This window comes from Kordia jejudonensis (genome assembly GCF_001005315.1).
Lineage (GTDB): Bacteria > Bacteroidota > Bacteroidia > Flavobacteriales > Flavobacteriaceae > Kordia > Kordia jejudonensis.
This window is the reverse complement of the sequence record NZ_LBMG01000004.1, coordinates 115,343-173,013: the sequence shown is the minus strand read 5'-3', so window position 1 is coordinate 173,013 and position 57,671 is coordinate 115,343. Positions and strand designations below refer to the sequence as shown.

52 protein-coding genes (2 of these 52 running past the window's edge) are annotated in these 57,671 nt (G+C 34.0%); 37 read left to right on the top strand and 15 right to left on the bottom strand.

Features of this window, described 5'->3' with window-relative positions; all coding sequences use genetic code 11:
• From AA089_RS03500 to AA089_RS24525, 3 genes are all read left to right on the top strand, one after another.
• Positions 1–89, top strand: partial view of a hypothetical protein gene (locus tag AA089_RS03500; protein ID WP_156168886.1) — the 3' end only. Its footprint begins 334 nt before the window's first position; 89 of the gene's 423 nt are visible here — the last part of the coding sequence; its start codon lies off the left edge, out of view; it ends in the stop codon at positions 87–89.
• 142 nt (positions 90–231) lie between these two features.
• Positions 232–693, top strand: coding sequence for a hypothetical protein (locus AA089_RS03495; protein ID WP_156168885.1), 462 nt, complete (start codon positions 232–234; stop codon positions 691–693).
• 187 nt (positions 694–880) lie between these two features.
• On the top strand, positions 881–1,054 hold the full coding sequence (locus tag AA089_RS24525) for a hypothetical protein (protein WP_156168884.1): 174 nt from the start codon (positions 881–883) through the stop codon (positions 1,052–1,054).
• 42 nt (positions 1,055–1,096) lie between these two features.
• On the opposite strand, the gene ccsA is transcribed toward AA089_RS24525, so the two are convergent.
• The 3 genes from ccsA to AA089_RS03480 all read right to left on the bottom strand — a co-directional run bounded on the left by ccsA (position 1,097) and on the right by AA089_RS03480 (position 5,945).
• Positions 1,097–4,393 carry a cytochrome c biogenesis protein CcsA gene (gene ccsA / locus AA089_RS03490; protein WP_046755519.1) on the bottom strand — a complete coding sequence of 1,099 codons (3,297 nt, stop codon included), beginning with the start codon at positions 4,391–4,393 and terminating at the stop codon, positions 1,097–1,099.
• A 116-nt stretch (positions 4,394–4,509) separates the two neighbouring features.
• On the bottom strand, positions 4,510–4,899 hold the full coding sequence (locus AA089_RS03485) for a group III truncated hemoglobin (protein ID WP_046755518.1): 390 nt from the start codon (positions 4,897–4,899) through the stop codon (positions 4,510–4,512).
• Positions 4,900–5,660: 761 nt separating this feature from the next.
• A complete protein-coding gene (locus tag AA089_RS03480; protein ID WP_046755517.1) occupies positions 5,661–5,945 on the bottom strand; it encodes a hypothetical protein in 285 nt (94 codons plus the stop codon).
• Positions 5,946–6,010: 65 nt separating this feature from the next.
• Between AA089_RS03480 and AA089_RS03475 the strand changes: the two genes are divergently transcribed.
• Genes AA089_RS03475 through AA089_RS03460 form a run of 4 tightly spaced genes read left to right on the top strand, consistent with a single transcriptional unit; the run spans position 6,011 to position 8,904 of the window.
• Entirely contained in the window at positions 6,011–6,820 is an 810-nt protein-coding gene (locus AA089_RS03475) for a Rossmann-like and DUF2520 domain-containing protein (protein ID WP_316936940.1), read from the top strand.
• The gene (locus tag AA089_RS03470) at positions 6,807–7,340 is read left to right on the top strand and encodes a KdsC family phosphatase (protein WP_046755516.1); all 534 of its coding nucleotides are present in this window, start codon (positions 6,807–6,809) and stop codon (positions 7,338–7,340) included. The genes AA089_RS03475 and AA089_RS03470 overlap by 14 nt, the downstream gene beginning before the upstream one ends.
• 13 nt (positions 7,341–7,353) lie before the next feature.
• Positions 7,354–8,295, top strand: a complete 942-nt coding sequence (locus AA089_RS03465; RefSeq protein ID WP_053002181.1) for a geranylgeranylglycerol-phosphate geranylgeranyltransferase — start codon at positions 7,354–7,356, stop codon at positions 8,293–8,295.
• Positions 8,296–8,301: 6 nt separating this feature from the next.
• Positions 8,302–8,904 (top strand): Maf family nucleotide pyrophosphatase, encoded by a 603-nt coding sequence (locus AA089_RS03460; RefSeq protein ID WP_046755515.1) that lies wholly within the window; start codon positions 8,302–8,304, stop codon positions 8,902–8,904.
• A gap of 150 nt (positions 8,905–9,054) precedes the next feature.
• Here the strand turns inward: AA089_RS03460 and AA089_RS03455 are convergent, their stop codons facing one another.
• The 3 genes from AA089_RS03455 to AA089_RS03445 all read right to left on the bottom strand — a co-directional run bounded on the left by AA089_RS03455 (position 9,055) and on the right by AA089_RS03445 (position 10,716).
• Positions 9,055–9,264 carry a hypothetical protein gene (locus AA089_RS03455; RefSeq protein ID WP_046755514.1) on the bottom strand — a complete coding sequence of 70 codons (210 nt, stop codon included), beginning with the start codon at positions 9,262–9,264 and terminating at the stop codon, positions 9,055–9,057.
• 171 nt (positions 9,265–9,435) lie between these two features.
• Positions 9,436–10,173, bottom strand: coding sequence for an anti-sigma factor (locus AA089_RS03450; RefSeq protein WP_046755513.1), 738 nt, complete (start codon positions 10,171–10,173; stop codon positions 9,436–9,438).
• Between the two features lie 3 nt (positions 10,174–10,176).
• The gene (locus AA089_RS03445; protein ID WP_046755512.1) at positions 10,177–10,716 is read right to left on the bottom strand and encodes an RNA polymerase sigma factor; all 540 of its coding nucleotides are present in this window, start codon (positions 10,714–10,716) and stop codon (positions 10,177–10,179) included.
• A 111-nt stretch (positions 10,717–10,827) separates the two neighbouring features.
• Between AA089_RS03445 and AA089_RS03440 the strand changes: the two genes are divergently transcribed.
• From AA089_RS03440 to AA089_RS03405, 8 genes are all read left to right on the top strand, one after another.
• Positions 10,828–11,595, top strand: a complete 768-nt coding sequence (locus tag AA089_RS03440; protein ID WP_046755511.1) for a DUF4412 domain-containing protein — start codon at positions 10,828–10,830, stop codon at positions 11,593–11,595.
• A gap of 10 nt (positions 11,596–11,605) precedes the next feature.
• Positions 11,606–12,157, top strand: coding sequence for a hypothetical protein (locus tag AA089_RS03435; RefSeq protein WP_046755510.1), 552 nt, complete (start codon positions 11,606–11,608; stop codon positions 12,155–12,157).
• Positions 12,158–12,176: 19 nt separating this feature from the next.
• Positions 12,177–13,838, top strand: coding sequence for a T9SS type A sorting domain-containing protein (locus AA089_RS03430; RefSeq protein WP_162200405.1), 1,662 nt, complete (start codon positions 12,177–12,179; stop codon positions 13,836–13,838).
• A gap of 7 nt (positions 13,839–13,845) precedes the next feature.
• Positions 13,846–15,624, top strand: coding sequence for a hypothetical protein (locus tag AA089_RS03425; RefSeq protein WP_156168883.1), 1,779 nt, complete (start codon positions 13,846–13,848; stop codon positions 15,622–15,624).
• Between the two features lie 10 nt (positions 15,625–15,634).
• Positions 15,635–16,600, top strand: coding sequence for a hypothetical protein (locus tag AA089_RS03420; RefSeq protein WP_046755508.1), 966 nt, complete (start codon positions 15,635–15,637; stop codon positions 16,598–16,600).
• Positions 16,601–16,800: 200 nt separating this feature from the next.
• The gene (locus tag AA089_RS03415; RefSeq protein ID WP_046755507.1) at positions 16,801–19,599 is read left to right on the top strand and encodes a CHAT domain-containing protein; all 2,799 of its coding nucleotides are present in this window, start codon (positions 16,801–16,803) and stop codon (positions 19,597–19,599) included.
• A 77-nt stretch (positions 19,600–19,676) separates the two neighbouring features.
• Positions 19,677–20,507 carry a DUF2971 domain-containing protein gene (locus tag AA089_RS03410; RefSeq protein WP_046755506.1) on the top strand — a complete coding sequence of 277 codons (831 nt, stop codon included), beginning with the start codon at positions 19,677–19,679 and terminating at the stop codon, positions 20,505–20,507.
• A 74-nt stretch (positions 20,508–20,581) separates the two neighbouring features.
• Positions 20,582–21,529: a hypothetical protein gene (locus AA089_RS03405; RefSeq protein WP_046755505.1), complete on the top strand. Its 948-nt coding sequence runs from the start codon at positions 20,582–20,584 to the stop codon at positions 21,527–21,529.
• 359 nt (positions 21,530–21,888) lie between these two features.
• On the opposite strand, the gene AA089_RS03400 is transcribed toward AA089_RS03405, so the two are convergent.
• On the bottom strand, positions 21,889–23,748 hold the full coding sequence (locus AA089_RS03400) for a M1 family metallopeptidase (RefSeq protein ID WP_046755504.1): 1,860 nt from the start codon (positions 23,746–23,748) through the stop codon (positions 21,889–21,891).
• Between the two features lie 170 nt (positions 23,749–23,918).
• On the opposite strand from AA089_RS03400, the gene AA089_RS03395 reads away from it, so the two are divergent.
• The 6 genes from AA089_RS03395 to AA089_RS03380 all read left to right on the top strand — a co-directional run bounded on the left by AA089_RS03395 (position 23,919) and on the right by AA089_RS03380 (position 29,444).
• Positions 23,919–24,104, top strand: coding sequence for a hypothetical protein (locus AA089_RS03395; protein ID WP_046755503.1), 186 nt, complete (start codon positions 23,919–23,921; stop codon positions 24,102–24,104).
• 24 nt (positions 24,105–24,128) lie between these two features.
• The gene (locus AA089_RS03390; RefSeq protein WP_046755502.1) at positions 24,129–24,410 is read left to right on the top strand and encodes a hypothetical protein; all 282 of its coding nucleotides are present in this window, start codon (positions 24,129–24,131) and stop codon (positions 24,408–24,410) included.
• Between the two features lie 36 nt (positions 24,411–24,446).
• Positions 24,447–24,614, top strand: coding sequence for a hypothetical protein (locus AA089_RS24520; protein WP_156168882.1), 168 nt, complete (start codon positions 24,447–24,449; stop codon positions 24,612–24,614).
• A 62-nt stretch (positions 24,615–24,676) separates the two neighbouring features.
• Entirely contained in the window at positions 24,677–24,856 is a 180-nt protein-coding gene (locus AA089_RS24515) for a hypothetical protein (RefSeq protein WP_156168881.1), read from the top strand.
• Positions 24,857–24,998: 142 nt separating this feature from the next.
• The gene (locus AA089_RS03385) at positions 24,999–27,530 is read left to right on the top strand and encodes a PIG-L family deacetylase (RefSeq protein WP_046755501.1); all 2,532 of its coding nucleotides are present in this window, start codon (positions 24,999–25,001) and stop codon (positions 27,528–27,530) included.
• Between the two features lie 120 nt (positions 27,531–27,650).
• Positions 27,651–29,444 (top strand): sodium:solute symporter, encoded by a 1,794-nt coding sequence (locus AA089_RS03380; protein ID WP_046755500.1) that lies wholly within the window; start codon positions 27,651–27,653, stop codon positions 29,442–29,444.
• Positions 29,445–29,583: 139 nt separating this feature from the next.
• On the opposite strand, the gene AA089_RS03375 is transcribed toward AA089_RS03380, so the two are convergent.
• Positions 29,584–29,802 carry a hypothetical protein gene (locus AA089_RS03375; protein ID WP_046755499.1) on the bottom strand — a complete coding sequence of 73 codons (219 nt, stop codon included), beginning with the start codon at positions 29,800–29,802 and terminating at the stop codon, positions 29,584–29,586.
• A gap of 371 nt (positions 29,803–30,173) precedes the next feature.
• Between AA089_RS03375 and AA089_RS03370 the strand changes: the two genes are divergently transcribed.
• Both AA089_RS03370 and AA089_RS03365 read left to right on the top strand, forming a co-directional pair.
• Positions 30,174–30,611: a hypothetical protein gene (locus AA089_RS03370; protein WP_046755498.1), complete on the top strand. Its 438-nt coding sequence runs from the start codon at positions 30,174–30,176 to the stop codon at positions 30,609–30,611.
• Positions 30,612–30,794: 183 nt separating this feature from the next.
• Entirely contained in the window at positions 30,795–31,502 is a 708-nt protein-coding gene (locus AA089_RS03365; protein WP_046755497.1) for a 16S rRNA (uracil(1498)-N(3))-methyltransferase, read from the top strand.
• Positions 31,503–31,671: 169 nt separating this feature from the next.
• Here AA089_RS03365 and AA089_RS03360 read toward each other — a convergent pair whose 3' ends face one another.
• Complete coding sequence (locus AA089_RS03360; RefSeq protein WP_053002179.1) at positions 31,672–32,412, bottom strand: DUF1223 domain-containing protein; 741 nt, start codon at positions 32,410–32,412, stop codon at positions 31,672–31,674.
• A gap of 40 nt (positions 32,413–32,452) precedes the next feature.
• Between AA089_RS03360 and AA089_RS03355 the strand changes: the two genes are divergently transcribed.
• The 7 genes from AA089_RS03355 to AA089_RS03320 all read left to right on the top strand — a co-directional run bounded on the left by AA089_RS03355 (position 32,453) and on the right by AA089_RS03320 (position 38,332).
• Positions 32,453–33,094, top strand: a complete 642-nt coding sequence (locus tag AA089_RS03355) for a DUF4159 domain-containing protein (protein ID WP_046755551.1) — start codon at positions 32,453–32,455, stop codon at positions 33,092–33,094.
• 20 nt (positions 33,095–33,114) lie between these two features.
• Positions 33,115–33,456: a hypothetical protein gene (locus tag AA089_RS03350; protein ID WP_046755496.1), complete on the top strand. Its 342-nt coding sequence runs from the start codon at positions 33,115–33,117 to the stop codon at positions 33,454–33,456.
• Between the two features lie 8 nt (positions 33,457–33,464).
• Complete coding sequence (locus AA089_RS03345) at positions 33,465–33,977, top strand: TrmH family RNA methyltransferase (RefSeq protein ID WP_046755495.1); 513 nt, start codon at positions 33,465–33,467, stop codon at positions 33,975–33,977.
• 36 nt (positions 33,978–34,013) lie between these two features.
• A complete protein-coding gene (locus tag AA089_RS03340; RefSeq protein ID WP_046755494.1) occupies positions 34,014–35,102 on the top strand; it encodes an AI-2E family transporter in 1,089 nt (362 codons plus the stop codon).
• A 2-nt stretch (positions 35,103–35,104) separates the two neighbouring features.
• Positions 35,105–36,289: a class I SAM-dependent methyltransferase gene (locus AA089_RS03335; RefSeq protein ID WP_046755493.1), complete on the top strand. Its 1,185-nt coding sequence runs from the start codon at positions 35,105–35,107 to the stop codon at positions 36,287–36,289.
• A 1,141-nt stretch (positions 36,290–37,430) separates the two neighbouring features.
• Positions 37,431–37,757 carry an ArsR/SmtB family transcription factor gene (locus tag AA089_RS03325; RefSeq protein WP_046755491.1) on the top strand — a complete coding sequence of 109 codons (327 nt, stop codon included), beginning with the start codon at positions 37,431–37,433 and terminating at the stop codon, positions 37,755–37,757.
• Positions 37,758–37,858: 101 nt separating this feature from the next.
• Positions 37,859–38,332, top strand: coding sequence for a DUF6428 family protein (locus AA089_RS03320; RefSeq protein WP_046755490.1), 474 nt, complete (start codon positions 37,859–37,861; stop codon positions 38,330–38,332).
• A gap of 82 nt (positions 38,333–38,414) precedes the next feature.
• Here AA089_RS03320 and AA089_RS03315 read toward each other — a convergent pair whose 3' ends face one another.
• The gene (locus AA089_RS03315) at positions 38,415–38,834 is read right to left on the bottom strand and encodes a hypothetical protein (RefSeq protein WP_046755489.1); all 420 of its coding nucleotides are present in this window, start codon (positions 38,832–38,834) and stop codon (positions 38,415–38,417) included.
• A 425-nt stretch (positions 38,835–39,259) separates the two neighbouring features.
• Here AA089_RS03315 and AA089_RS03310 point away from each other — a divergent pair, with 425 nt between their 5' ends.
• From AA089_RS03310 to AA089_RS03300, 3 genes are read left to right on the top strand one after another with little or no spacing between them, the layout of a single operon-like run.
• Complete coding sequence (locus tag AA089_RS03310) at positions 39,260–39,973, top strand: glycosyltransferase family 2 protein (RefSeq protein WP_046755488.1); 714 nt, start codon at positions 39,260–39,262, stop codon at positions 39,971–39,973.
• The gene (locus AA089_RS03305) at positions 39,973–40,593 is read left to right on the top strand and encodes a lipid-A-disaccharide synthase N-terminal domain-containing protein (protein WP_046755487.1); all 621 of its coding nucleotides are present in this window, start codon (positions 39,973–39,975) and stop codon (positions 40,591–40,593) included. Before AA089_RS03310 ends, AA089_RS03305 begins: the two co-directional genes overlap by 1 nt.
• Positions 40,590–42,221 carry an ArnT family glycosyltransferase gene (locus AA089_RS03300; protein ID WP_046755486.1) on the top strand — a complete coding sequence of 544 codons (1,632 nt, stop codon included), beginning with the start codon at positions 40,590–40,592 and terminating at the stop codon, positions 42,219–42,221. The genes AA089_RS03305 and AA089_RS03300 overlap by 4 nt, the downstream gene beginning before the upstream one ends.
• 78 nt (positions 42,222–42,299) lie before the next feature.
• On the opposite strand, the gene AA089_RS03295 is transcribed toward AA089_RS03300, so the two are convergent.
• The 5 genes from AA089_RS03295 to AA089_RS03275 form a co-directional block, all read right to left on the bottom strand.
• On the bottom strand, positions 42,300–43,235 hold the full coding sequence (locus tag AA089_RS03295; RefSeq protein ID WP_046755485.1) for an NAD-dependent epimerase/dehydratase family protein: 936 nt from the start codon (positions 43,233–43,235) through the stop codon (positions 42,300–42,302).
• A gap of 228 nt (positions 43,236–43,463) precedes the next feature.
• Positions 43,464–46,283, bottom strand: a complete 2,820-nt coding sequence (locus AA089_RS03290; RefSeq protein ID WP_046755484.1) for a T9SS type A sorting domain-containing protein — start codon at positions 46,281–46,283, stop codon at positions 43,464–43,466.
• Positions 46,284–46,301: 18 nt separating this feature from the next.
• Complete coding sequence (locus AA089_RS03285) at positions 46,302–47,402, bottom strand: hypothetical protein (RefSeq protein ID WP_046755483.1); 1,101 nt, start codon at positions 47,400–47,402, stop codon at positions 46,302–46,304.
• A 155-nt stretch (positions 47,403–47,557) separates the two neighbouring features.
• A complete protein-coding gene (locus tag AA089_RS03280) occupies positions 47,558–50,278 on the bottom strand; it encodes a CHAT domain-containing protein (protein ID WP_046755482.1) in 2,721 nt (906 codons plus the stop codon).
• Between the two features lie 26 nt (positions 50,279–50,304).
• Complete coding sequence (locus AA089_RS03275; RefSeq protein ID WP_046755481.1) at positions 50,305–51,660, bottom strand: S8/S53 family peptidase; 1,356 nt, start codon at positions 51,658–51,660, stop codon at positions 50,305–50,307.
• Between the two features lie 81 nt (positions 51,661–51,741).
• On the opposite strand from AA089_RS03275, the gene AA089_RS03270 reads away from it, so the two are divergent.
• The 4 genes from AA089_RS03270 to AA089_RS03255 form a co-directional block, all read left to right on the top strand.
• Positions 51,742–52,302 (top strand): RNA polymerase sigma factor, encoded by a 561-nt coding sequence (locus AA089_RS03270; RefSeq protein WP_046755480.1) that lies wholly within the window; start codon positions 51,742–51,744, stop codon positions 52,300–52,302.
• Entirely contained in the window at positions 52,287–53,108 is an 822-nt protein-coding gene (locus tag AA089_RS03265; RefSeq protein ID WP_046755479.1) for a tetratricopeptide repeat protein, read from the top strand. The genes AA089_RS03270 and AA089_RS03265 overlap by 16 nt, the downstream gene beginning before the upstream one ends.
• Positions 53,109–53,295: 187 nt before the next feature.
• Positions 53,296–55,638 (top strand): leucine-rich repeat domain-containing protein, encoded by a 2,343-nt coding sequence (locus tag AA089_RS03260; protein WP_046755478.1) that lies wholly within the window; start codon positions 53,296–53,298, stop codon positions 55,636–55,638.
• 46 nt (positions 55,639–55,684) lie between these two features.
• On the top strand, positions 55,685–57,671 hold the 5' portion of the coding sequence (locus tag AA089_RS03255; protein WP_046755477.1) for a leucine-rich repeat domain-containing protein. It continues 446 nt past the right edge of the window; only the first 1,987 of its 2,433 coding nucleotides appear in the window; the start codon lies at positions 55,685–55,687; the stop codon falls past the right edge of the window.

Sequence of the window (57,671 nt, the reverse complement as noted above, 5' to 3'; positions counted from 1 at the left end):
AAAAAGATACATTTGAGAAAATTTATATTATCGAAGAAACAAGTCCACAAAACTATAGTAAGCATCAGGTTTATTGGTCAAGTAATTAAAAATTAATACTCTTTAGTGAATTAATAGTAAAGGTAATAAACGTACAAAACAATACATCAAATGCAAAAGGTATTAACTGTCAAAAAAGAATAAACTTGGAAAACGCTATCACTAATGCTTTACAAAATGAAACACATAATTATGCTAATTAAGATAATTCTCATATTTTTCCTCTTCGCCTTGACGGGAAATCTATGCGCGCAGGAAATTCCGAAAGACAAAATTGTTTTAAATTTTACTCAATACAAAGACAAATGTGAAGACATTGACCTTTTGAAACATCTAAAAAAAGAGCGAAAAGAAGGTGTACAGTTTAATCTGTGTGGCAAAGCAATTTTCCTGCATCCGACAAATGTACAGGTGGATACGATATCAAATACAAACTTAGAAGAATATACGTTTGCAACCATCGAAAACATAGAAACACTAGTACATAAATGGCGTGAAAAAGTCAGACCGATGTTACAAAAGAAATACGGTAAACTATTTCCGCAAACAGAAAATAAAAATAATATGTTTGAAACATATTTGACAGAAAAACTCTCTGATGACTACACAGCAATGTATCGTGTATATTGGCTGAATCAAGAAATACAACGGTAATTTTTAAAAAAGAAAACGTATATATTTCTTAAAACAAAATAGTCCTTGAACAATAATAAGTTCATATTTTTCTTACGAACGACTTGACTTTTTCCACAAAATCTCCAACATCGTTGCAAGCAAAAAAGGGTGTTTATCCTGCGAATTATATGATGCGTTTCTATTATTTTGTTTCAAAAAATAAATCATGGCACAATTTATAGAAATCACAGATATCGATAATGTAGAGTTTCAAGTAAATGTAGATCATATTGTATCATATGCAGCATATGATTCACATTCGGTCATCTCATTAGTAAATATTGATAAGATTCAAACAAGTTTGACATTAAACGAAATAAGCGCGTTAATTGCTAGCTAAAAACTAACAATAACGCGCTTATGAATTCGTATATATAAAGAATTACTTTTTGTAATGAACTCGATAGCGCCAATAGGTCAATCCTCCATAAATCAACCATACAGTTGTCGCTACAATAACAAATTTAGGTCCTAAAACGGCGTCTCCAGTTGCATACGAGTGCAATCCGCTTAAGACGAAGTTTACACCAAAATAGGTAAATAATATAGAGCCAAAAGCTGCAATTGCCATCCAATTGAAAAACCATCTTCCGCGTAATCCTGGCACCAAACGCATATGCAATACAAATGCATACACCATAATACTAATTAATGCCCAAGTTTCTTTTGGATCCCAGCCCCAATAACGTCCCCAGCTTTCATTTGCCCACATTCCGCCAAGGAAGTTACCAATAGTCAACATGACCAAACCAATCGTAATTGCCATTTCATTGATAATGGTAATTTCTTTTAGGTTGAGTTCCATACGTTTTTTATTCTCTTTTGTGGTCAAAAGTATCAGCAATAGCGAAACGATTCCTAAAATCATCGCTAATGCAAAAGGTCCGTAACTGGCAACAATCACTGCAACGTGAATTAACAACCAATAACTGTCTAAAACAGGTTGCAAGTTGGCAATATTTGGATCGAGCCAATTCATGTGTGCGCCCCATAAAATCATAGCTACTACAAAAGTTGTTGAAGAAATGGTTAAGTCAGATTTTCGCCCAAATAACAATCCAAATAACATGGTTGCCCAAGCGACGTAAATCATAGATTCGTAGGCGTCACTCCAAGGTGCATGACCTGAAATATACCAACGTGCTATCAAACCTAACGTATGCAACACAAAAAGTCCTATAATGGCAAACTTATAGACGGTAATTTTTCGACGAATGAATTTATTGTTTTTGAAAATTTGGAAAATAATTGAGAAAAACATCAACGCGCCAACCAATAAATAATACATCATTAGCTTTTCAAAAACGTTGTATTTGTTATATGAAATTTCTGCTTCAATTTTATTCATAGAAGGAAGCACATCACTTCCAAATTCTTCCTGACGTTTACGAAAACTTTCCAGCATTCTGTCAGCTTCTTTATAATCTTTACTTTTGTTAGAAGCGTTTAAAATCAAGGTGTATACAGGCATTGCATTTTTTACATACTTCGCATACGCTGAATCTTTGATACCTTGATCTGGATTGTCCAAATAGTTTCTCCCTGAAATCCATTTGTTGTTTTCGTGATTTGGAATTGGAAAGATTTTTAAAATATCGCCTGAAACTGCTCTGTTTAATAACCCAAGTTTTAAATCGAATTCTTTAATCGCTTTTTGATACTGATTTGGTGTGTTTGAAGCATACGCATCTTCTAAATACGGCGCTAATTTATATTGTCCTCTTTCATCAAAGAAATCTGTAAGTTTGGCGTAATAATCCGATTTTTCAATCCCAATAATTTTTCGAATACTGTCGTGTTTTTGACGTTTTACGCTAATAATATTTGCATTGTACCAAAGTTTTGGATATTGAATCATGGATAAGAAAACCTGATTCGCTGATAAATCATTATATGTGTTTGATTTGCTCAATTTACGCACCAATTCTTGTGCAAACGTATTGGCAGGTTTCATACGTCCATCATCATCCTGAATGATCAAACGACCAAACTTTTCCGCATGTTCTTTAGCAACCGCGTTGGCTGAAATGATAGAATCTATTTGTGTATCTGTAATTTCTTTGGTAACAACTTCATGCTCATGTCCTTCGCCTGGCGCATGATTGTGTCCTTCATGTCCATCTTCTTGAACAATCACTTTTTCCTGAATTACTTTTTCCGTAGTTTCAGGCTTTTCTTGAGCAATCGCACCGAAACTAAACAACAGTAATGCGACAACTGTTAATGTCGTTTTCTTCTTCTTAATTTTTTCTAATTGTTTCTTTAAAGCACCAAAACGTGTGTTTTTATCAAACATGATGACCATTAATGCCAAATACAGTAAAAAGTATCCTAAATACGTAATATTTGTTCCCCAATAATCATGACTTACGGAAAGAATGGTTCCTTTTTCATCTCTATCAAATTGCGCTTGGAAAAAACGATATCCTTTGTGATCCATAATGTGATTCATATAAATGTCGTAATCAAAAGGTTCGTCATCTACCACAGAAACTCTACTTTTAAACGATTTGTAACCGCCTTGTCCTACAGTTCCAGGGTAACGTTCCGCAATAAAATCGTTCAATTTGATGCTAAACGGAAGTTGCATTCGATCGGCTCCAAATGACAAGTGGAAATCCAATCCGCCAATCTTAGTCGTTACTGGAGGATTCAATGTTCCTTTTCCACCAAGCAAACGTACTTCTTCTGTTTCTCCTTTTGTTGTGACTTCCAAAATGATAGCATCTGCCTGATCTTTTAGCTTTTCAGGAGTTTCTACAACGCCTATTTTTCCTTTGATGGCAGGATCAGGAATTACAAATTGCAACCCACCTAAATTGTATAACGAACGCAATTGAAATGTTTGCAAACTATCTTTTACAACTTTTCCACCTTGTTGCATCGCCATAATCATGTAATCGCCTTCAAACGGACTATGAATGGTATAGCCAGCATCTGTAGATCGAATACTGATAATAGGTTTGTTGGGATTAATGGTATCTTTTTCAGGCTTATTAAACGCTACCAAAATATTGTGAATGCTGGTCGTTTTGCCTGATTCTAAAAAGTGATTGTGACGATTTCCGCCACCTGATTCTACAATTTTAAGGTATTCAATTCCGTTTTCATCTGCTATAATTCCTTCTTCTGCGCCTTGAATATATCCTTTGTAATCAATGGTAAAATCTTGTCCGTTGAAATCATTTTCCCATGGAAAACCGCCATTTAACCAAGAACCTGGTGCAATTCCTTTATGAGAAATTAAATAATCGCCCTTAAGGACTTTACGTTTGGGTTCGCCATTAATTTCGCCATCTACGAAAGCCGTAATGTATGTTTTTTCGGAAAGAAAGGTATTTTCAGTAGCGCCTTCACGAATTGGCATCACACCTTCATAGCTAATATAACGTGTGACGAATGCGCCAAGAAGGATAAAAACGAACGATAAATGAATCAATAAAGTTGCCCATTTTTCTTTTCGATACAAGCGATATTTAAAGATATTCCCAAAGAAATTTACCATAAATAACAACATGATGAGTTCAAACCACCATGCGTTGTAAATCCAAATTCTTGCTGTTATTGTTCCGTGTTCGCTTTCGACAAAAGTTCCTATTCCCATGGCCAAAGCGAATGCAAAAAAGAGGACAGCCATTAATCGTGTAGAAAAGAGAATATTCTTGATGAAATTACCCATTATGTAGCGTTATCGATTAGATCAAAATTTCAGTATGCAAAAATACGGCATTTTGTATAATTTAATGTCTATTTAACATTCTATTTACGCTTATTTAGGAATATTCTAAGTAGGCATTATTTTAGTGTGCGTGCTTCAAATAATTTCACGTAAATAAATGTTCCCATTTTGCGTGCTCTATTCTTTGCAATATTGACTTTTTCGCCTTCAAAAAGGACATCTAAGGTTTGAATCCAATAGTTAAGCCAAATGCCAAAATGTTGTTCATTGATTGTATGTTGGATAGCTTTATCGACTTCAATGTGTTTTTCTAGCGGATTTCCTTTGTATTTGTTGACGAAGAATAAACTACTTTCCCAAAAATCTGTCAAATGCTCCAAATGTGCGTCCCAATGGGTAATCCGAGCATTAAAAATTGGACCAAGTACTGCATCTTTCCGAATTTGATCGTAAAACGTAGTCACCAACAAATGTACATCTGCTCTATTTTGAATGTCGTTTTTCATTTTATGGGTTTTGGGTTAATTGTTAGTTCGTCAATTTGCTTGTTTGTGGATCTGTTGATTGAAAGAACACTTTTACATTTATAATTTCGTTATTCGTTGCTCTCTGTTCGTTGTTTAGTTGAAACTAACTTGTACATTTAAAATTTAACATTTATAATTCAAAATTCGTTATTCGTTATTCGTTATTCTCTGTTCTTTGTTCTTTGTTGAGTTGTTGAGTTGTTGAGTTGTTGAGTTGAAACTAACTCGTACATTTAAAATTTAACATTTATAATTCAAAATTCGTTATTCGTTATTCTCTGTTCTTTGTTCTTTGTTGAGTTGTTGAGTTGTTGAGTTGAAACTAACTTGTACATTTAAAATTCAACATTTATAATTTTAAAATTCGTTATTCGTTATTCGTTATTCTTTACTCTCTGTTCTCTGTTCTTTGTTGAGTTGTTGAGTTGTTAAGTTGTTAAGTTGTTGAGTTGAAACTAACTTGTACATTTAAAATTCAACATTTATAATTTATAATTTCGTTATTCGTTATTCGTTATTCTCTGTTCTCTGTTCTCTGTTCAGTTGAAATTATTCTTTCACATTCAACATTCAACATTCAACATTCAACATTTAACATTTAAAATTTAGCCTAGCCTAGCCTAATGTACACAAAAAAGAACCAAGCCCTGTGAATGAGTTTCACAAAACTTGGCGTGTTAGTGTTTACGTAAGAATGTTAGAAATATAAATGCTTCAACCTATATTTTCTGCTTTATTTTTTAAATTGAGTTTACAACAATAAACATCACATTAAGCAACAAGCTTAATATCAACATATTGAACACCCATTTTTCTCTTAATTGTGCTAAAATTGCTGCATTGTAAAACGATGTAAATATGACACATAAAAATAATTGCACCAAGCCAGAAATAGTATCTAGTCCGTTCATAAGGATGTACATAGCAGCAATTCCTCCGATACAACTTTGTAAAATAATTGTTAGCGGAATGTACATAGTGTATTTGCTCTTAAACTCGTTGTAATATTCTGTATATAAAGTCATCGTTTTGTGGTTTTTGTTCTTGACAAATATCGAAACACCGTTTATTATTTTTCATGATATTTATCATGTTTGGAAAATTTGTTTCAAAAACCGTAAAGTGTTACTATTTTAGCGGCATGATAAAAATGGTCATTTTAGGCGCTGGAAATATTGCGCAACATTTGTATACCGTGTTTCAATCTGCTGAAAAGCTTGATGTTATTCAAGTCTACAACAGATCGAAAAGCGCGTTATCGTACTTTAAAGATGTAGCTACAATCACAAGTTTAAAACATCTTGCGGAAGCAGATATCTACATTATTGCGGTGACAGATGATGCCATTCCAAGTATTGCCAATAAATTACCGTTTACAGATCGTTTGGTCGTACATACGTCTGGAAGTGTAAGCATGCATGAATTGCACAAAAAGAATAGACGTGGTGTGTTTTATCCGTTGCAAACGTTTACAAAAGGCATTCAGATCGATTTTTCTACTATTCCTATCTGTTTGGAAAGCGGAGAGAAAGCAGATTTTAAAATCTTGCAAAAAGTAGCAGATGCTATCGGAACTACATCATATAAAATAAGTTCGGAACAACGACGAGCCTTGCATGTTTCAGCCGTTTTTGTAAATAATTTTAGCAATCATTTATACCGAATTGCACATGAAATTTGTGAAAGCAACAATGTTCCTTTTGAAATATTGAGTCCACTCATTCAGGAAACCGCGGCGAAAATAAACACACTAACGCCGTATATGGCACAAACTGGTCCGGCAAAACGCGGCGATCAGAAAACAATTGACAGTCATTTAGAAAAATTAGACAAAGACATTCACAAAGAAATATATACCTTGCTCACGCAATCAATTGCAAAAACTTATGGAAGACACTAAAAGCTACAAAGAATATTTAAACCATATTGACACCTTTATTTTTGATGTTGATGGTGTATTGACCGACGGAACGGTAACAGTCACTTCTACAGGCGAAATGTTACGTCGCATGAATATCAAAGACGGTTATGCGCTGAAAACTGCCGTGATGAATGGGTATAATGTTTGTATTATTTCTGGTGGCACCAATGAAGGTGTTCGCAAACGCTTACAAGGATTGGGAATTACAGATATTTACTTAGGTGCGCATCAAAAAGTAGAACAATTAGACGAATATATTGCGAAGAAAAACATCAAGCTTGAAAACGTATTGTACATGGGCGATGACATTCCAGATGTTCCTGTATTAAAACGTGTCGGATTATCTACATGTCCACAAGATGCCGCATATGAAGTCTTAGAAATTTGCAAATACATTTCACATGTTGATGGAGGAAAAGGTGCAGCAAGAGATGTGATTCGTCAAGTGATGAAAGTACAAGGAAAATGGGATGATAATTTTGACGCTAAGTACGATTAAATTATAAAAATTCATGGCAAAGTTTTTACAACTTATTCGTTTTCCAAACTTGGTCATGATTGCGCTGACGCAATTCCTCTTTTTTTACTATTGGATTGTTCCTTTTGACGATTGTTATATAAAAATAGGTTTATTTTCCTTGGTAGTATTGGCTACGATTTTGATTGCTGCTGGCGGAAATATTATCAACGATATTTTTGATGTAGAAACCGATCGAATCAACAAACCTCACAAATTGTTTATTGATACATATATTTCCAAAAAGAACGCTTATCTACTCTACTTTATCTTCACTTTCGTGGGAATTGGTCTCGGAAGCTATGTTGGTTTTGCGATCAATCGTACATGGATTTCATTGATTTTTCTAGCAATTGCAGGATTGTTGTTTTTGTACAGTTCACATATAAAAAAAATTCCTATTCTGGGAAATGTGATAGTTTCCATATTGGTAGCAAGTAGTTTATTGATTTTAATTGCATTCAACAAAGAACATACAGTCCGTGGAAAACATTTTAATCTTTTCAACGATTTTTCGTTAATCGCCATTGAAATCTACGCCATTTTTGCCTTTCTAATCAATCTCATGCGTGAACTTGTAAAAGATAACGAAGATGTAAATGGCGATTATAATGCAAATATGAACACACTTTCCATTGTTTTGGGAAGAAATAGAGTGAACAAAATTGTTGCTGTTTTAGCAGGATTGACGATTGTTTTTATTCTGTATATAATAAGCGAATATTTACAAGGAAAAACGATTACAACAGCGTATGTATTGCTCACAATACTATTACCACTACTCTATTGTATCATCAAAATTTGGCAAGCAGATACCAAACGAGAATATAAAATCATATCACTTTTATTAAAATTAATTATGCTATTTGGAATTCTGTCAACCGTCATTATTCATTATTTCGACCGATTTGATAAATTCTCATCTTTACTATCCTAAAAAATTATGCTACACAAACTCTCTGAGAAATACCATATCATTTTAGCTTCTGGTTCGCCAAGAAGACAACAGTTTTTTAAAGACTTAGGGTTGGACTTTGAAATTCGTTTAAAATCCGTTGAAGAAGTCTATCCTGAACAGCTACAACATCATGAAATTTCAGATTACTTAGCTAAACTAAAAGCTTCAGTTTTTACAAATGAGTTAAAAGCGAATGAAGTATTAGTGACTTCAGATACAGTAGTTTGGCATGAAGGTGTTTCACTTGCAAAACCACAAGATGCACAAGAAGCATTTGATATGATTTTCGCCATGAAAGGCAAAAGTCACGAAGTCATTACGTCGGTTTGTTTTACGACCGCAACTTCACAAAAAGTAGTGCATGAAATTACAAAAGTGATTTTTGAAGACATGACCGAAGATGAAATTTGGTACTACATAAATAATTTTAAACCGTTTGACAAAGCTGGCGCATACGGCATTCAAGAATGGATTGGCTACACAAAAGTTGCACGTATTGAAGGTTCGTATGCTAATGTTGTAGGTTTGCCAACACATTTGGTGTACAAGGTATTTTCGGAAATAGCACAACTCTTTCCTGAAAACTAAAAAAGACTGTCTAAAAAGTATAAATAAGCGTCATTCTGAATTCAATTCAGAATCTCATAACACTGATTTTCAATGATGATGAGAAACCGAATCAAGTTCGGCTTGACGAAAATTTAGCTTTTCAGACAGCCTATCAACATACAAATGTTATTATTTATCCATGTTGCACAAAAAGATACTTTCATAAGGATTTGTAGAACAATCTACTGTACAATTTCCGCAAGATGCCATACCTGTACAAGTCTGATCTACTGATTGTCCAACTGGAGGTCTTGATGATCCACCTTTTGCTGCATCTGTTGATAATACTGAAATTGATTTTTTGTTAAGCGATAAACTTCTGAAATTCTTTTTTTTCATAATAGTATATTTTGTGGTTAAACATTGAATCAAAACTACCTCATAATCAAACCATTACAAAACGATAGTAATCGTGATTTATAAAATATTGGGTTTCAAAAAAAGGAAATAAAACGGTATTTATAAATTACGACTTCGCTTCGCTACGAAAAAAAATAATACAAAAAAAGTCTATTGTAATTTTGCCAATAAAGCGTCTCTTTCCTTGATTTTAAAAGAAAAATTCATCGTTTTCATATATTCCAACGCTTTTAATGCCTTTTCTTTTTCATCAAGTTTTATGTGAATAAGCGCGCCATACCAATAAATTTGTGGTGTAAATCGTGTTTTACGATGTTTTATTTCGCGAAGAATAGCCAAAGCTTCTTTTTCTTTTCCTAAATTGAGCAAACTCATCGCTTTGTAAAATGAAATTTCTGTATTCGGATTGTCAAATCCTGCTTGTATCAAATCGAAAGTTTTAATCGCTTCTTCGTAATTTTTAGCTTCATATGCTCTCGTAGCTTCCGTAAGAAGTTTTCCATCACTTGGCCCACGAGTTACAGGTTGCAACGCATTCGGATACGGTTCAAAATAAGTTGCATACAATGTTTCATTCGTATTTGCTTGTTGAATGATGTAATTTCCAAGCAAACCAAAAAATAACAACAATACAATTGCAATTGCCAAACGTTTATAGTTTCGAGAAGGTTTAGCCGCATTTGTCGTTTCGGAAGTAGTTTCTAACTGTTGTAATTGTGCTTTTAAATCGTCTTTTTCATGCGAAGTGATAGCAGCATGAATGTTTTCATATTCCGCCACAGCGTTTGCAAACTCAGGATCCGTAGCAAGCAACGTATCAAACTGTTGCTGTTCGGTTTCGCTTAAACTTCCGTGTATGTATTTTTGAATCAATTCGTCTGTATCCATCTGTCAATCGTTCTTAATCAGTGTTATCAATTTCTTCAAACACCTTGATTTATGACTCTTTACTGTATTTTCATCTTTATAGTGCGTTTGCGACACAATTTCTTTAATACTCAAACCACGATAATAGAACAAACGTAAAATATGCTGGCAACTTTCGCCCAAATGCCCAAAATACTTTCGCAACTGTTGTTGTTCTTCAGATAAAACGGTTTCTGTGAACACAATTTCTTCATAATCATCTTCCTGTTCAACGGCACCAACCAATTGTTTTCGTTCTCTTAAACGATCGTAAATTTTATGTTTCCCAATACTAAACAAATAGGTTTTTAAACTACTGTCGTCCAACTGTGTTTGTTTTTGAATGAAATTCTGATACATCGCAATCACACTATCTTGATACACATCAATCAAATCTTCACGATCCAAACGAAAACGCAGTCCGTAACTCACAAAAGCTTCTTTGTAATTGAGATACACTTCTTCTAGCGCCTTTTTATCATCACTGCGCAATCGGGTTTGTAAATCTACGTGTTGCTTTTCCATTTAGTCTGAACTCAAAACGAAAGGTTAACACTACGATTTAAAATTTTATTTCACTGACGTGTTAACCTTTTCCTTCGTAAATATATAAAGAGGAAATGAAACCTAATAACAATGAAACCAATTTTTAAAATCAGTTTGTGTGTGATGCTATTTTTTGCGTGTCAAATAAGCCATGCGCAACTCTTAAAACGCATTCAGGAAAAAGTAGAAAACAAAGCAGAACAAAAAGCGATGGAAGAAGCTGAAAAAGCAGCTGATAAAATGCTTGACAACATGTTAGGCAAGAAAAAGAAACCTGCTATAAATGCCGAAAACACTGCAAATTCATACACTTTTAATCAAAGTATTACCATTGAAATAGAAGCTGAAGGAAACGAAAAAGCTCAGCTCGATTTTCTATTTGACAAGAAAAATTCAAACATCATTTGCATGAAATTGAACACTGAACAAGATGCTTCAAGCGGAGAAGTGTACGCTGTTATTACGCCAAATTCAAGCACCATGTTTATGAATATGCCTGGCATGAAAATCAAGAAAAAAGTTTCTAAAGAAGAAATGGGAACTATTGATTATACCTCAAAAGTGCCACAAAAAAGTGAGCTGGTCAAAACAGGAAAAACGAAAACGATTCTTGGGTATACCTGTTACGAATATTTCTATGAAAATGAAGGTGGAAAAGTACACGCTTGGGTAACCAAAAATTTTCCAATCCAAGGAAAGTTTATACCAATTTTAGGCATGAAAGAAAACGGTCCATTTGAAGGTTTTGTGATGGAATTACGGTTTGAAAGTAACAATGAAAAAAGTTCCATAAAAGTTGTCAAACTAGATACAAATATAAATGTAAAAATAGACGCGAACGCCTATACATCAATGTAAAAACAAACTCATGAAAAAACTATTCTTATGCATATGCATTCTAACTGCATTCTGTTTTACCACTAACAAAAAACATTTCATTACGGTAACATTTAGTGATGGCCCGTTAAAAGGAACACACACATTTTATCCTGAAAAGGGAAACTTTGCAAGTCAGGCAAACATTGAATTTTTTGAAGGCGCATGCAATGTAAATGCTTCAAAATTGATGACGGCAGACGGTTTTCAAATTCATTACATCAATCGGTATTTCATGGGCGAAGCTTCCAAAGGAACGCATCAACCGAAAGAAAGTATGCAAGGTTGTGGAAGCATCAACTTTATTGACCTCAACAATAGTAAAAGTTACAAACGTATTGATGGCGATTTTACTGGTTGTACCACTACAAATATTACAAATGTGAGCAATTGGAACGAAGGAATTGTTAAAAAACGAAGAACCGTTTCAGGCAATTTTGAAGATACTGCCACACTCAGAATTCGTATGGATGACGGTTCTGAAAAAACAATAACAACCAATGTAAAAGTTGAATTTGCCGTAAACGAATCACGAAGAAAATAATATGCTAATCAAAACAAGTATGAAAAAAATACTACTCACAATTTTACTATGTACAGCATTTCAAATACATGCACAATATACGTTTGATCAAATTGATATTTGGGCAGGAAGCAACGGAAGTGCGCCAAAATACCTCACGGAATTAAATGGACAATTGTACTTTCAGGCTTCCGAAATTACACCTTCATTTAAAAAACTATACAAAAGTGACGGAACTGCCGCAGGAACACAAATTGTTGCTACAAACCTAAATAGTGGCGCAGGATATTCGCCCGAATCGTTTTATGTAATGAATGGCGAACTATATTTTTCAGCGTTTGTTTCTGGTATTGGACAAGAATTATACAAAACCGACGGAACCGATGCAGGAACGGTTTTGCTGAAAGATATCAGAACAGGTTCGTCAAGTGGTTTGGATTTTAATTCGAATGATGACAATCAACTATTTGTAGAATACAATGGAGAATTATATTTCCGCGGAAGCACCAATTCGTCTATAGAACTTTGGAAAACAGACGGAACCGAAGTTGGAACAGTTTCCGTAAAAAACTTTGAAGCTGCTACCAACGGCGCACCAACATTTATGACAAAACCTGGGAAAAATATCTTAGGTGTTGTGTATAACGGATTGTTATATTTTTATGTAAATCGTGGCGGAAATGGCGAATTGTGGAAAACCGACGGAACAACTGCGAATACAGTATTGGTACGAAGTAATTTGAATTTAATTTCAGAAATGATTGTGTTTAATAACGAATTGCTTTTTGTTGCTGAAGATAATACTTCGCCTGAAGGTCGCGAATTGTGGAAAACCGACGGAACCTTTGCAGGAACAACGATAAAACACGATATTTTCCCTAATAATCTGAATCCTGCATTTGGTTTAGGAAGCAATCCTTCGTATTTGACCATTTTTAATAACGAACTCTATTTTAAAGCTCGAAGCTACAACGGAACATCAGGACAAATCATTGGTTCGGAACTTTGGAAAACCGATGGAACTACGGCAAGTTTGGTCAAAGATATTGATACGGACAATCTTGCGAGCGGCTTGGGCATTCCGAACTTTACCATTTATAATAACGAATTGTACTTTGCCGCTTCTGACAATAGCACTTCTGATTTTGAATTGTGGAAAACCGACGGAACCGAAAGTGGAACAGTCAAAGTAATTTCGGCAACTGACACAGGAGAATCTATAGAATTTTTAAAAGCGGTTGTGTATGCTAACAAACTCTTCTATTTTGATTCACAACAATTGTGGGTTACCAACGGAACACCTGCGGGAACAGAAGTGCTGACAGGAAACTCGGAAGAAATTTTACTAATTTCCTCTTTCTCACTTCTTGAATATCAAAACAAACTTTGGTTTGCTGGCACAAAATCTGGAAACGGAAACGAACTGACAAGTCTCACAGATGCAAGCGTTTTGAGTACTACAAATTTTGAAACAACTGCTATACAAATGTATCCAAATCCTACATCAAACAGGATTCGCTTTTCTGGTATGCAGGAATCATTTCGCTACGAAATTTATGATGTATTAGGAAATTTGATCACAAAAGGAAACTTGAAAAATTCGCAATCGCTGATTGATGTTTCAACAATGAACACAGGAATGTACGTAGTTAATATTGCTTCCAAAACTCATACAAAAACCTTTAAATTACTTAAAAACTAACGTACCAATGAAAACACGATTTTCACTTCTTATCCTGATTTTTTTCTGCGTCATAAGTTCATTTTCACAAACACGCGGTATCAATTACAAAGCCGTGATAACAGATAATAGCGGACTTCCGTTGGCAAATCAAGCGGTTACCATTCAATTTACCATTTTGGAAGGAAATATGGCGACGAATGAAGTATATAAAGAATCACACACAACTACTACGGATACAAACGGAATTGTGATTGTAAACATTGGTAAAGGCGTGAATATTTCTGGAGATTTTCAAACTATCAATTGGGGATTTGACACACATTTTGTCAAAACAGAAATAAATACAGGAAGTGGTTTGGTCGATTTTGGTACAACCGAATTTAAAACGGTTCCGTATGCGTTACATGCTGAAACTGTCAGTGCCACTGGTGAAATGAGTCCTTTTTCAGAAGCAATTCCAAACAGAATCAGCGCTACAAACACAGTTGCCGATTTTGTGGTAGGAAGTACAAGTACAGAAGATGAAAATAATATCAATTTAGATGCACGATTATTTTTTGACAAATCGAAAGCAGCATTTAGAGCTGGCACAGTAGATGGCGTACAGTGGAATGATGGCAGTCGCGGTTTGTATTCGTTTGCAGCAGGAAGAAATACTAGAGCAAGTGGCGTTGGTACGACTGCTTTTGGTAAAGACACACAAGCATTAATTTCGTATGCTACCGCTTTGGGCGACGGAACCATTGCAAGCGGTTATGCATCTTTGGTGGTTGGTGTTGGTACCAAATCAAACAATTCAAGTCAGTTTGTAAATGGTACGTTTAATAAAGAAGATAGCAGTGCTTCGCTCATTGTAGGGAATGGAACTAGCGATACCGAACGTCAAAATGCCTTTGTGGTAAAAACCAATGGAAGTATTATTGTAGGCTCCAATCAATTTGAAAACGATTTTTCGACGACAAATGATGATTCACGATTGTTTTTTGACAAAAGTAAAGCTGCTTTACGATCTGGAACAACCGATGCAGGATTTTTTAATTCTTCCTATTGGAATGATGCCAATGTTGGTACAAATTCTGTTGCTTTTGGCTACAATACCATCGCTTCGGGAGACAATTCTGTGGCAACGGGAACCAACACAATTGCTTCAGGAACCAACTCAGTTGCTGTAGGACGACTCAATGAAGATGATGCGAATGCCTTATTTATGGTGGGAAATGGTTATATAGGACCTTTTAGTGCAGAATTCAGAACAACCGCTTTAAAAGTAATGCAAAATGGAACTGTAAATATTGATGCTTTATCAGGAACGGGAACGCGAAATGTAAAAGTTACGGCTACTGGCGATTTGGTTGCAAGTACTACAAGTACTAAAAATTATACCATGGGTCCGTATGATTTTGAAGCAAGTGCTTCGAGTACGCAATTAAATCGAAGTTTTCTCTTTGTAAACATTTCGGACTCCACACCTGAAAAAGCAATTATAGCTCCTGTTCATTTACCCGATGGCGCTACAATTACGGGATATACTATTACATATTTGGACAATTCTACAAATACAAATCTGCAATGTGTTTTGTATCGTATTCCAGCTAGCACAGACAATATAATTTATCCTTTAGGTTTGTATAACACTTCTGGAAATGTTAGCAGCAACAGAATACAAGTAATTACAGGACTGTCTGAAGTTGTTGACAATGCAAATAATATATACATTTTTAGAGTAATTCCTCGAAGTGGACAAAATTGGGATGCACCACTTACAAATATTCGTTCAGTACAAATTCAATATCAAGAAAATTAACATGCTTCTCATGAAAAACATCATCTATATTTCTATATTTTTTGTTTGCTTCTGTACTTCTGGACAACAACTTTTAAAAAGTAGTATTGATAGCGGTGGCGATACTAATACTGCTGGAAACTTACGAATCGTCTATAGTTTGGGAGAAACGTTCACGAAAGAACACGAAGGAACTATACATGTTTCAGAAGGTTTTATCAATGCAAAATTTAACATTAAAATAAGTCCGATTGTCTTTTTACAAGGTCCATTATTAAATCCAACAACTGTAGGTTTAATGAATGATATTTTACGTTCAAATAGTTATATACCAACCACAAGTCCATACGGAGATAATGCTACTGTAAATGCTTCTGTATTTGATACGACTGGAACTGATGCAATTGTCGATTGGATTTGGATCGAATTAAGATCAGAAAATGATCCCACAAAAGTAATTGCATCTACATCTGCCTTATTGCAACGCGACGGAGATGTAGTGGCATTAGATGGAACATCAACCGTACTATTGAATGCGTCACCAGGCAATCATCATGTAGTTATCAAACATCGCAATCATTTAGGTGCTATGTCTGCAACCCCAATTACGTTAGTTAAAGATGTGACAACTACCGTTAATTTTACAGATAATTCATTTGTAACTTTTGGATCGCATGCGCAAGTACTATTAGCAAGCAATGTCATGGCTCTCTGGACTGGAAATGTGAATGGAGATACAACCATTCAATATTCGGGCACTACGCCAGATATTCCTAGTATTTTATCAGAAGTGCTAAATGACGCTGGCAATTTTCTTAACTTTCCAACATACGTAGTCAACGGATACAACATTCATGATGTCAATATGGATGGAAAAACGCAGTATACAGGAAACGAGCCAGATTCTCCCATCATTCTTCAAAATGTATTAGCACATCCAGGGAATTTTTTAAACTTTACTACCTATCAAATACAAGAACAATTACCCGAAAACTAAACGTAAAATTTCAAATATGTCTGATTTTCAAGTGGCTAGTTGTTACATATATAAATGGTTTAAATCTATAATGAACACAAAACCATTCACAAACAAAATAACGCATTTCATACATAAATAGCGTAATCTCATAAAGTATCTATTCAATATTTGTGAAAGAATATGTAAATTGAAGAAGATTCCCTAAAATAACCAACTTTGTGAAAAAAATTATACGTTGTATTATTATTTTATTCATAACATTCTCGCATGCTTTACTTTATGCGCAGGAAACAGTACATTCTTTTCTAAACCAAACGGAAACAATTTACAACGCGGGAAACTATCAAAAATCATTAGAACTTAGTGAAAAAGCAATTGATACACTTACGGATGCAACTATACATTCGGATAGTTTGGCTGTTGCCAGATTGTACTTTTACAAAGGCGCATCCGAATATTATTTGCAACGCTTTGTAGCTTCTATCAACTCTTACAATGCTGGAATTCAGCTGTGTCCAAATACTGATAAAGGCACAAATTATAAAGCAGAATTGTTATATGAACGTGCTTTTTCACAATATGAATTAGGCGATTACTTGTATGCACACGAAAGCTCAAAAGAAGCAGCATTGTTGATGAATACTGTCAAAAATCCAAATTACGATTATTTACTTTCCATTTACGCCGATGTTGCAGCAAGTGCCGCCGCGTTAGGATTTCAAAAAGAAGCTAACAACTATCTAACCAAAGCTAAAAAAGTATACACTGAACATAAAAATGAAATGGTTGTAACTGCTGAAGAAGCTTCAAAACCTATATTGTTTGCCTACAAAGCCATTGAAATTATCCAAAGTAAAACCGTGATCAACACGTATGATATTACATTAATCCAACAACAGATTCAACATTTAGAAACCATACAGCGACAGCGAAAATTTAATGCTGCCGAACAACGGATGTATGCGGTTTCCTTAAACTTTTTAGGCGATGCGTATTTGCGAAATAAACAAAGTACAACGGCTGATTACAACAAGGCACTTTCAGCACTAGACAAAGCATTAAAAGTAGTTCCAAAGGATTTTCTTGCCAATCACAAACCGCAATTTCAGTTTAACAAAGTAAAAGCATACAAACTTCAAAAAAAGTACAACAAAGCCTTGCGATTACTAAATTCTGTATTAAAACAATTGTCTAAAAATGACACACGTCTCTCCTATTTTGAAGCGGAAAAAGCAAATATATTATTGGCGCTAAATAATAAAACGGAAGCACTAGAAGCATTACAAAAATCAATTGGATACATTCACAAGGACACAATTGCGTTGAAAAATGACTTTTCTAACTTTACACCGAGCTTTGATATCAATGAAACTGGTTTATTGGTCGAAATGGCAACTACGATTGTACAACGATATCCAAAAGATTCAACTGTACTTGCGTTTGCGGCAAACATGTACAAATTAGGATTGAATCAATTTGAAAATTGCTATCGTGAAGAAACCTTCAATACGAAACTTACAAACTATTACGAAACAGCAATTGGCGGAATTTTAAAACTGAAAAAACTCGGTTATGGCTATCAAGATTTCAATTTAGAAAAACTTCTAAACACAATGGAAGTCATTGAAAATCGTTTGGTATGGAAACAATTTCAACAAAGTAGATTGCTAAATACGCTAACTATCTCTGATGATCTTTTAGAAAAAGAACGCTTGATACGAAGACAATTGGTGCTGGCGCGAAAACAAAAAGACAAAGCCGCAATTTTTGAAAACACTTCACAATTAGCATCGCTTTTAGAAACATTACAAAGTGAATTTCCATACATTTCTGCGTTTGCGTTTGAAAACTTTGACATACAAACAATTCAGGCACAATTGAGCGACACGAAAGCAATTGTGAAATACAAAAGAATTGAAAATCAATTTTATGCCTTCTACATTACAAAAACTGCAATTGATTTTTACGAAGTTGAAAACAACGACGAATCCTTAGTTCCGTCCATAGAAAATTTTTATTCTCAACTGAGCAATCAGCATGAAGATAAAGTATTGGCAAGAGTGTTACATCAAAAACTACTTCCTATGAATGATGATGCAATTACCGAATACACCATCATTCCTGACGATGTATTGCATTACATTCCTTTTGAAACGTTGGTAACGCCAAATGTAAAATATCTCATTGAAGATGTGTCTATTCATTATGCAACGCATTTGGTATTTGTTCATGACAATGTTGACGCACGTACAAACGTCAAAAATGAAAACATACTTGTATTTACACCAACCTATACAGACAAAATAGCAAGTACAGATGAAATTGCTTTTCGCGATCAAAATTTCCGTTTGTTAGGTGCCGAAAAAGAATCGGAACTGCTTTCTACTATTTTCCCAAGTACACTTTTTGAATCGATATTGGCAACAAAAGACAACTTTATCAAATATTCGCCAAAGGCAAAAATTATTCACTTGGCAATGCATGCCAATATTGACAACGAAACGCCTGAGTTGAGTCACTTACTATTCAATGAAAAAAATCAAGATTCCAAATTATATATTGAAGAATTATACGGCTTGCATTTACACGCAGATTTAGCAGTATTAAGCGCTTGCAACACAGGAAAAGGTTCGTTGGACGCTTCACAAGGAATGGTTTCACTAAACCGAGCATTTACAATGGCTGGCGTTCCTTCTACTTTAGCGAGTTTATGGGAAGTTCCGGATAAAGTAACACAAGGAATCATGGTTGATTTCTACCAAAATCTCAAAAAAGGAGAAAGCAAAACAATGGCACTTCGCAATGCTAAAATTAAATATTTAAAAGATACCGATGATGCCAATTTCCAAATGCCATTCTATTGGGCAGGATTTGTATTGCATGGCGATATCACTCCTATTCTGCTAGAAAAAGACTCACCCAATAATTTTATCTGCATCATTGCATTTATTTTACTGTTGATTATTGGATTTATCGTCCGATCGCGATTGAAAACAAACACATTGAAATTGTTTTAATTTACACAAACGTCTTCGTTTTTCTTTTTTGTTAAACTGAATTATTATAGATTTATTGAAATATATAATATCGAAATATGGCTACTTTAACTTTGGCAGATTCAATAGAATTCGAAGAAAATAAAACACTTTATCATTACACTTCGTTAACCACTGCAATCGAACATATTCTTCCCACGCATTCATTAAGATTATCACCATTGTCTTCCGTATCAGACCCGATGGAAAATAATATTCCAATCCCATGGTTTTCAAGTTTTGGTTATTCTAATGATTGTGAAAGGTTAACGTCAAATATTGACGGAAATAGTATATCTAAGAAAGTGAAAAAATATTATGAGAGTTTACGGCAATTGTGTTTGTGCAGAAATGCTAAAATTGATTTTGAAGGTCAGTATATGGGTGTTTTTGAACCAATTGATCATTTCGGATTTTCTAAACCAAGAATGTGGGATCAATATGGAGATAAATATAAAGGTATTTGCATAGCTTTGTCTCGCACTAAATTAGAAAAACAATTATCTGCTGAGTTTGACATAATAAATGTGAAATACCATAAGAGTGATTTCTTTAGGACAAATCTAGATAATTCATCTATAGATTTAAATCAAGTTGAAAAATTAGGAGAAGAAGCTTATTTAGAATCAAAATTAAAATCCGAATTAAAAAAAATTGGAGAAAAGCATAATGATTACAGGGATGAAAACGAATGTAAGGTAATTATATCTTCAGAAAATAATTATGAATTTATCAATATCAGTGAATGTATTCAAGCCATATTTATTACAGATAAACTAAATTACGTTTATGAATCTTTACTTAAAAGTATGGCTAACGATTTTAATGTTCCACTTATAAAACTTTCAATAGATCGTTTTGGAATAAATCATAAGGTTTTGGAGAGTTAAAATTTTCAAAACCTTTACACTTTGTTAAACCGTATTGTGTTATCGTCGTTTTTAAATATCTTTATAGAAAAACAATGAAAGCCATCTCCAAACAACTCATTTTTGCTGCAATTATACTTGTAGGAACTATCATTGCGTGTTCAAATGTAAAGAATGACACAACAACTGAAACTACTGAAACTACTGAAAAAGTTGTAGAAATAAACGAACCTGCACAGCCAACTTCGGAAGCTTTTAACAACTATTGGTATAACGGAACTGCAGAAATTACTTCTTTTGAATTGGAACAATCTCGCTATGGCGAAATTCACAAAGGAAAAGCGGTGTTGATTTATGTAACGGAAGATTTCAATCCTGAAAAACAAGTCAAAGCCGATCAACGTCGTGATAACAATGTTCCCGTTTTAAAGCTAAATAGTACTAAAAAATTCTACACAGGAATTTATCCGTACAGTGTCATGACCAGTACTTTTTATCCTGTAGACAATAACAAACACGCTATCAAAGTAACATCTTCTATGCAAGAATGGTGTGGACATGTGTTTACGCAATTAAACAACAGAACACAATTTGACATCCAATCGTATTCGTATTTTGAAAGTGAATCTGATCAAAAGTTTTCCATGGAAAAAACTATTTTAGAAGACGAATTATGGACAAAACTCAGAATAGATCCTTCGAAATTACCTGTAGGAACACAACAAATAGTCCCTGCGTTGGAAACCTTGCGTATGAAACATATTCCGCTAAAAGCGTATGAAGCCAACGCTACATTGACCAATTCGGGAACAACTTCTACATACACATTAGTTTACCCTAAACTGAATAGAAAATTAGCAATAAACTTCAACACTAGCTTTCCGCACGATATATTGAGTTGGACAGCAACTTCCACAAGCGGTTATGGTAATAATTCGAAAAATTTAACAACTAAAGCGACGAGAATCAAGCAGTTGAAAACACCATATTGGTCAAAAAATAGTGTAAAAGATAGCGTTCTGCGCAAAGAATTAGGTTTGTAAATCCTACAAAAACAAGCAATTGGCAACAGCAATCGTATAGTTGTTATATGGTAAAACCGTAATCAAATCAATCAAAATTTCACGATCTTTAAGTGTAATAATCTGATAAATTAATTACTAAATATTTAAGTCATATTCCACGCTTAATCTACTTGGCTTGAATATCTCATTTTAAGAAGGATAAAATATGCCCTTATTTTATCCTTTTTTTTAGTGAAACTCAGTTTTGAAAAGCCTTGTGCTGAACTTGATTCAGTATCTCAGACGAATTCAATTTGGATTCCTGCCTACGCAGGAATGACAGATAGTTTTTAATTGTCGAATCTTTCAATCCTTCAATCTTTTAATCTTTTAATCTTTCAATTAATACCCAACATCTCATCAATCGTATTCACCGTAACTGAATGATAATTTGGACGTGCTTTTTCATAAATACGTTTAGCATCTTCTAGCCTATTATTACGTTTTAATGCTTTATAAATAGTAGACACATACCAACGACGACCTACAGTCATCAAGAAATCTTCCATGCGTTGGTCTACATTATTTCCATGATAATCATGATTAATTGCTTGTTCAAACCAAACCATGGCAATATAGGAATTAGACGCATTTGAAAAATCGCAAGCTTCGTCTAACTTTTCAAACAATCCATCGTAAAGTTTCTCAGGAATATTTCTAATAAAATGAATTTTTTGCTGAATATTCCAATCTTGTTCACAAACGTTGCTTGCTGTAATAGTTTTGTATTGCCAATCTGAAAGTACGTTATCAACTTCTTTGAATTTATCTGATTTTATTTTAGCAGCATTTCCAGGAATTCCAGCTTTGTACACCCAAGTATCAACATTAAAATCGATATTGTTTTTTTGTAATAATTCAGCATTCAAATACGTGATGAATTTCTCTGTAGTCATGGTAGAAAACGCATGTGTATTGAAATATTCCTTTAAAAAAGCGTCCATTTTAGCACGTCCGACAGTTTCTTCCAACGTCCGTAAAAACAAATAGCCTTTATCATAAGCGATACTATTCATGCCATCATCAGGATTTTTTCCTTTCAAATCGAGTTTCAAATGTGTCGCTTCAGGCTGATTTCTAAAATTTTTAATTTCATCCGATAAATCCTGTCGCCCAATTGAAGCCAACATGTTTGCATATTCTTTTCCGTACAACGCTTCCATGATGCGCATTTCAAAATATACCGTAAAACCTTCGTTCAACCAGAAATCATTCCAAGTAGCGTTGGTAACCAAATTTCCAGACCATGAATGTGCCAATTCGTGCGCTATCAAACTTGTTAAACTACGATCGCCCGCAATTACCGTTGGTGTCGCAAATGTCAAACGTGGATTTTCCATGCCGCCAAACGGAAAACTAGGTGGCAAAACCACTACATCAAACTGATCCCAAGCATACGTTCCGTATAAACTTTCTGCCGCATTGACCATTTTTTCCATATCAGCAAACTCGTAATGTACTTTTTCAATCATTGACTTTTCAGCATATACACCTGTTCGTGGACTAATTTCTTTATACACTAAATCTCCAACAGCTAACGCAATTAAATATGGAGAAATTGGTTGTTTCATCTTAAAACTATATTGACCATTTTCACTTTTTTCTTTCGGATTTTCCGCACTCATAATTGCCAACAACTCTTTTGGCACTTGTACGGTAGCATTATAGGTCAATCGAATTTGTGGACTATCTTGGATCGGAATCCATGTTCGAGTCAAAATTGCTTGTCCTTGTGTGAGTAAAAACGGAAACTCTTTATCAGCCGTTTGTTGTGGATTTAAAAACTGTAATGCTTCAGTTTTATCCGTCGTTTCATACGTAATGGCTACTTCTTTCGAATCTGTTGCAATAGGAATTGATAACGATTGTCCTAGCACGGCATCATTCGCGCCAAGCGTAAACTGTACCTCGTTTCCATCAACCGTTGCTTTTTGAATCTTTAAGTTTTTAACATCAAAAACAATGGCGGTTCCTGCATAGTTTTCTATCGTGTACGTTGCGGTTCCCGTGATGATTTTTTTATCAAAATTAACATCAATATCTAATTGTAAATGTTTGGCAACAGCTTCATTTGGCTTTGCATACGAATGTGTATCAGTAGCGTATGTTGGCATTTCTTTCGTTTCTTTTTCAGGTTGTTCACAACTACTTAACAAACAAATGAGTAAAAATAGTGCGGTGTTTTTTAATAATTTCATAGCGATGGAATACGTAAGTATGGTTTTAATATGATTCGCTTCAAAACTACACAAATTATTCAGATTATACGTAAAACTTACAATTGCTAACTGTTAAGTACGGCTTTTCCGTAACAGGTTCTGAATCATTTTTTATACATTTTCATCATTAACCAAAAAATTATAAAATCATGTTAACAAACATTTTAAACGTTAAGGGAGTTGAAAAACTAGACAAGAATCAGCAAAAAGACGTTAATGGCGGACGTCGTCCTATTTGTGGAGGAACTGGTGGACTTCCAATTAACTGGCCACAAGATCGCTGCTTTGGCTACGGAATTGTATGGCAAAACGGGCAATGTTATGCGTGTTACTAATCATTTTTTTTAAAACTTAAACTCATGAAAAAAAGAAATTTAAAAGTATTAAAGCTTAATAAGAACTCAATTTCTAATTTAGAAACGAAAGCCGTAAAAGGTGGATATCAATCTGAAAATGGCTCCTGCTTTTGGCAAGATTGTCCATCTAGAGATCCTGATTTTATGAGCGATTGTTACTGTCCGTACGAAGGTGGCGGCGGAAACAATACCAATAACTGTCAAACACAAGCCAATTGTGGTTCAAACAATTCATGTGCGTGGGAAGATTGTATGGAATCAATGCCAAACGGCGGCGGTTGTTAAGACAAAATTTTTAAGTGAATCTAAAACATAAAAATTATGAAAAAAAGAAACATTAAAAATTTAAAACTCAACAAAGAATCAATTTCCAACCTTAAAATTACAGCATTAAAAGGTGGAAAAAACACAAATGATATTGAATTATGTGGAACTGATATAAACTCTTGTTATTGGCTAGTATGCCCTTTTACACAACAGGAAGAATAGCATTGACAACTTATAAAATTACAGAACACTAATTCTTACTATAATTTATAAATCAAAAACTCATGAAAAAAAAGAATCTTAAAAATTTAAAACTCAACAAAAAGTCTATTTCTAACATGAAAACTTCTTCGCCTTTTGGCGGACGCGGTTCTAACAATAGACAATGTTACTCAGAAGAAAGACCAACAGTCTGCTATTGGGTTGCAGGTTGTGAAAGTGCTCGACGAACACTATGCTGTTAATGACGATCACAAAACTCATGTAAGCGAACTTCGGTTCGCTTTTTTTATATGCTACATTTAGGGAAAGTTAAAGAACGTTAAAAAGTATATTTCTATAATGAACTTTTCTATTTTTGAAGTTACTTGAACCAAAAATTTTCCAATGAGAAAACTAATACTGTTTATTTTAGTAATTTGTGCCTTTGTTTCAACAAGTACAGCACAAAAACCTGATAAACTTTCCTCCAACCAAATCTACGAGAAAGTACAAAAACTCAACTTTTTAGGTTCTGCATTATACATTGCAGCACATCCAGATGATGAAAATACACGATTGATTGCCTATTTATCAAATAACGTAAAAGCACGTACCGCTTATTTATCACTTACGCGTGGCGATGGAGGACAAAACTTAATTGGTCCAGAAATTCGTGAACAATTAGGCGTTATTCGTACGCAAGAATTATTGGCTGCTCGCCGTGTAGATGGCGGACAACAATTATTTACACGTGCTAATGATTTTGGCTATTCAAAACATCCAGATGAAACCTTAGACATTTGGAATAAAGATGAAGTGCTAAGTGATGTCGTTTGGGCAATCCGAAAATTTAAACCTGATGTAATTATCAATCGTTTTGATCATAGAACACCTGGAAGAACGCACGGACATCATACAACTTCGGCGATGTTGAGTATGGAAGCGTTTGACTTGGCTGGCGATAAAAAGGCGTATGCTTCACAACTTTCAAACTATGAAGCTTGGCAACCAACACGTTTGTTTTTTAATACCTCTTGGTGGTTTTACGGAAGCCGTGAAAAGTTTGAAAAAGCAGATAAAAGCAAGATGCTCAATTTTGATATTGGTGTATACTATCCGCTAAAAGGATTGTCAAACAACGAATTGGCTTCTATAGCAAGCAGTCAACATTTATGTCAAGGTTTTGGTCGATTGACTTCACGCGGAACACAACAAGAATATGTAGAATTTTTAAAAGGAGATTTTCCCGAAGATAAAAGCAATATCTTTTCAGGAATTGATACAACTTGGAATCGTGTAAACGGTGGAAAAGCCATCGGAAACATCTTAACACATATTGAAGCAAATTTCAATTTTGTGAATCCTGCATCACATCTGCCAAAATTGATGGAAGCATATGGGATGATTCAAAACTTAGAAGATGAACACTGGAAAACGATTAAATTAGCAGAAATTGAAGGCATTATTCAGGCTTGCGCCGGATTGTACTTAGAAGCTTCCGCATCGGAATCAAGTGCAACACCAAGAGCTAGTGTTAAAGTGAATATTGAAGCCTTAAACAGAAGTACTGCAAACATCAAACTAAACAGTGTTACTTCTACTATAGACAAGAAAACTACCACAAAAACGCTTCCGTTAAAATCAAATCAGAAAGAAAATTTCACATTAGATATTAACCTAGCTACAGACGACTATTCTGCGCCATATTGGTTGTATGAAAAAGGAACGTTGGGCATGTATAAGGTGGACGATCAACACTTGCGTGGATTGCCTGAAACACCAAGACCCACACTCTTAAAATTCAATCTTACCATTGCTGGAAAGCCTATTACCATTACAAAACCTGTAATTTATCGGTATTCAAAACCAGATAAAGGCGAATTGTATCAACCATTTGAAATTCTACCTGAAGTAACTGCCGATTTTGAAGATAAAGTATTGATTTTTTCATCAAACGAAGCAAGAGAAATTCCTGTAACAGTAATCGCTGGAAAAGATAATATCGACGGATATGTATCAATAAAACATCCGTATAGTTGGCAAGTATTTCCAAAAAAGCAAAAAGTTACTATTGCACAAAAAGGTGATAAAGCAACGTTGATGTTTACCGTAATTCCGCCAGCAACGCAAAGCGAAGGAATTTTAACACCTGAAGTGTATATTGGCGATAAAAAATATACCAAAGCATTGAGCGAAATAGCATACGATCATATTCCGAAACAATCGGTTTTATTACCATCGGAAACGAAAGTTGTTCGTTTAGATATTCAAAAAAGTGGACAATATATTGGATACATTCAAGGTGCTGGAGATGCAATTCCTGAGAGTTTACGCCAAATTGGATACGATGTGATGGTAATTGATCCTGCAACAATTGATGCCAATTCGTTAAAAGATTTTGATGCCATTGTTATCGGAATTAGAGCTTATAATACGGTTGACGAATTAAAATTTAAACAAAAATATATCTTAGATTATGTAAAAAATGGTGGAAATGTCATTGTGCAATACAATACAAACAGACGAATAAAAGTAGATCGCGACCAGTTGGCGCCGTATAAATTATCGCTTTCCAGAGATCGTGTCACAGATGAAACGGCTGCTGTAGAAATTATTGCAAAAGACCATTCTATTGTAAACTTTCCAAACAAAATTGAAGCAAAAGATTTTGACAATTGGGTGCAAGAACGCGGATTGTACTTTCCAAACGAATGGGGAAGCGAGTTTACACCAATACTTTCCATGAACGACAAAAACGAGTCTGCAAAAACAGGAAGTTTGTTAGTTGCCAAATACGGAAAAGGAAATTACATCTACACAGGATTGAGTTTCTTCCGCGAATTACCTGCGGGCGTTCCTGGAGCTTACAAACTATTTACCAATATGATTTCTGTTGGACAAACACAAATTGTAAAGCAATCGCAACTAAAAAACTAACGTATGGAAAATGAAAAATTTGTCTGGAAAAAAATGTACACCGTCATTTTGATTGCCAATTTGATGTACATCGTTTTATTTTACATACTTATGAATATTTTCTCCTAACCCACTGACCTAATGGAATTAACAGACTGGATTGTATTAATAGGAACATTAGCCGCAATTGTTGGTTATGGAACTTGGAAAACGCGCGGAAGTAAAAGTTCCGAAGATTATATACGAGGTGGAAGTACCACAAAATGGTGGACAATTGGATTGTCAGTAATGGCAACACAAGCCAGCGCCATTACCTTCTTATCTACTACAGGACAAGCTTTTAGTGACGGAATGGGATTTGTACAATTTTACTTTGGTGTACCAATTGCCATGGTAATTATTTGTATGGTTTTTATTCCACTGTATCACAAACTCAAAGTATATACTGCCTATGAATTTCTAGAAAATCGATTTGATTTAAAAACGAGGAGTTTAACGGCAATTTTATTCCTAATTCAACGTGGATTGGCAGCAGGAATTACCATTTTTGCGCCAGCGATTATCTTATCGGTTGTTTTAGGTTGGAACTTAGTAACGCTAAATATCATTATTGGTGTTTTAGTAATTATTTACACAGTTTCTGGCGGAACGAAAGCCGTTAGTGTGACACAAAAGCAACAAATGTTTATCATATTTGCTGGAATGTTTACAGCATTTTTTATCATTCTAAATTTAATTCCTGAAGATGTAGGATTTGTCAAAGCACTTGATATTGCTGGTGCAAGCGGAAAAATGGAAGTCTTAGATTTTTCATTTGATTTGGAAAATAGATATACCATTTGGACAGGTTTAATTGGTGGAAGTTTCTTAGCACTCTCCTATTTTGGAACCGATCAAAGTCAGGTACAACGCTATTTATCAGGGAAATCTGTAAAAGAAATGCGTTGGGGAATGATGTTTAATGGACTTCTAAAAGTACCAATGCAGTTTTTTATCCTGTTAGTTGGTGTGATGGTTTTTGTATTTTATCAATTCAATCCTGCTCCGTTAAACTTTATTGATTCTTCCACAGAAAAAGTAATGGCTTCTGAATATAGTGACGAATACGATGCACTAAAAATCAAACAAGCTCTTTTATTCGATCAGAAACAAACAGTGAGTTTACAATTGGCAAAATCGTATAACGAAGCTGACAAAAAGCAATTATTACAATTAGACAGTATTGAAAAAACATACAGAGCAGAAGCAAAATACTTGATCAAACGTGCTATTGACGGAGATTACGGTAAAGAATACGACAAATTATCACAGGAATTAATAGCGCTTCAAGCAAATCCTGAAAGTGATGCGTATAAAGAGAAAAAAGCCGAATTAACTTCGTGGTATAAAGAATCGGCAAAAGATAGCGAAACTAATGATCGTGATTATATGTTCATTTCGTTCATCTTAAAATACTTGCCATTTGGTTTAAAAGGATTGTTATTAGCCGTAATTCTATCCGCAGCAATGTCATCAACTGCGTCTGAGATTAACGCGTTAGCAACCATTACTTCTATTGATTTGTACAAACGAAATTTAAAAGAAGAAAAAGACGATACACATTATGTAAAAGCGACAAAAATGTTCACACTAGGTTGGGGAATTTTAGCCATTATTATTGCATGTTTTGCCAGTTTGGCCGAAAACCTCATTCAGTTGGTAAACATTATCGGTTCAATTTTTTATGGAAATGTATTGGGAATATTTTTACTAGCATTCTTCTTTAAGAAAATCAAAGGAAACGCTGTATTTACTGCGGCAGTAATTACTCAAATTGCTATTGTTGCCGTTTGGTGGATTGATCTGATGCCGTATTTATGGTTAAACTTATTTGGTTGTGTATTGGTAATAATTATTGCTACAATACTTCAAGCAACACAGAAAAAAGTAGCGTAAAAACTAAAATTAGAAAATATAAAAAAGCAGAAGAGGCTGTCTAAAAAGTCAAATTTTCGTCAAACCGAACTTGATTCAGAATGACGTTTTTTAAAACTTTTCAGACAGCCTCTTCGTTTTATACTATAAATTTACTTTTCTATCCTGCAGATTCACATTCCGAAGGAACGCCGCCTGTAAAACTTCTACTTGTGTATGGCTCATATGGTTCATCTGGCGGACCAGAAGGACAATCATTTGTACAATCACAACGGCTTCCTGAAATTCCTCCTACTAAATCGTTTCGCAATTTCACTGCATCAAAACTAGAGATTGATCTCTTGTTTAATGACAAATTTTTTAAATTCTTTTTCTTCATAACGGTGTTTTAATTTATTAATTTTTATAAAGTTAAAAATATTAATAATCAACTATTTACAGAAAAACCATAAGCCAAGTTTGTGAAAAACATACTTAACAAAATTATAGGTTGAAAACGATTACTATAGAAATGTTAAAGTGTAAAAAATGCTTCATAAAACTGCTCCTGACGTACAAATACGGATCGTTACGTAATTTTACGCAACTTATCAAAACCGTAAATTTCACACATAAAATTAGCCGTAAAAAGTGAGTTATTTGACATGAAATTAATCAACTAATCTACCTAATAGTATTGCAAGTTATTTTTTTCTGGTGCAATCCGAAAAACCATAAAAGAGTAGGAATCGTTTTTAAAATTTTACAATCATGAGCGCACAACAAATCACAATTACATTCAAAGCAGAAGGAGCAACTGCATACACAGCAAACGTAACAAATTTATCTGCTGGAAATATGGTCGATCCTTCTTCTGGAGTTTCTTGGAGTACACAACCTGACGGACAAAACCCGTATGTTTGGTATAATGATGGACAAAATGCTAACAAATTCGGCTTGATGGCAAATTACACTTACAATGGTGAAGTAGCCACTGCTTTTTCTCAATTAGTTATCGATCCGACAAAAATATCAGGAAACGTGGCTATTGAGGCAGAATTATGCACAGCAGCTATTGATGGTGATGAAGGAAATACTATTTTACGATTTAAAAGTGCAACGGTAAACGGAGAGGCAAACGAGGCTGTCGCTTCTGTTTCCGATTGGGGAAGTGACAAACCACAACCACCATCAGAGTTTTATAACTAAAATTCTAAAACCCAAACCAACCTACCATTTTTTAAAAGTAAAGCAGTTTCTTGGCTATCAGTTTGAAACTGCTTTTTGTGTGCTTCCTTTTCAAAACTAAAATAATCAAGTGCTTTGCTGTGTAAAAAGATACTTTTCGGTTTAAAATTTTTAATTTAGCAGTGACAATTTATATTTTCATTCATGCAACTTTTTTTTACACCTGAACTCACACCTGAAACGAAAAACTACACATTTTCTAAAGAAGAAAGTAAACATATCGTTCGTGTGTTACGTAAAAAAGAAGCTGATATACTTACTATTACCAACGGAAAAGGAGCTATTTTTTCTGCTAAAATTACCATCGCTGATCAAAAGAATTGTATGGTCACAATACAATCGGTTGAATTTCAAAAGCCAAAAAGTTACAAACTACATTTAGCTGTAGCGCCAACGAAAATGAACGATCGGTATGAATGGTTTTTGGAAAAAGCCACTGAAATTGGAATTGATACCATTACGCCTATTATTTGTGACCGATCGGAACGAAAAGTGATCAAAGTTGAACGTTTTGAAAAAATTATTCAATCGGCTACCAAACAATCGTTAAGTGCGTATATTCCAACACTAAAACCTGCCATTTCATTTGCAAATTTTATCGCAACACATCAAAACGAACAAATGTTTATTGCACATTGTGAAGAAGACAACAAACAATCGCTAAAACAAGCATTACAACCGCAAAAAGATGTAACGATTTTAATTGGTCCTGAAGGCGATTTTTCTCAGAAAGAAATTGAGCTTGCACTTCAAAATAACTATATTCCCGTGACTTTAGGCGATACACGTTTGCGCACTGAAACGGCTGCGATTGTTGCTTGCCATTCGGTTGCTTTTTTAAATGAAAAGTGAGGTTATATACTATAAATTCAGTCGTTTTTTTTTAATCTACGTCAAGCTGAACTTGATTCAGCTTCCCACAAAAAGCTCAAGATAATAGGATTCTGAATCAAGTTCAGAATGACGAAGAGCATCAGACATATCGTTTCAAAAGCAAGATAACTTTAAACATCTTAGTATATTAAAGTACCTTTTTCCCTGCTCCCAAAATATCTTTTCGTCTGTTTTCTAAAATCAAAAATACACTCAATTTATCATTTTTAGTGACAATTTCAGGAATCTGAATGGTGTAGTTTCCTGTATTTTTGACTTCCGTCAGATAGTTCTCTGTAACTACAATATTATTGTTTTTCAGAGTTCTACGAGCATTTTCTCCTCGTTTTACTTCTGTGATTCGTTCTTGAATTGCCAACACAACTCTGGCTTTTGCATTGGAAATATCGCCATCAATTGTATAGCTAAATTTGATTGAATTGCTTTTTTGGTCTATCGCGCCAAGCGAAATGGTATGATTCACTTTATTTTGCTGATATTTTTTAATTTTCGCATACATTTTTGCACGATTGGAACCTACAAAATGCTCTTTTCCATTGACAACTACCGCTGGTGTATAAATTCGATTATCCTTAAATTTCCGAGCATAAGCACGTTGTTTCTGTGTAAATTGTTGCTGACTAAATGGATCTTTCCAACCAATATAATCCCAATAATCAACATGATACGATAAGGTAAATACATTTTCTGCCTTGTATTCGTTTCCAACTTTTTCTAACAATGTATCGGCACTTGGACAGCTTGAGCAACCTTGCGAAGTGAATAATTCTAACACAACCACCGCGTTGTTTTTTTCAAAATTAGGCATAAAAGACGTGAAAAAGAAGAGTCCAAAAAGTGAAAGTGTTACTAAATATTTTCGTTTCATGATCTTAAAGTTTAACTTGCAATACATAAGACGATTTTACATGAAGAAGCTTACGATACTTTTACTTTTATTGAGTTTTTCGCTCACACATGCGCAAGAAATTGGTATTTTAAAATATGGCGGTGGCGGCGATTGGTATTCCAATCCGACTGCGATTCCGAATTTGATCAAATTTTGCAATCAAAATATAAATACAGCCATCAAAGCAAAACCGCAAACGGTGGAAGTTGGCAGTACCGATTTGTTTCAATTTCCGTATGTACATATGACAGGACATGGAAATGTATTTTTCTCCGTGGAAGATGCAGAAAATTTGCGTAAATACTTAATTTCGGGTGGTTTTTTACATATTGATGATAATTATGGAATGAATCAATACATTCGAAAGGAACTGAAAAAAGTATTTCCAAATCAAGAATTGAGAGAAATTCCTGCAACACACCCAATTTTTAAACAACCGTATTCATTCCCGAAAGGATTGCCAAAAATTCATGAACACGATGGTTTACGTCCGCAAGCGTTGGGATTATTTTATGAAAACAGATTGGTCTTATTATTTACATTTGAAAGTGATTTAGGCGACGGTTGGGAAAACAAAGAAATTCACAACGATTCTGATGAAGTTCGATTGAAAGCTTTGCAAATGGGCGCTAATATTGTGAATTACGCTTTCAAACATTAATCAACTATTCAAAATTACCCATGAAACTAAGTTATTACTGTGCTGCTACTTCTTGTGGAAAGATAAATTATATCAAAGTAAACGCTGACAATCGGTATGATTTGAAAGATGAAATTGGCAAAGAATTCAACGAACGCTGTAAACATTGTGGTAAACATACCAAAAAGCATATCAATCGCTTATATGCAGAACCAAATTCAAAAATTATATGGATTTCAATCTTAATAACAATTATACTGTCAATAGCTGTATTCATTGCAAGTAAAAAATATGTTATTCTATTAGTGTATGGAATCCCATTAATTGTTTGGAAAACCCAAATAGCCAAAGCAAAAAATTTCAATAAATTAATGATTGATTAACTATAATCATGTCACAACTCACACATTACACAACTAATTTTAACAAACGAACGTTTCCTATTACCTTGGTTTCAGATCAAGTTTCGAATGCGCCAAATATTGGTTCATTATTTCGTATTTGTGATGCGTTTGGTATAGAAAAAGTTATTTTTTGTGGAGAAAATATTCCTGTTTTTGGTAGAAAAATGACCAAAACCTCACGTGCTACCGAAAAAGTAGTTCCTTTTGAAATTACAGAAGACATTCATCCTGTTATTACCCAATTGAAAAACGATGGATATACTATAATTTCATTGGAAATTACAGATAAGAGCCAATCGATTCATGAAATAGACTTTTCGCAGTTTGAAAAAATTGCCCTAGTGATTGGCGATGAAAACTTTGGTGTCAATCCTGAAACGCTCTACGAATCGGATATTATTACTCATATTGACATGTTTGGGCAAAATAGTAGTATGAATGTGGTACAAGCGACCAACATAGTACTTTACGAAATTACGCGTCAACATGTTGCGAAATAATTTTATTGTCTTAATTTTAGCTTCAAACCAATTTCTATGAGTTCAAATACTATCGCAAACGGCATTTTAAAAGCAGCAGGCGTTATGCTTGGTGCGTATCTACTTTATAAGTTTTTTGAAAAAATTCAAGTAGTTATTGTATATATTGCCATTGCGGCAGTGATTTCATTGATTGGACGACCAATTATTCGTTTTTTAAAAAATCGTCTAAAGTTCAAAAATACACTTGCTGTTATTTTTACAATGGTTTTTATGATTGGTTTACTTGTAGGATTGATCTTAATGTTTATACCACTAATTGCAGAACAAGGACACAATTTATCTTTAGTTGATATTGATGCCTTGCAAGGAAATATAAAGAATCTGTACATACAAATTTCAGAATATCTGGCAACTAAAAATATAGATTTTGAACGTTCATTAGAAGAATCAAAAATATTTTCAAGCTTCGATTATACCATCATTCCAAACTTTTTCAACTCGTTGGTCAGTGGTTTTGGAAACTTTAGTATTGGTTTGTTGTCAGTTTTGTTTATTTCATTCTTCTTACTAAAAGACAGCAAGTTACTAGAAGATGGAGTCATGGTTTTTGTACCAAGTAACAAAGAAAGTCGCTTGAGTAAATCATTTGAAAAAATTAAAGATTTGTTATCTCGATACTTTGTCGGATTGGTATTTCAGATTCTAATTTTATTTGTCATTTACACCATCGCACTTTTAATTTTTGGAATTAAAAACGCCGTTGTGATTGCATTTTTGTGTGCTTTGTTGAACTTAATTCCTTATATCGGACCATTGTTTAGTGGTGTTTTGATGTTATTATTATGTATGACAAGTGATTTGAGTGCAAGTTTTAGCGAAGTAATTTTGCCAAATACCATTGGTGTGATGATCTTTTTTGTCGTTGCTCAATTGATTGATAACTTTTTAAGTCAACCACTCATCTTTTCAAATTCTGTAAAATCGCATCCGCTAGAAATTTTTCTGGTCATTATCATTTGGGGAATTTTATTTGGAATCATCGGAATGGTTGTCGCTGTACCATCATACACAGCATTAAAGGTAATTTTGAAAGAATTTTTGTCTGAAAACAAAATTGTCAAATCGCTCACAAAAGATATTTAATCTTGAATCCTGATCTCTTATCTTCCAAAATTCAACACTTCATCAATACACATGTAAATGATGATATTACGACACTTTTATTGAAATATAAAGAAGTTGAAGGTGTTCCATTTCCTGAAATTGCCGAACAAATAGCCTCAAAAATTCGTTGCAAAAAGAAATTGCCAACATGGTTTGAAACTGAAAATATCTATTATCCGAATAAATTAAACATTGAACAAACTTCTTCTGAGCAAACTGCAAATTACAAAGCGAGCTTGCTGAAAGGCGAATCTATCATTGATTTAACAGGTGGTTTTGGCGTGGACTGTTTGTATTTTTCAACACATTTCAAAGAAGTGACACATTGTGAAATAGCTGAAAAACTATCAAAAATTGTCTCGCATAATTACAAGGCTTTACAAATAGACAATATAAAGACTGTCAATGAAGATGGTATTTCTTATTTGAAAAACAATCCACATAAATACGATTGGATTTACATTGATCCTTCGCGCCGAAATGACGTAAAAGGGAAAGTTTTTTTATTAGAAGATTGTTTGCCAGATGTTATTTCGCATCAAGAAACCTTATTTGAATATGCTGATACTATTTTAATTAAAACCTCTCCATTACTCGATATTACAAATGGTTTGCGTTCGTTGCAACACGTAAAAGAAGTACATGTAGTTGCTGTGAATAATGAAGTAAAAGAATTATTATGGTTGTTAGATAAAAAATTGACTACCGAAAATGTTTGTATTCGTACCATCAATCTAAAAAAACAGGAAACCGAAACTTTTGATTTTTATCTGTCGGAAGAAAAAGCACAAAAAGTTGATTTTGGTTTGCCAAAAAAATATTTGTATGAACCCAATGCGGCTATTTTAAAAGCTGGCGGTTTTTACAGCATTGCTCAAACATTTCAACTTCAAAAACTGCATCAACATTCACATCTTTATACTTCAGATACTCTAATTTCCTTTCCTGGCAGGCGTTTTGAAGTGAAAAATGTATTGCCCTACACGAAGAAAATTATCAAAAAAGAATTAAATTTGAAGAAGGCAAACATTACAACTCGCAATTTTCCTGAGTCAGTTGCCACAATTCGAAAAAAATTAACACTTTCTGACGGCGGAACAGACTTTTTGTTCTTAACTACCTTATATACAGGGAATAAAACTGCGATTCACTGTGTAAAAATATAAGAAATAGCTGTTAAAAAATTGATTTTACGGTTTTACCGTAGCTTTTATAACAACACACCTTATCCCATACTTAAGACTTCTACTTACATTTGGTATATGCAATACAGTTTTAGGGATTTAGGGGAATCCACTATACTTTGGGGAACTTTTAATTAAGTTCCCCTTACTTCTTTTATAGGGTTAATATTTTTGTAAGCTGCCCAAGATTTTTCTGCCAAAGCTAGCTTCTTATCGGAAAAACATAGCATTTCAACGATTCATCAATATTTTTTGCAGACGGAAAGTACAGATACTTCGGAAACCTATAGATTTACAGTATTAGTTTTTAGGTAACTAGTAAATAACGATAAATAAAGCCGTGCATCAAATTTGAGTACGGTTTTTTTTATGCTGTCACAATACAGATATTAAGAATCTTCAAAATAAATTCTAAAAAAAATCATTTTTATCATACTAAAAATCTTACAATAGAGAGCGTTAATCGATTATATGTGGAGTTTGTAGAATGGAAATAGAAATCTAAGAGAATTATCTAATCTTATCTATAGCTTTGCTGGACTGAATTCAGAATGAGGATCTTTAATTTATTTATTGCACATAACACTCAATCATTCTAATACATACGTTTCTAGTTTTTTTAAGCCGAAAACTACAAATGTATATTCAGATAACAGCAAATGATCATTCGGCAACGAATTTTCACTATTGTTGTATGTAAATACAACTCTTATAAAAGGAAGGTTTATGGTAGGGCCTTCCTTTTTTTTAGTGAAACTTAACTTCATAAAGCTTGTGCTGAACTTGATTCAGTATCGAAGACGCATATGAAGTTGTAGTTGAACTAATCCCGTTGCAGAACGGGATCTTATACTTTTCAATACTTACATTTATTCACCCAACTTTTTCTGAAGTTACTTTTATAGTGAAACTTAACTTCATAAAGCTTGTGCTGAACTTGATTCAGTATCTTAGACAAATTCAAAATTAATAGTTGAACTAATCCCGTTGCAAAACGAATTCTTCTACTCGCAAAAACCATTGTTGATTCTAAAAGATCAAACTTCATTATTTCGCCATTCTTTTTTAAAAATTTAACGAATCAAATTACTTTCAATTCAAAAACATATTGTAATATTGCAATATGGGAATAACTAAAACAATAGGTTTTTCAGAAACAATTATAGAAATGGCCGATATTTTAAAAGTATTAGGTCATCCTGCACGTTTGTCTATTATGGAATATTTGGCAAAAAGTCCATCCTGTATTTGTAACGATTTGGTTGAAGAATTGCCGCTCGCACAACCTACAATTTCAAGACATTTGTCTGAATTGAAACGAGTTGGCTTGATTCAAGGAGAAATCTCAGGAAAGAATATTTGCTATTGCATTCATCCAAAAAAATGGACTGAAGTATTGTTGCATTTTGAAATGATTACCACTTCCCTAGTTGATAAAAAACAATGTTAATTCACTTTTAAACGCGTTATTGAGAAGAAAGATAAATTGAATCAAAAGATTTCTCGACTGCGTTTGAAGTGACAAAATTTAATGATTAAACACCTACATATATGAAATTATCAGAAGTAAAAGCTCGTTTACAAAATTTAGAACAATTGGATTTCGTTTTGCCAAATTCGCAAAAGGTAGAACGTCATTTTCATGTCACAGAAGTTGGTATGATTACTAAAAACTTTATTGATTGTGGTGGAAAAATTCGCAATGAGAAAGTCGTGAATTTTCAATTATGGTCTGCTGATGATGTTGATCATAGATTGGAACCAAAGAAATTAATGAATATCATTACACTTTCAGAAAAAGCATTAGGTATTGAAGATTTAGAAGTTGAAGTTGAATACCAAGCAGAAACGATCGGGAAATATGGTTTGGAGTTTGAAAACGGACATTTTGTACTAACCACAAAGTTTACAGACTGTTTGGCTAAAGATAACTGTGGAATTCCTGTAGAAAAACCAAAGATGAAACTATCAGAATTGCAAGCGAAAATGGAGTCTTGCTGTACGCCAGAATCTGGTTGTTGTTGAGAAATTATCTAGTTGGGAATTGTTTAGAATTGTCTAATAAAGGAACGAGTTTACTGATTGTACCAATAGTTGGCGTTCGTTTTTAATCTTTCATCAATTCGTATGAATAAAATCCAACATTATTTTTATTGGCAGAAATTGAAAGCGCATCTCCGTTTATTGTATAAGTGTATACGCCACTTAGAATTAAATTCCAATCAAAATCTGCTGTCCAGATGTTGATGTCGTTAAACGTCATAGTTGAATTGTTTATTTCATACGTACCATTTCCTCCAGCTGGAAAAGAATTGCTATTTCCGCTACTTTGATAATTGTTGCCTCCAGTAAAACTAACCGTTACAGAATTAGAAAAAGTGTCTCCATTTGTATATACGACCGTAAAAATTCCTGTATAATTTCCGTTGAGACTTTCAATTGCATTCGTATCATCGTCATTATTACATGAGCTAATCGTAAGCGATAAAATCGAGAAAAAAATCAATGCACATATACTATTTTTCATAATTCGGTTTTATACATAGATGCATCTTTATCAAAAGGTTGCGTGATTTTTAGCACTAAAAATGTATGCATACTAAATATATATTCATTAAATAGAATTGTAAAAATAGGGTTTTACGCAACCTAAACGAATAATGCATTGATAATCAAATTATTGAACATCTTAAATTACTTTCATACTGTTTCCATAGAAATACTTGTATCAACTAAAATCTTCAATTATGAACGCTGTTGAATTTTAGAAATATCAAGACAAAACACTTGTGATGTAGAAAAAAGAATTCCAAAAAAAAGTAACATTCGCAATTCATTCCAGCATATATTTTAATATTTCTCAACTAAAAAAGTCATAATACAAGTGATATTGTAAAAAAACAATAACTTTGGCGAATATTTTAAGCTATTTCAGAAACAAAGCATTCATAAATGGAGAAAGAATTAACCATAGTTGTTCCCGTATATAATGAGGAAGACAATTTAGAACGTGTTGAAAAAGAGTTGGCTACCTATGCAAAAGCCGCTAAAATTCCTGTTAAAGTTTTGTTTGTAAATGATGGCTCTAAAGATAAAAGTCAGGAAATGATTGAAAAAATCTGCGCTGACAGTGACATCTTCAATTTTATTAGTTTTCAGGAAAATCGTGGTTTGAGTGCCGCTATTAAAGCTGGTTTTGACGAAACGCAAACTAGCTTAGTTGGGTATATTGATTCTGACTTGCAAACTGCTCCTGCTGACTTCGATTTACTACTTGAACATATTGGCGAATACGATTTGGTGACTGGCGTTCGTGCCAACCGAAAAGATTCGTTTGTAAAAAATATGTCGTCTAAAATTGCCAATGGAATTCGTAGAACCTTTACCAAAGATGGTATGGACGATACTGGTTGTCCGTTAAAAATCATAAAGACTGACTACGCAAAACGCATTCCGATGTTTAAAGGATTGCATCGTTTTCTTCCTGCGATGATTTTACTGCAAGAAGGAAAAGTGAAGCAAATTCCTGTATCACATTTTCCACGCATTGCTGGAGAAGCAAAATACGGTTTATGGAATCGTTTGTTGGGTCCGTTAATGGATTGTTTTGCCTACGTTTGGATGAAGAAAAAGTACATCAACTACGCTATTGCTAAGAAAGGATGATGTACGCTTGGTATGTGTTTGCTATTGGCGCGCTTGCGCAATTGTTATTTTCTGGAAGAACCTTACTACAATGGATTGTTTCTGAACGGAATAAAAAAGTATTGACTCCTTCCCTGTTTTGGAAACTGAGTCTAATAGCTTCCTTCCTACTCTTTATTTATGGATATTTACGTGACGATTTCTCCATTATGCTTGGGCAAATATTGACCTATTTTATTTACATTAGAAATATGGAATTGCAAGGCGAATGGAAAAAGATGCACAAACTTGTTCAAATTTTTCTACTGATTTTCCCACTAATTATCGTCACTATCGGATACAATAATAACAAGCAAGATGTTGATAATTTACTAAACAATGAAGCCATTCCGGATTGGTTGTTGATTTTAGGGATTGTTGCACAAATTATTTTTACCTTACGCTTTGTATATCAATGGATTTACTCCGAAAAAAACAAAGAATCTAGCTTGCCACTTGGTTTCTGGATGTTGAGTTTATTAGGTTCTAGTTTAATATTTACCTACGCTATTTTTAGAGTTGATCCCATTTTAATTGCGGGACACGTTTTCGGAATTTTTACCTATGTTAGAAATATAATGTTGTTAAGAAATCAATCATGAATTTTATACAAGAAAAAAATTACATTTGGATTTTAATTATTGTTTGTTTTGCAATCTTTTTTGTAAATCTTGACGTATTGTATCCCAATATTATGGAAGCTAGAAACTTTATCACAGCACGTGAAATGGTTTCTGACGGCAATTGGTTACTAACAACCATGAATGGCGAACCACGTTACGAAAAACCACCATTACCGACTTGGCTAGCAGCAATTTCAGGTATGTTTTTCGGCTTTAAAAGTTTAATGGCATTGCGAATTCCTTCAGCATTTATTACGTTGCTTTTAGTACTGTGTTCATATCGTTTTGGCGTATATTTTATAAAAAACAAACAACAAGCCTTTATCAATAGTTTGCTTTTAGCAACATCATTTTACATCATTTTTGCAGGACGAAACGGAACTTGGGATATTTTTGCACACGGTTTTATGATTGTTGGAATTTACTATATATTCCAATTTTTCTCTTCCGTAGAAAATATCTGGAAAAATGCCTTGTTAGCTGGACTTTTCATAGGATTATCGTTTATGAGCAAAGGTCCTGTTTCACATTTTGCGTTGTTTTTACCGTTCATAATTGCGTACAGTATTGTGTATAAATACGAAGGTTTTAAGCGAAAATGGTTACCACTTTTAGGTTTAATTGTTATCACAGGAATTTTATCATCTTGGTGGGCACTTTACATTTATGAAATGGACACCGCTACCGCAACGGCAATTGCAGATAAAGAAACAACCGCTTGGAAAGATAGAAATGTACGACCATTTTACTACTATTGGAGCTTTTTTGTACAATCGGGAATTTGGACTGTTGTTGCGTTTGTAAGTTTGTTATATCCGTATTTAAAATCACGCGTAGACAATTTGAAAGCTTATAAATTTAGCTTGTTTTGGACACTTTTTGCGGTAATTTTATTGTCGGTTATTCCTGAGAAAAAATCACGTTATTTATTACCCGTTTTAATTCCGTTAGCATATACAACAAGTTTTTATATGATGTATGTTTTTAAATCATTTAAAACGAAGATGCAAAAGTTGGAAAAGCTTCCTATTTATATAAATTTTGGATTGGTAGGATTGATTGGTTTAGCATTTCCGATAGTTGGTTATCTGTTTCTACAAGATCGCTTAGACGGTTTTTATACGCGATTTGGGATTACTTCCGTGCTTTTAGTTCCGATAGGTTTTTATATTATAAAGTATTTGTATGAAAAAGAGATTCAGAAAGCATTTTACCTCATCATTTTGTTTTTGATGACAACTATTGTTTTCGGATTTCCGTTGGCGAATGCATTTTTAGACAATCCAAAATACAACTCGTTAAAAGACATATCGCGCAAAGCAACTGAAGAAAAGATTCCTGTGTATATGTTTAATATTCAATCGCCAGAATTGGTGTGGGATTATGGTGGAAAAGTTCCGTTACTTCACAGTCATGCGTTAGAAATTCCAAAAGAAGATACTTTTAAAGTTTTGGTCATGATTGATGGAAAGAAAGGTGTTGAACAAGCGTTTCCAAATGCTAAAATTACGTACCAAGAAACCTTTGATTTGAATCCGATTGACGAAACTAAAGGCGGTTATAAAGATCGTTTGCGAACGGAAATGTATTTGGTGGAGCGGAAATAGGTGTTGGTATTGGGGTGTTGGGTTTTAGGTTTTAGGTTTTAGAAAAAATCAACTTCAATTTCAATTTCAACTTCGGTTTCATAAATTTCGAAACCAAGCCAATTGTTCGGCAACGCCTTCTTCTAAAGTTACTTTCGGGTTGTAGTTTAAGAGTTTTCGAGCTTTGTCAATGTTTGCTTTGGTACGTTGCTGATCGCCCGAACGCGGTGGCAATTCGTTGAATTGTATGGTTGTGTTCAGTAATTTTTCAACCGCATCAACACCTTCTTGTGTGGTATATTCTGCTTCCGTTCCAATGTTGAAAATTTCTCCATTACACACTTCTTCTTTACCTATTACACTTGTGATTCCATCCACAATATCACTTACATGTGTAAAGCTTCGCAAATGCGTCAAACTTCCTGTAAATAGTGGAAATGATTTATTATTCAATCCACAATCTAACAGTTTTGTGAAAAGTTTATCTGGTCGTTCACGCGAACCGTAAACTGAATATAATCGTAATGAACATGCGTTGAGTTTGTTCAATCTTGAATTGTGTAAAACCAATTGTTCAGCGGCTAATTTTGTCACGCCATAATGTGAAGCAGGTTCTGGCGCTACCGATTCTGGATGTGTTGCATTTAAGCCATAAATAGAAGAAGTTCCAATATTTACAAACAGTTTCAACTCTTTTTCGGCCAATGCGTATGTTAGTAAATTTTGTGTAGCAATCACATTATTCGTCAAGTAGTCTTCAAAAGTTGATGTTGCTGCAATGCCAGGTTGTGCGGCAAAGTGAAAAATATAGTGTATTCCTTTTGGAAGTTTTTCAATGGAAGCTGCATCACGTAAATCTTCTTTTAAAATTTCGATACCTTTCGATCTAAGAACAGCTGCATTTTTTTGTTTTAAATCTACAGGATAATAAGTTGAAAAGTTGTCAATTCCTATAATAGTATGTCCAGCTTTTTGTAAATATTCTGCAACATGCGATCCAATAAATCCAGCAATTCCTGTGATAAGTATCTTCATTGATGTACTTCCTAATGTGTTTGATGCATAAAAGTATACATAATTTATGAAATGCCTTTATTTTTTTTAAAAACTGTATTGTTTTACGCTATATTCAAAAGGCTTTCCTGTTACGGAAAGCCTTTCTTTATATGCATAATCAACGCAAAGTGATACACGTTTTTCAGTTGGTCTGATTGCAGTTGTATCTATTATACATATACCTTTAGTGATGTTTGCATACGGATGTTATTGTTTAACCAATTTTGTGGTGTATGAATTGTTTCCGTTAGAAACTTTTACCACATATATTCCTATAGCCAATTGCTGTAGGTTTACCATCGTTTTTTGCGTAGTTGTTTTTAGTTGTAACTGTGGTATTCCTTGAATGTTATACAATTCAATTTGATAACTGGTTTTTGCATCAAAATCTTTGATATAAATTGTAGTTTCATTGTTAGAAGGATTTGGATAGAGTGTTAGTGCTTGTTCATCAGTAACAGCCAAAGTTTCCTCTTTTTTGATAATTTCATCATAATTTTGATTTGAATTACCACGATCGCCTCCACTTTGCATCATTTTTCCTTCTCCACATTCGTCTACAGGAGCAATATAAGCGATCAATTCGGCACCAAATTGAATTTCTGTACCAGGTTCAAAGGTGATTGTTTCTCCTGCTTTCATTTCCACATCCGCTTCTGGCAATACAATGAATGGCTTTTTTTGTGTTTTTATCGTTACATTTTCACCAGTAGCAATCGACGTGACTGCTTCGTATTTTACTGGATAAAAGTTATACGATCCGCCAGCGAAATGTCCAACTCTTAAAAATTGCAACCAAATGTCATCGTAATGCGTTTCATCGAGCATAAATTCTGTTAGTAATGGAGTTTCTGGATCATCTTCCGAACCTGCGCCATGTTTTACATCAATTTCTGCTGCATAAACTGCATCGAAAGGTGTAATGGCATATTGACCCGAACCATGACTGATAGAAGGATAACCAAATTGTGTTGTTTGCGAACTTGCCGTTTCAGGAAGTAAATTGTTTGCTCGTAAATCGTATTCAAATTGACTTACTACATTAATGTCTAATGCACTTGATGTTGGTAGAAAACAATCTGTTGATTCAATATCTACTGCTGGACTGAATTGTAAAAACGTAGCTTTCGTAAAATTTCTAAGAATATTATAAATGCCTACATGACTTCCTTGTACGCCATCTGTGTTCCAAGAAGTTGCGTTTACATGCTTTTCTTCATCGAGTAATACATTGTACGCCCAATCGCCTGAAAATATTGGCTTTTTTCTAAAAAATCGTCTAAAAACCATATGTCCAGCTCCATCAACAGGACGCCATTCCATAAAGTTGTGTCTGTCCCAGCCCCAAAAACCTACGTGTTTGTCTATTTCAAGCATCGTTGCATTATCAGGTAAGGTACCAATGACATGATTGGAATCTTCAGGTCTGTCCGCACCGTCCGAAACACCAATGTTTCGAAGAATTGGATAGCTTCCAGGTTTGTCATACGGAGCTGGTTGATAGTAATAATCTGATGAAAGTTTGTGGCGAGAGTCAACAAAAAACGGATGTGGCGCTTGTGTTGGACTTCCTGCATCTCCTGTTTGCGTATAATGATAGATTAAGAAATCTTTTGCCAATGGCGAACTGATAAAGAAATACTGCTCTAGTAATCCTAAAACGTCAGTAGCTGGTAAATACCATTGTGGATTTTCCAAAATACTTACCAACGAATGTTGCGCCGCCAGTGGAATGTTTGCGCCTTTGTGTTCTCCATCATAGGAAATTAACAACCGAGAATGATGCAAATTGTCCACAATTGGAGTCGCACTGTAATCTGTTTCCATCATTTTTAACGCCATTCTTGCTACCAAAGCGCCCGAACTATACCCTGTAATGTGATTCTCAATGTACGAACCATTGTTAAATTTTCGCTGATTGATCGTTTTGACAATGTCTTTTACCAACAATGCTTGATTTTCAATACGATCTGCGCCATAGCCAAACCTGATTACAATGACATCAAAATTTCGCTGATGTAGTTCGTCCAAATAGCCGTTGGTATTGTACTTTGTAACTAACGTAATGAAATTTTCAATGTTTAATGGATTGTAACCCATTACCATGATGGCAGGTTTTGTAAGTACTCTTTGCTTGTTATTACAGCCGTAAAATACTTTGATTTCTGCTTTTTGACTTTGTCCATACATGTTACTGTTCGTAAACGTTTCAGCTCCTGTACTCAATATGTTTGAAATTGAAAATGCACTTGATGATGTAAGTGACGGCAATCCTTTTCCAATCAATGTAAAGTTATCTGTAAATAGATTTCCGAGTTGTGATGTGTATTTTACGGTAAAGTTATTTACACCAACATTTAGTTGTATGTCTACATAACTTCCGTTCCCGAGAATTCCTAAAGAAACACCATTTTGTATGATTTCTATACTTTGAATCTGTTCTTGTGAGATGTTGTATTGATTTTCTAACGAAACACGAACCGTTTCATATACAGATAGTTCGTCTGCTAGAATGTTTGCCGCAAATACAGTTTCCTTTTGAATTACTTGTTGCGGATTCGCATTCAATTTTAGTTTGTAACCATCAGACGCTACAGTTAGTTTTTGCTGCGCAAGTGCCGTTTCAACATCGACAAAATTGTATGTTGTAAATAATACACCGATCGGAATTTTGATGATATCGCCATCTTCTTGATGTCTGTTTTTTGCCATCTCTGTATAATAATTCGCGAGAGGTTCATACGGGTTTTGCTGTGATAGATTGGATAAGTACAAATCGTTGTATGCTAAAATCCAGTCGCTTGCTGTTCGGTTTTGCTGTTGTCCCGATGTTTGTCCGCCTAGTTGAAATATAGACGATTGTGCGTTACTCAGATTGAGTAAAAAATTGGTATCACAATGTGGAATAATATTTCCAAATACACGCTGATTTAATTCGTCATGCGTTGCAGGTGCATTATTTTGTGACCAACTTATCTGCGCGATCAAAAATAGCAACGCACATATATGTTTGGTATAAATTTTCATAATGTCTGTGTATTTAGATTATTTTATCTTCTTTAATTCATTGATTTCCTTTTTTAATTCAATTACATACAAGGTAAGTTCTTCAATTTTTTCTAAAAGTTTTGCATCTATTTCGCCTAAATTCAATCCTTCACTTTCTACTTCTTCCGCAGATGGAATATTTGGCAAATGACCATTTTCGTTGATGAATGTTTCAACTTCTTCTAGCGGTTTTAAGTTGTAATTTTTCGCAAATACATAATCTGCCCAAACACCAGCCGCCACATCTACTTTTATTTTTTGTGTACGAATTCCTTTTTTTACAAATAGTTCATAATCATCACAATCTTCACATGGATCAAAGTCAAACCAATCGCCAATCATGGTTTTTCCAGCAGAAATCCATAAGTTGTCTTTGTTAGAACTTACAATACTCAAAATGTTTCCGTAACCGCCATGAAAGTTGCTAAAAGCTCTGATTCTCCAGTTTTCGCTTCCATCGCTGTGTTTAAAAGAAATTCCTCCATATGTATTTGGAACTTCTGGTTGAATTCTAATTTCTTGTTTATCACCCAAACGCACATCAAAACGTGCCTCAGGATTATCGGTTCCGATACCAACTTTTGCTCCGATAGTAGTATCTTTTGTAGCTGAAAATACTGGTTGATTCGCATCAAATCCAATGAGAAACGAATAGTTTTTAGTATTTACAATATCTTGTCCGAAAGTAAATGAAAATGTTCCGTTTGCTTGTGTATTTCTTCCGAAAGTGAATGAATGTGGCGCTGTAGATTTGTTGCTATGACCAAAACTAAAAGCGTTTAAACCACTTACATTGTTATTAGTTCCGAAAGCTCCTGATTGTGTCCCTGATACTATATTTGAGAGTCCAAAAGCGAATGAATAATCTTTGTCTACATTATTGTTACGCCCTGCCATGAATCCAGCATCTGTAGAACTTAAATTCATAACATTTCCCGTTCCAACTGCTGTTGAATTTCTACCATTTACGATATTTCCGTCACCAAAAGCAGATGAAGTAGGATCTAAGGTATTAGTTCCCCAATTTGGTTGTGCGTAATTGATGGTTGTAATGAATAGTCCTACGACAAGGACTACTGCGTGTAGTTTGTTTTTCATAATTTTTTAATTAGATATTTTTTCCTGTTGTTATTTTAAGAGGCGTTGGATATTACCTCAAAAGACCGGTCTTATATCTAATAGGGAAGTTTTGAAAATTTCATTACCCATTTATTTTTGAATACTTATCGTTTCTCGAAATGAAACTGTTGCAATTACCGCTTTCTGAGCCATATATAGCTTCCAAAAACGATAATAATTATGATGCCGAATAAGATGTATATTGTATACGAAGTTGATTGAAATTCCACAGCATTGGTACTTCCTGTGAGCGTAAAAGCTGCCCAATAGTACGGCGTATTTTGTGAAAACTGATGCTTTTGCAAGTACTCTTTTTTGGCTATTTGTAACGCTTTCGATTTTGTTGTTCCTTGTGTGAGTTCACGATAAAAGGTTTGTAAGAGTTCGTTTCCAGCTTGTTCATTTACATTCCAAAGAGAAGCCATGACACTTTGCGTACCATTGTAAAAGAAACCTCTTGAAAGGTTGATAACACCTTCACCAGAAAGATTGATTCCATCGTTTGTTTGACATGCATCTAAAATGACCAAATCTGCCTGATTTTCCAAGCCAAAGAGTTCCGCAAGTGTCATTTTTTCTTCGTAAAATGAGATCCAAGGCTTTTGTGTGAGACTGTCTAAACCTGCGTGTGTGTTGAAGTGCATGATTTCAAAGTCATTTTGTTTTGCTATGAAATTTGCTTTCGATGCTTCTTGTTTTGTAAGAATGACCGATTTGTCAATGTCCTTTACCAATTGCAACATTTTTTCCGTTCCTGTTAAATTGGGCAATTGTGGATTTTTAAATTCTTGTGGTGCAATGGTTAACAGTTTTTGCGCTGGCGAATTTTGCTTTTTCTGAATTTGTTCAAATAGTGAAAAAGATTGTAAATACACTATTTCCGTATTGTTTACGAGATAATGTTTTGCCAAATCGCCGTCATTTTGTATGCGTAAAATTTCAAAAGGCACATATTGCAATTGTTGATCGGCTACGACGGTAAGTTTTTTACCTTTCAAGCGTTCTACAGCATTTTCAAACGGAAATAGTTGTGTAAAGATACTGTGTGCTACTTTTTTATACGTGATCAACTCTTCATCAGACAACAAACGTTTGGTCATCAACGAAGATATTATTTGCAGTTCTTCTTGAAATTTTGGCGTATTTGAAATTTTAAAAAATACTGGTTTTTCCGAATCAACGTAAATTCCGTAACCATCGGCTTCATTTAAAATGTATTCTACAAAGGCTTCCTTTTTTTGTGTAACACTTGTACGAGTTTTGTGCAATGAGGTAATGGCAACTTCCTGCTTTGTTCTCATGTATTCAGGATATTCAGATTGCATAGAATCTTTAAATTGCTCGTATTCTTTATGTGTTTCTGCATATGTTTTTTTCCATGCTTCATCTTCTGTATGTTGCTGAGATGCTTCTTGCAACGCCAACATTTTGTAATGCAATTGATGATCACGTGCTACCAAATTTTTGGGTACATTTAGGTTTAGTTTCGCCTGAAACGTTTTGATGTTTTCCTGTAATAACAACGCTTTGTTTTTTTCCATGTAATAGAATGCACTCGCCGAATCATTCAACAAATAACAAACTTCTACCGCCAATAGATAGGTATTCACGCCTTTTTCAATCCAAAATAATTTAGAAGCTTCTGTGTCAATTTCATAACGAATTAACGATACCAATTGATCTATAAGATGTACTGCTTTTTTTGCTTTATGAAGATATGTGATTGATTGTTCTTGAGTATATGCATGTACATAATGATCTGCCAGATCAATTAGATAAATTAGCATATCTTGCTCATATTCAGATTGTTTTATTTCTTCCAATGTTGGCAATCGGAATTGCTGCGTGGTATTTTTTTCAAGAATTGTGGTAATTGCTTTTTCTAAATACGGAAGTTTTTCTGTGGCAATAGCGCTATTTAAATAATAGCCCATACTATTATAAGCGGTTGCCTTTTGTTCAACATCGTCAGATTCTTTTAGAATTTTTTGAAAACAAGCAGTTGCCAAATCATACTTTTCTTGTTTGGAATAGATGATGCCTATGTTGTTTACAATCAGTAATTCTCCGTATTTTTTTTTACTTTTTATAAATCCTTTTTCTGCTTTTTTGTAAAAAAACAATGATCTGTCGTAATCTTTGAAACTATCATAAATAACTGCCAAACTGTTATTCAATACATTTTGATTATTTTCTGATAAACTGTCTAACAGAATGTATTTTTGTTGCTCTTCAATTGCTTTTAAATCTTCCGTATTAACCGTAATAATCGTTTTATACTTTTCGGCGTATGTGTTGATAATATCACTTCGTAAATTGCTTTCAATCTTAGGATTTGCGCTTAGTTTTGTATTAGCCAAACCTAAATTTAAATAATGCATGGCAAGTTGAATATCGCCTGTTTTTTTAGCATCTCTGCTCAATATTCGGTGTGCAAATGAAGTTACCGAATCTGCACCTTTAGCATCTATAATTTCTATTAAAAGTGCTGTTGCTTCTTCATTTTTTTTCAAACTTGCATACACACGTGAAAGATAAAACTTGCTTTTCGTATATGCTTCTTGATTGTTAAATTTAGAGCGTATTTCTGTAGCTTTCATTAATAAAGGAAGCGCTTTTTCATATTCCTTTTTTTCTCTGTAACAAGTACCTAGATGATGATAAAGCGCTCCTAAATTTTCTGTCTGTTGACGTGTATCTTGTGCTAAAAGTAACTGCTGAAATCCTTCAATTTTGTCATTTACTGCTTTTATAGCTGCTATGCTGTCAATTTTTGTTGATAGTTCATCTTGTGCATGTACACATAGTACAAAACACAGACAACTTAATAGTAATAGTAGACGATGTGAAAGCATTTTTACATTAAAAATAGACAATATATTTAATACTCAGCAATAATGTATCTATTGTGCAATGTATTTTTAATTTCTTCTTCGCCTGTATAGAAATTTAGTACGGTTTCAAATGCTTCCGTGGTTGGTATTCCTAGCATTGCTATTCTATTGACCATCGGCAAATCAGAAGTTTCTCCTGTATCTAATATTTTGGCAACTTCAATCGTAATTTGCGGAGCTGCAAACGAAGTTCCTTCAACAGTTCCGCCGTAGAAAATAATGTCTTCTCCTTTGGTGTAAAAATCTACACTACTTCCATAATTGGAAAAATCGGATGCTTGTGAATAAGCTTGATTACATGAAGCAACTGCAATTATATTGTCTGCATCGTATGATGACGGATAATGTGCTATAATATCATTATTGTGGCTTGTGTTTCCTGCGGAAGTTACAAATACAACATCTGGAAACATGGTTAATATATTTTGAAAAATAGTATTCCCAAAATCTCCAAAAGGATCATCTTGCCAACCAAAGCTCATATTGATAATATCTGCGCGTTCAGCGGCATACATGGAACCACATATCATGTTGAAATAGCTAATTTTACCTTCATGATTAGAAATTTTTATGGGTAATATTTGATGTTTGATATTTAAACTCGATAATACCGAATGAATTTGATGTGCGATGATACTTCCGTGTTTATACGGATCATCATCAAATGTATTTGGATCGCCATCAACAAAATCCCAACTCGATGTTTCTTCTCCAACCGCAGTAAGCGAAGCATTGTATAAAAATTGATTTTCCTCAGAAGTGTCAGAATCAAATACCGTTAATGAAGCAGCCAAACCTGTGTCCAAAATAGCAATGGTAATACCGTTGTTTACAGGTTTTATTTTTGTTTCATACGAAGTATCTGCGGCCGTTCCTGTTGCGGGACTGTCTACATCAAATCCGTATTCAAATTCGTAATCTACGGCGGCAATTCCGAAGGTTTCTATTCCGACTTCGCTATCAAGTACTTGCTTTTTTGGTTCTATACTAATAGTTCCTGGAGGAAAGATCCATTTTTCAATATCTTGATCATTACATCTACAGATTTCAAAAATCCCGAAACCTTGTAGCGGATTTATATTATCGCCATCAATTCCATGATTTTCCCGAATGGTGTATTTCATGCTATCGGGCGTTCCAGGTTTGTACTGAATTATGAGTTCATCTTGTGAATACACAGGAATATTTCCGGGGATAAAACCTTGTGAGTTACCATTACCACCATTTTTGGCGTTTACATTCATGTTTTCTTCTTTTGTTACGTTGATATAAGCATCATCTTGCGTACAGGATATCATACAGGTTAACAAAAGCATTGCAATAAGTTTTTGTATATTTCTCATTTTATTAAAATTTTGCGTTCACATAGAAGGGAACGAACGCGTAAAAACATTACCCAATATTTTAATCTTTTTTTAAAATTTATGAAAGATAGTGAAAGATTTATAAATGCGCTCACATCTGGAAACGAACGAATTATAAAGGAAATTTATACCAAATTGTTTCCTAAAATTAAAGCGTATGTTCTAAAAAATAGAGGCGATATTCAAGATGCTTCCGATGTTTTTCATGATGGATTGATGTACATTATTGTGACACAAAAGGAAAAAAAGATGGAAATAAAGTCGTTTGAAGCCTACCTTTTTGTGATTTGTAAAAATATTTGGAAAAGAACTTTAAAAAATAAGGTAATAAAAACCGATCCTTTGACCCTAGTAGATAAGGAAGCCGAATTGGGAACACATATTTTAGAGCAAGAACTCTTGGATTTTTACATTGAAAAATTTGATTTACTTTCTGATAATTGTAAAGAAATTTTAAGTAGTTATTTTAATGGATTGAGTTATGAAGATATTGTGTTAGAACATTCATATGCTTCCGTAAATACCGTACGACAACGTGTTTTTAAATGTCGTAGCAAATTAGTAGCCCTGATAAAAAAAGACAATAAATACCAAAAAATAAGAAGATGGCGTCAAGATTAACCGAAGAACTTTTGGCAGAAATGCATCGATACCTCAACGATGATCTGAACGAATTGGAACGCAGACGTTTTGAGCAAAAGATAGCGCAGAATAGTGAGTTGAAACGAGAGCTTACACTTGAAAAAGAGCTGCGAGAAGCTTTGAATGCACAGAGTGATTATGACATATTTCAAAATAATCCGAATAATGAAGAACTCGCAACGTTGAAATCGAAACTGAGAAGTGACGAATATCAACAACTTTCCAATACTATCAAAGCAGTTGGAGATTCCTATTTAGAAGAAGAAGCCAACAAAAAACCTCGTAAAAATTACCTAAAATATGTAATGGTTGCCGCAGTGCTGATTTTTTGTTGCAGCATTTACTTTTTACAAGTGAATCCTTCTCTAAATTCGTATTATGAAGCAAATGTAAACTGGAACGAACTGCCTTCATTTGTAGAAAAAGGGCAACAAGAAGATTTGTTTTCACAAGGAGAACTAGCTTTTAGAGCTTCAAATTATGAAGAAGCTGTTGCTAAATTTTCTCAAATTGAAACTTCCAATGAATTGTATGTATTTAGTCTGCAATATTTAGGCGCTTCGTATGATCAATTGGATAGAAATGAAGAAGCCATTGCTATATTTCAACAGCTTACAACATCGGGAAATTCAGCAGAACATTCCAAAGGATATTGGTATGAAACGTTGCTTCATTTGAAGATGAATAATAAAGAAAAAGCAATCAATACGTTGGAAAATCTAATCAAAGATCCGAAAAATTTCAACTATGAAAAAGCTAAAAACTTGTTGGAAAAGTTACGATAAAATCACACTTCTTTGAAAAGTAAAAAGTAGCTGATTATCAAAGTAGTGCATCAATATTCTTTCATAAAAAACATCTTTAGAAAAATTATTTTTAGTGTAGTATGTTCGTTGGAGAAAATCTTCCATTTCAAAATTTCTAACGCAACCTTTTATAGATATCCGTATCTATTTACTAAATGATGAAAATATGAAAAAAACGATCCAACTAACCCTTTTCCTTTTTCTTGCATTACTATTTCAAAATTGTCAAGATGAAGAATTCACCAATGAAATTGTCACTGAAATCCCTACAAATCTAAATCTTAATGATCAAATTTTTCAATCGGAAAACTTTGGAAACGCCACTACTGGAAATTTTATAGGTTTGGTAAAAGATACTGAGGGAATAAAACTAGAAAACGTTCAAATTACTATAGGAAACATTGTAACGATGACTGATCGTAACGGAATGTTTATTTTGAATACTACAGACGTCTTCGAAAATTTTGCATACATAAAAGCTAAAAAAGATGGCTATATTGATGCCTCTAGAGTCGTTATTCCAAAAACTGATGGTGCTAGTAAAATTAACATCATCATGTTCAAAAAAGAAGTTATTGCAACGGTAAGTTCTGGGCAAAATTCACAAGTATCGACGCCAAGTGGTGCGTTGGTCAACTTTAGTGGTGGATTTATTACCGCAGATGGAAGTCCATATTCCGGTAACGTTGATGTAGTAATGCACAACATACAACCTAGCAGTGCGCGTATTTTTGCCGAAATGCCAGGGAGTTTGTTAGCACAAAACGCATCCAACAATGCACAAAGTTTGGAAACCTATGGAATGATTTCTATAAATTTATTTTCCCCTTCTGGAGAACGCTTAAATATTGATCCTGAAAGTCCAGCTACGTTAGAATTTCCTATCTATTTTACCCAAAATGGTATTGCGCCTGAAACCATTGATTTATGGTATTTTGATGAAGAAGTTGGGTATTGGAAAGAAGAAGGACAAGCCGTTAGAGATGGAAATAAGTATGTAGCAGAAGTAACACATTTTACGTGGTGGAACTGTGATATTCCGTTTGATTCGGTTGAATTTTGCTTTACCGCAAGTGCTACAAACGTTGATGGAGACATTCCTTATTTTGTAATCATTAGACGAGTGAGTAACGATCAAATAATTTATTCAGGAGAAATTTTAGGAAATGAAACGGAATGTGGTTTGGTTCCTCGAAATGAAGAAATATCAGTTTCCATATATGGCACTAATGGTTTTTGTAACACGCAATTGGTACATGCAGAAACGCTTGGCGGTTACGCTACAGATACTTCCGTAAATATAACGTTTACAGAAAACAATCTTATCACAAATATTGTTGGAATTGCCAATAATTGTATTGGAGATCCAATTACCAATGGATATATGTATATCAATGATTCAAATATATTTAGCATCACAGATGGTGTAATAGATATTGGTGTGTCACATTGTACCACGGAAGTCGTTACGCTTCAAATTTTTGATTACGATACAAGCCAATGGATGGTGGCAGATAATGTATTGCTTGATGGTGGAAACTTTGATGTAGGAACCGTTAGTTCATGTACAAGTACAGGCGGAATTTACAATGGAGATGTTACCTTATTTTCACAAAGTGATGTAAATGAATTTGGAGCTCAAAACTTCACGACAATTAATGGAAATCTTACGATTGGAGATTATCAATTTGGTAGCAATATCACAAATTTAACACCGCTCAACCTATTAGAAAACGTTGATGAATTTCTAACCATTTCTAATAATCCGAATTTAATTAGTCTTGATGGACTCAGTAATGTAACAAGTGCTAACTTGCTTGTTATTGACAATAATGCTTCATTAAATTCTATTAGTTCATTGAGTTCGTTAACTTCACTTGAATTTGGTTTTCGAATTTCAAATAACAATGCATTGACATCATTAGACGGCTTGGAAAACGTAAATGCTACTGCTAATTTAAACGTAACTTTAGTCAACAATCCTGTACTAGCATCGCTAGATCCGCTACAATCGTACACGGTTGCGAACGGTATAAATATTTCTAACTGTCAAGCGATAAGCTCTTTGGCTCCTTTGAGCAATCTTACTTCTTTTAGTACTGTAGATCTATCATTTTTACCTTTATTGACTTCTTTACAAGGACTCAATCAACTTACAAATGCAAGCATACTACGTATTAGAGACGTAGACGCTTTGACTGATATTTCTGCACTTAGCAACGTAACAAGTGCAAGTATTGTTTCTATCGGCGGCAATGATGCATTGACAAATTTAGATGGTTTAGAAAATCTGCTTAGCGTAGATTGGATGTTAATTGGAAAAGATATAGAATTTGATATTGTCGTAAATTCACCCAATACTAATTTAACCAATTTCTGTGCGCTACAAAACCTATTCACGAACGGAACATATCCAACAACAACGAGTACTTTTTCAGGAATTTACATAGAAAACAATCCATTTAATCCTAGTATCCAAAATATTATTGATGGAAATTGCAGTCAATAATACCTGAAATTAGTACATCTAACCAAGTAAAATACGAACCAAAAAAATGAAAAAACTATTCAAATATATCCTAATTTCAGCTTTTGCTATAGTATTGCAAAACTGTAAAAATGATGATTTTACTTCAGAAATAGACACAGCTGAACCAATCTCAGAAGTAGAAATGAGAGATCAGCTTTTTCAATCTGAAAACTTTGGAAACACCACTACTGGAAACTTTTTTGGCTTAGTTGCAGATGTAGACGGTTTCAAATTAGAAAATGTTCAAATTACTATCGGAAATACGACCACAATGACGGATCGTAATGGAATGTTTGTATTAAATAATGCAGATGTTTTTGAAAACTTCGCATATATAAAAGCAAAAAAAGACGGCTATATTGATGGTTCACGCGTTGTCATTCCAAAAACGGAAGGTGCCAATAAGATTAATATCGTGCTGTTGAAAAAGGAAGTTACTGCAACTATCAATTCAGGTCAAAATGCACAAGTATCGTTATCAAATGGTGGGATTATTAACTTTAGCGGAGATTATATCAACGCAGAAGGAAGCACGTATTCTGGTGCTGTTGATGTAGTTGTTCATTATTTACGACCAAATAGCTTTGACACTTTTCAACAAATGCCAGGAAGTTTATTTGCACAAGATGCATCAAACAATGCACAAAGTTTAGAAACCTATGGAATGCTATCTGTAAATTTGTTTTCTCCTAGCGGCGATCGTTTAAATATCGATCCTGAAAGTCCTGCAACACTTGAGTTTCCAGTTGATTATTCACAAACAAGTATAGCTCCTGAAACCATAAATTTATGGTATTTCGATGAAGAAGTAGGGTATTGGAAAGAAGATGGACAAGCCATAAAAGATGGTAATACATACTATGCTGAAGTAACACATTTTACATGGTGGAATTGTGACATTCCTTTTGATCCTGTTGAATTGTGTTTCAATTTGGCTCCAAATGGTTCCAATCAAAGTACACCTTACTACGTTATCATTACAAGGGCTGAAAATAATCAAACTATATTTTCTGGTTCAGCATATTCAGGAGAATTTGAATGTGGTCTAATTCCTAGAAATGAAGAAATAATTGTTTCTATATATCAAGTTGCAAGCTTATGTTTTGGACAACTAATAGCTACGCAAACTATTGGTGGTTATGCAACAGACACAAGCACTACAATTTCCTTTGATGAAAGTGTCAGTTTACTAACAACTACGATTACGGGAACTGTTACAAACTGTAATGGTGCTCCAATTACCAACGGATACATGTATGTAGATGAATACAATATATTTGCGATCACAGATGGTACAATTAATGTTGGATTACAGCATTGTGAAATACAAAACGCAATCATTCAAATATTTGATTTTGATACTAATCAGTGGAATATTGTTGATAATGTCCCGTTAAATACGCAAAACTTCAATTTAGGAACTGTAAGTACTTGTGATGATACTGGCGGGTTTTTTAACGGAAATCTTCGCCTTTCAACGCAACAAGAAGTTAATGACTTTATGACTTTTGGTTTTGTAGAAATCAACGGTAGTCTTATCATTGGTGATGAAAATAACTATACAGATATTACAGATTTAAGTCCGTTAGCATCTATTATTAGCATTTCAGAAGATTTAAAAATTATTGGAAATGAAAACCTACAAACCTTAAGTGATTTAGCAAATATTACTCATATCGGTAATGCTATCATTATTGAAAATAATCCTTCGCTAACCGCATTACAAGGTTTTACAAATATTACGTCAATATACTCGTTACAAATTACGAATAACGATCAATTAACTTCACTTGCTGGTTGCGAAAACTTTACATCATTAAATAATTTAAAAATTGCAGACAATGATGGACTCACAAGTCTTTCAGGATTCAACAACGCCATTACTGTTGAAGCTAATATTACCATTTCTGGAAACAATGCATTAACTTCATTACAAGGAATCGAAATTTTTAATTTAACTAGTCAAAATGACTTGAGAATTTCAAGTAACGCTTCGTTAACTTCATTACAAG

Bases quoted from the DNA above. Each gene is read 5' to 3' on its own strand.
- AA089_RS03495 (WP_156168885.1), top strand. From the start codon at position 232: ATGCTAATTAAGATAATTCTCATATTTTTCCTCTTCGCCTTGACGGGA.
- AA089_RS24525 (WP_156168884.1), top strand. From the start codon at position 881: ATGGCACAATTTATAGAAATCACAGATATCGATAATGTAGAGTTTCAA.
- ccsA (WP_046755519.1), bottom strand. From the start codon at position 4,393: ATGGGTAATTTCATCAAGAATATTCTCTTTTCTACACGATTAATGGCT.
- AA089_RS03485 (WP_046755518.1), bottom strand. From the start codon at position 4,899: ATGAAAAACGACATTCAAAATAGAGCAGATGTACATTTGTTGGTGACT.
- AA089_RS03480 (WP_046755517.1), bottom strand. From the start codon at position 5,945: ATGACTTTATATACAGAATATTACAACGAGTTTAAGAGCAAATACACT.
- AA089_RS03475 (WP_316936940.1), top strand. From the start codon at position 6,011: ATGTTTGGAAAATTTGTTTCAAAAACCGTAAAGTGTTACTATTTTAGC.
- AA089_RS03470 (WP_046755516.1), top strand. From the start codon at position 6,807: ATGGAAGACACTAAAAGCTACAAAGAATATTTAAACCATATTGACACC.
- AA089_RS03465 (WP_053002181.1), top strand. From the start codon at position 7,354: ATGGCAAAGTTTTTACAACTTATTCGTTTTCCAAACTTGGTCATGATT.
- AA089_RS03460 (WP_046755515.1), top strand. From the start codon at position 8,302: ATGCTACACAAACTCTCTGAGAAATACCATATCATTTTAGCTTCTGGT.
- AA089_RS03455 (WP_046755514.1), bottom strand. From the start codon at position 9,264: ATGAAAAAAAAGAATTTCAGAAGTTTATCGCTTAACAAAAAATCAATT.
- AA089_RS03450 (WP_046755513.1), bottom strand. From the start codon at position 10,173: ATGGATACAGACGAATTGATTCAAAAATACATACACGGAAGTTTAAGC.
- AA089_RS03445 (WP_046755512.1), bottom strand. From the start codon at position 10,716: ATGGAAAAGCAACACGTAGATTTACAAACCCGATTGCGCAGTGATGAT.
- AA089_RS03440 (WP_046755511.1), top strand. From the start codon at position 10,828: ATGAAACCAATTTTTAAAATCAGTTTGTGTGTGATGCTATTTTTTGCG.
- AA089_RS03435 (WP_046755510.1), top strand. From the start codon at position 11,606: ATGAAAAAACTATTCTTATGCATATGCATTCTAACTGCATTCTGTTTT.
- AA089_RS03430 (WP_162200405.1), top strand. From the start codon at position 12,177: ATGAAAAAAATACTACTCACAATTTTACTATGTACAGCATTTCAAATA.
- AA089_RS03425 (WP_156168883.1), top strand. From the start codon at position 13,846: ATGAAAACACGATTTTCACTTCTTATCCTGATTTTTTTCTGCGTCATA.
- AA089_RS03420 (WP_046755508.1), top strand. From the start codon at position 15,635: ATGAAAAACATCATCTATATTTCTATATTTTTTGTTTGCTTCTGTACT.
- AA089_RS03410 (WP_046755506.1), top strand. From the start codon at position 19,677: ATGGCTACTTTAACTTTGGCAGATTCAATAGAATTCGAAGAAAATAAA.
- AA089_RS03405 (WP_046755505.1), top strand. From the start codon at position 20,582: ATGAAAGCCATCTCCAAACAACTCATTTTTGCTGCAATTATACTTGTA.
- AA089_RS03400 (WP_046755504.1), bottom strand. From the start codon at position 23,748: ATGAAATTATTAAAAAACACCGCACTATTTTTACTCATTTGTTTGTTA.
- AA089_RS03395 (WP_046755503.1), top strand. From the start codon at position 23,919: ATGTTAACAAACATTTTAAACGTTAAGGGAGTTGAAAAACTAGACAAG.
- AA089_RS03390 (WP_046755502.1), top strand. From the start codon at position 24,129: ATGAAAAAAAGAAATTTAAAAGTATTAAAGCTTAATAAGAACTCAATT.
- AA089_RS24520 (WP_156168882.1), top strand. From the start codon at position 24,447: ATGAAAAAAAGAAACATTAAAAATTTAAAACTCAACAAAGAATCAATT.
- AA089_RS24515 (WP_156168881.1), top strand. From the start codon at position 24,677: ATGAAAAAAAAGAATCTTAAAAATTTAAAACTCAACAAAAAGTCTATT.
- AA089_RS03385 (WP_046755501.1), top strand. From the start codon at position 24,999: ATGAGAAAACTAATACTGTTTATTTTAGTAATTTGTGCCTTTGTTTCA.
- AA089_RS03380 (WP_046755500.1), top strand. From the start codon at position 27,651: ATGGAATTAACAGACTGGATTGTATTAATAGGAACATTAGCCGCAATT.
- AA089_RS03375 (WP_046755499.1), bottom strand. From the start codon at position 29,802: ATGAAGAAAAAGAATTTAAAAAATTTGTCATTAAACAAGAGATCAATC.
- AA089_RS03370 (WP_046755498.1), top strand. From the start codon at position 30,174: ATGAGCGCACAACAAATCACAATTACATTCAAAGCAGAAGGAGCAACT.
- AA089_RS03365 (WP_046755497.1), top strand. From the start codon at position 30,795: ATGCAACTTTTTTTTACACCTGAACTCACACCTGAAACGAAAAACTAC.
- AA089_RS03360 (WP_053002179.1), bottom strand. From the start codon at position 32,412: ATGAAACGAAAATATTTAGTAACACTTTCACTTTTTGGACTCTTCTTT.
- AA089_RS03355 (WP_046755551.1), top strand. From the start codon at position 32,453: ATGAAGAAGCTTACGATACTTTTACTTTTATTGAGTTTTTCGCTCACA.
- AA089_RS03350 (WP_046755496.1), top strand. From the start codon at position 33,115: ATGAAACTAAGTTATTACTGTGCTGCTACTTCTTGTGGAAAGATAAAT.
- AA089_RS03345 (WP_046755495.1), top strand. From the start codon at position 33,465: ATGTCACAACTCACACATTACACAACTAATTTTAACAAACGAACGTTT.
- AA089_RS03340 (WP_046755494.1), top strand. From the start codon at position 34,014: ATGAGTTCAAATACTATCGCAAACGGCATTTTAAAAGCAGCAGGCGTT.
- AA089_RS03325 (WP_046755491.1), top strand. From the start codon at position 37,431: ATGGGAATAACTAAAACAATAGGTTTTTCAGAAACAATTATAGAAATG.
- AA089_RS03320 (WP_046755490.1), top strand. From the start codon at position 37,859: ATGAAATTATCAGAAGTAAAAGCTCGTTTACAAAATTTAGAACAATTG.
- AA089_RS03315 (WP_046755489.1), bottom strand. From the start codon at position 38,834: ATGAAAAATAGTATATGTGCATTGATTTTTTTCTCGATTTTATCGCTT.
- AA089_RS03310 (WP_046755488.1), top strand. From the start codon at position 39,260: ATGGAGAAAGAATTAACCATAGTTGTTCCCGTATATAATGAGGAAGAC.
- AA089_RS03305 (WP_046755487.1), top strand. From the start codon at position 39,973: ATGTACGCTTGGTATGTGTTTGCTATTGGCGCGCTTGCGCAATTGTTA.
- AA089_RS03300 (WP_046755486.1), top strand. From the start codon at position 40,590: ATGAATTTTATACAAGAAAAAAATTACATTTGGATTTTAATTATTGTT.
- AA089_RS03295 (WP_046755485.1), bottom strand. From the start codon at position 43,235: ATGAAGATACTTATCACAGGAATTGCTGGATTTATTGGATCGCATGTT.
- AA089_RS03290 (WP_046755484.1), bottom strand. From the start codon at position 46,283: ATGAAAATTTATACCAAACATATATGTGCGTTGCTATTTTTGATCGCG.
- AA089_RS03285 (WP_046755483.1), bottom strand. From the start codon at position 47,402: ATGAAAAACAAACTACACGCAGTAGTCCTTGTCGTAGGACTATTCATT.
- AA089_RS03280 (WP_046755482.1), bottom strand. From the start codon at position 50,278: ATGCTTTCACATCGTCTACTATTACTATTAAGTTGTCTGTGTTTTGTA.
- AA089_RS03275 (WP_046755481.1), bottom strand. From the start codon at position 51,660: ATGAGAAATATACAAAAACTTATTGCAATGCTTTTGTTAACCTGTATG.
- AA089_RS03270 (WP_046755480.1), top strand. From the start codon at position 51,742: ATGAAAGATAGTGAAAGATTTATAAATGCGCTCACATCTGGAAACGAA.
- AA089_RS03265 (WP_046755479.1), top strand. From the start codon at position 52,287: ATGGCGTCAAGATTAACCGAAGAACTTTTGGCAGAAATGCATCGATAC.
- AA089_RS03260 (WP_046755478.1), top strand. From the start codon at position 53,296: ATGAAAAAAACGATCCAACTAACCCTTTTCCTTTTTCTTGCATTACTA.